Origin of the sequence: Massilia sp. DD77 (genome assembly GCF_036961685.1) — a bacterium.
Classification (GTDB): Bacteria; Pseudomonadota; Gammaproteobacteria; order Burkholderiales; family Burkholderiaceae_D; genus Telluria.
In genome coordinates this window covers 1-54,771 of the sequence record NZ_JBAMDH010000013.1, presented here as the reverse complement: position 1 = coordinate 54,771, position 54,771 = coordinate 1, and the positions used below count along the sequence as shown (strand labels likewise).

60 protein-coding genes (1 of these 60 only partly in view) are annotated in these 54,771 nt (G+C 65.9%); 24 read left to right on the top strand and 36 right to left on the bottom strand.

The window, feature by feature from the left end; genetic code table 11:
* The 4 genes from V7778_RS09520 to V7778_RS09505 form a co-directional block, all read left to right on the top strand.
* Positions 1-141 carry the 3' end of a hemolysin family protein gene (locus V7778_RS09520; protein WP_335554409.1) on the top strand. The gene continues 1,221 nt to the left of window position 1, outside the view, so only the last 141 of its 1,362 coding nucleotides appear in the window; the start codon falls outside the window, past its left edge; its stop codon occupies positions 139-141.
* Positions 142-162: 21 nt separating this feature from the next.
* Positions 163-966, top strand: coding sequence for an alpha/beta fold hydrolase (locus tag V7778_RS09515; protein WP_335554406.1), 804 nt, complete (start codon positions 163-165; stop codon positions 964-966).
* A 106-nt stretch (positions 967-1,072) separates the two neighbouring features.
* Positions 1,073-1,876, top strand: coding sequence for an alpha/beta fold hydrolase (locus V7778_RS09510; protein WP_335554404.1), 804 nt, complete (start codon positions 1,073-1,075; stop codon positions 1,874-1,876).
* Between the two features lies 1 nt (position 1,877).
* A complete protein-coding gene (locus tag V7778_RS09505; protein WP_335554401.1) occupies positions 1,878-3,470 on the top strand; it encodes a hybrid sensor histidine kinase/response regulator in 1,593 nt (530 codons plus the stop codon).
* Positions 3,471-3,476: 6 nt separating this feature from the next.
* On the opposite strand, the gene V7778_RS09500 is transcribed toward V7778_RS09505, so the two are convergent.
* The 6 genes from V7778_RS09500 to V7778_RS09475 are packed head-to-tail and all read right to left on the bottom strand — an operon-like array spanning position 3,477 to position 8,696.
* Entirely contained in the window at positions 3,477-4,541 is a 1,065-nt protein-coding gene (locus tag V7778_RS09500) for an AI-2E family transporter (RefSeq protein ID WP_335554397.1), read from the bottom strand.
* Between the two features lie 29 nt (positions 4,542-4,570).
* Positions 4,571-5,173, bottom strand: coding sequence for an SCO family protein (locus V7778_RS09495; protein ID WP_335554394.1), 603 nt, complete (start codon positions 5,171-5,173; stop codon positions 4,571-4,573).
* A gap of 50 nt (positions 5,174-5,223) precedes the next feature.
* On the bottom strand, positions 5,224-6,117 hold the full coding sequence (gene cyoE / locus V7778_RS09490) for a heme o synthase (RefSeq protein WP_335554391.1): 894 nt from the start codon (positions 6,115-6,117) through the stop codon (positions 5,224-5,226).
* 35 nt (positions 6,118-6,152) lie between these two features.
* Complete coding sequence (locus V7778_RS09485; RefSeq protein WP_335554388.1) at positions 6,153-7,316, bottom strand: COX15/CtaA family protein; 1,164 nt, start codon at positions 7,314-7,316, stop codon at positions 6,153-6,155.
* 5 nt (positions 7,317-7,321) lie between these two features.
* Positions 7,322-7,963 carry an SCO family protein gene (locus tag V7778_RS09480; protein ID WP_335554387.1) on the bottom strand — a complete coding sequence of 214 codons (642 nt, stop codon included), beginning with the start codon at positions 7,961-7,963 and terminating at the stop codon, positions 7,322-7,324.
* Entirely contained in the window at positions 7,956-8,696 is a 741-nt protein-coding gene (locus V7778_RS09475; RefSeq protein ID WP_335554384.1) for an SURF1 family protein, read from the bottom strand. The genes V7778_RS09480 and V7778_RS09475 overlap by 8 nt, the downstream gene beginning before the upstream one ends.
* Positions 8,697-8,729: 33 nt before the next feature.
* Here V7778_RS09475 and V7778_RS09470 point away from each other — a divergent pair, with 33 nt between their 5' ends.
* On the top strand, positions 8,730-8,930 hold the full coding sequence (locus V7778_RS09470) for a twin transmembrane helix small protein (protein ID WP_211520130.1): 201 nt from the start codon (positions 8,730-8,732) through the stop codon (positions 8,928-8,930).
* 125 nt (positions 8,931-9,055) lie between these two features.
* On the opposite strand, the gene V7778_RS09465 is transcribed toward V7778_RS09470, so the two are convergent.
* The 7 genes from V7778_RS09465 to V7778_RS09435 form a co-directional block, all read right to left on the bottom strand.
* The gene (locus tag V7778_RS09465; protein WP_335554381.1) at positions 9,056-9,937 is read right to left on the bottom strand and encodes a cytochrome c oxidase subunit 3; all 882 of its coding nucleotides are present in this window, start codon (positions 9,935-9,937) and stop codon (positions 9,056-9,058) included.
* 102 nt (positions 9,938-10,039) lie between these two features.
* A complete protein-coding gene (locus V7778_RS09460) occupies positions 10,040-10,261 on the bottom strand; it encodes a DUF2970 domain-containing protein (RefSeq protein ID WP_335554378.1) in 222 nt (73 codons plus the stop codon).
* A 9-nt stretch (positions 10,262-10,270) separates the two neighbouring features.
* The gene (locus V7778_RS09455; RefSeq protein WP_335554376.1) at positions 10,271-10,840 is read right to left on the bottom strand and encodes a cytochrome c oxidase assembly protein; all 570 of its coding nucleotides are present in this window, start codon (positions 10,838-10,840) and stop codon (positions 10,271-10,273) included.
* A gap of 13 nt (positions 10,841-10,853) precedes the next feature.
* Positions 10,854-10,979 (bottom strand): hypothetical protein, encoded by a 126-nt coding sequence (locus V7778_RS09450; RefSeq protein ID WP_335554373.1) that lies wholly within the window; start codon positions 10,977-10,979, stop codon positions 10,854-10,856.
* Positions 10,980-10,981: 2 nt separating this feature from the next.
* Positions 10,982-12,577 (bottom strand): cytochrome c oxidase subunit I, encoded by a 1,596-nt coding sequence (gene ctaD / locus V7778_RS09445; protein WP_335554371.1) that lies wholly within the window; start codon positions 12,575-12,577, stop codon positions 10,982-10,984.
* A gap of 21 nt (positions 12,578-12,598) precedes the next feature.
* The gene (gene coxB / locus V7778_RS09440) at positions 12,599-13,783 is read right to left on the bottom strand and encodes a cytochrome c oxidase subunit II (RefSeq protein WP_335554368.1); all 1,185 of its coding nucleotides are present in this window, start codon (positions 13,781-13,783) and stop codon (positions 12,599-12,601) included.
* A gap of 352 nt (positions 13,784-14,135) precedes the next feature.
* A complete protein-coding gene (locus tag V7778_RS09435) occupies positions 14,136-15,056 on the bottom strand; it encodes a methyltransferase domain-containing protein (RefSeq protein ID WP_335554366.1) in 921 nt (306 codons plus the stop codon).
* Positions 15,057-15,118: 62 nt separating this feature from the next.
* Here V7778_RS09435 and V7778_RS09430 point away from each other — a divergent pair, with 62 nt between their 5' ends.
* From V7778_RS09430 to V7778_RS09420, 3 genes are all read left to right on the top strand, one after another.
* The gene (locus V7778_RS09430; protein ID WP_335554362.1) at positions 15,119-15,862 is read left to right on the top strand and encodes a ComF family protein; all 744 of its coding nucleotides are present in this window, start codon (positions 15,119-15,121) and stop codon (positions 15,860-15,862) included.
* A 10-nt stretch (positions 15,863-15,872) separates the two neighbouring features.
* Positions 15,873-16,343, top strand: coding sequence for a tRNA (uridine(34)/cytosine(34)/5-carboxymethylaminomethyluridine(34)-2'-O)-methyltransferase TrmL (gene trmL, locus V7778_RS09425; protein WP_335554359.1), 471 nt, complete (start codon positions 15,873-15,875; stop codon positions 16,341-16,343).
* Between the two features lie 149 nt (positions 16,344-16,492).
* Positions 16,493-17,053, top strand: coding sequence for a PEP-CTERM sorting domain-containing protein (locus V7778_RS09420; RefSeq protein WP_335554356.1), 561 nt, complete (start codon positions 16,493-16,495; stop codon positions 17,051-17,053).
* A 72-nt stretch (positions 17,054-17,125) separates the two neighbouring features.
* On the opposite strand, the gene V7778_RS09415 is transcribed toward V7778_RS09420, so the two are convergent.
* Together V7778_RS09415 and V7778_RS09410 are read right to left on the bottom strand one after the other, a co-directional pair.
* Positions 17,126-17,599, bottom strand: a complete 474-nt coding sequence (locus tag V7778_RS09415) for an adenylyltransferase/cytidyltransferase family protein (RefSeq protein ID WP_335554353.1) — start codon at positions 17,597-17,599, stop codon at positions 17,126-17,128.
* A 5-nt stretch (positions 17,600-17,604) separates the two neighbouring features.
* A complete protein-coding gene (locus V7778_RS09410) occupies positions 17,605-18,795 on the bottom strand; it encodes a PilT/PilU family type 4a pilus ATPase (protein ID WP_335554350.1) in 1,191 nt (396 codons plus the stop codon).
* Positions 18,796-18,934: 139 nt separating this feature from the next.
* Between V7778_RS09410 and V7778_RS09405 the strand changes: the two genes are divergently transcribed.
* The gene (locus tag V7778_RS09405; RefSeq protein ID WP_335554347.1) at positions 18,935-19,876 is read left to right on the top strand and encodes a hydrogen peroxide-inducible genes activator; all 942 of its coding nucleotides are present in this window, start codon (positions 18,935-18,937) and stop codon (positions 19,874-19,876) included.
* A 2-nt stretch (positions 19,877-19,878) separates the two neighbouring features.
* Here the strand turns inward: V7778_RS09405 and V7778_RS09400 are convergent, their stop codons facing one another.
* Positions 19,879-20,883 carry a glycoside hydrolase family 43 protein gene (locus V7778_RS09400; protein ID WP_335554345.1) on the bottom strand — a complete coding sequence of 335 codons (1,005 nt, stop codon included), beginning with the start codon at positions 20,881-20,883 and terminating at the stop codon, positions 19,879-19,881.
* Positions 20,884-20,929: 46 nt separating this feature from the next.
* A complete protein-coding gene (locus V7778_RS09395) occupies positions 20,930-21,391 on the bottom strand; it encodes a YaiI/YqxD family protein (protein WP_335554342.1) in 462 nt (153 codons plus the stop codon).
* Between the two features lie 163 nt (positions 21,392-21,554).
* Here V7778_RS09395 and V7778_RS09390 point away from each other — a divergent pair, with 163 nt between their 5' ends.
* Positions 21,555-21,959, top strand: a complete 405-nt coding sequence (locus tag V7778_RS09390; RefSeq protein ID WP_335554339.1) for a GFA family protein — start codon at positions 21,555-21,557, stop codon at positions 21,957-21,959.
* Between the two features lie 101 nt (positions 21,960-22,060).
* Positions 22,061-23,662 carry a DUF4139 domain-containing protein gene (locus tag V7778_RS09385; protein WP_335554336.1) on the top strand — a complete coding sequence of 534 codons (1,602 nt, stop codon included), beginning with the start codon at positions 22,061-22,063 and terminating at the stop codon, positions 23,660-23,662.
* A 9-nt stretch (positions 23,663-23,671) separates the two neighbouring features.
* Here the strand turns inward: V7778_RS09385 and V7778_RS09380 are convergent, their stop codons facing one another.
* From V7778_RS09380 to V7778_RS09370, 3 genes are all read right to left on the bottom strand, one after another.
* Positions 23,672-24,127: a GNAT family N-acetyltransferase gene (locus V7778_RS09380; RefSeq protein WP_335554334.1), complete on the bottom strand. Its 456-nt coding sequence runs from the start codon at positions 24,125-24,127 to the stop codon at positions 23,672-23,674.
* Positions 24,128-24,214: 87 nt separating this feature from the next.
* Positions 24,215-24,796: a PEP-CTERM sorting domain-containing protein gene (locus tag V7778_RS09375; protein WP_335554332.1), complete on the bottom strand. Its 582-nt coding sequence runs from the start codon at positions 24,794-24,796 to the stop codon at positions 24,215-24,217.
* Between the two features lie 29 nt (positions 24,797-24,825).
* The gene (locus tag V7778_RS09370) at positions 24,826-26,328 is read right to left on the bottom strand and encodes a PhoX family protein (protein WP_335554329.1); all 1,503 of its coding nucleotides are present in this window, start codon (positions 26,326-26,328) and stop codon (positions 24,826-24,828) included.
* A 551-nt stretch (positions 26,329-26,879) separates the two neighbouring features.
* Here V7778_RS09370 and V7778_RS09365 point away from each other — a divergent pair.
* The 5 genes from V7778_RS09365 (at position 26,880) to V7778_RS09345 (ending at position 29,792) form a co-directional block, all read left to right on the top strand.
* A complete protein-coding gene (locus V7778_RS09365; protein WP_335554327.1) occupies positions 26,880-27,395 on the top strand; it encodes a hypothetical protein in 516 nt (171 codons plus the stop codon).
* A gap of 532 nt (positions 27,396-27,927) precedes the next feature.
* Entirely contained in the window at positions 27,928-28,782 is an 855-nt protein-coding gene (gene ubiA / locus V7778_RS09360; RefSeq protein ID WP_335554324.1) for a 4-hydroxybenzoate octaprenyltransferase, read from the top strand.
* A gap of 44 nt (positions 28,783-28,826) precedes the next feature.
* Entirely contained in the window at positions 28,827-29,126 is a 300-nt protein-coding gene (locus tag V7778_RS09355; protein ID WP_335554320.1) for a DUF883 family protein, read from the top strand.
* Complete coding sequence (locus V7778_RS09350) at positions 29,126-29,500, top strand: phage holin family protein (RefSeq protein WP_335554317.1); 375 nt, start codon at positions 29,126-29,128, stop codon at positions 29,498-29,500. The genes V7778_RS09355 and V7778_RS09350 overlap by 1 nt, the downstream gene beginning before the upstream one ends.
* Entirely contained in the window at positions 29,493-29,792 is a 300-nt protein-coding gene (locus tag V7778_RS09345; RefSeq protein ID WP_335554314.1) for a hypothetical protein, read from the top strand. The genes V7778_RS09350 and V7778_RS09345 overlap by 8 nt, the downstream gene beginning before the upstream one ends.
* A 185-nt stretch (positions 29,793-29,977) precedes the next feature.
* On the opposite strand, the gene proC is transcribed toward V7778_RS09345, so the two are convergent.
* On the bottom strand, positions 29,978-30,790 hold the full coding sequence (gene proC, locus V7778_RS09340; RefSeq protein ID WP_335554311.1) for a pyrroline-5-carboxylate reductase: 813 nt from the start codon (positions 30,788-30,790) through the stop codon (positions 29,978-29,980).
* Positions 30,791-30,802: 12 nt separating this feature from the next.
* Positions 30,803-31,504: a YggS family pyridoxal phosphate-dependent enzyme gene (locus V7778_RS09335; RefSeq protein WP_335554308.1), complete on the bottom strand. Its 702-nt coding sequence runs from the start codon at positions 31,502-31,504 to the stop codon at positions 30,803-30,805.
* A 72-nt stretch (positions 31,505-31,576) separates the two neighbouring features.
* Between V7778_RS09335 and V7778_RS09330 the strand changes: the two genes are divergently transcribed.
* The 3 genes from V7778_RS09330 to V7778_RS09320 all read left to right on the top strand — a co-directional run bounded on the left by V7778_RS09330 (position 31,577) and on the right by V7778_RS09320 (position 34,463).
* Positions 31,577-32,620, top strand: a complete 1,044-nt coding sequence (locus V7778_RS09330; RefSeq protein ID WP_335554306.1) for a type IV pilus twitching motility protein PilT — start codon at positions 31,577-31,579, stop codon at positions 32,618-32,620.
* Between the two features lie 9 nt (positions 32,621-32,629).
* Positions 32,630-33,766: a PilT/PilU family type 4a pilus ATPase gene (locus V7778_RS09325; protein ID WP_335554303.1), complete on the top strand. Its 1,137-nt coding sequence runs from the start codon at positions 32,630-32,632 to the stop codon at positions 33,764-33,766.
* 208 nt (positions 33,767-33,974) lie between these two features.
* Positions 33,975-34,463, top strand: coding sequence for a glutathione peroxidase (locus V7778_RS09320; RefSeq protein ID WP_335554300.1), 489 nt, complete (start codon positions 33,975-33,977; stop codon positions 34,461-34,463).
* 9 nt (positions 34,464-34,472) lie between these two features.
* On the opposite strand, the gene V7778_RS09315 is transcribed toward V7778_RS09320, so the two are convergent.
* The 7 genes from V7778_RS09315 to V7778_RS09285 form a co-directional block, all read right to left on the bottom strand.
* Positions 34,473-35,237: a hypothetical protein gene (locus V7778_RS09315; RefSeq protein WP_335554297.1), complete on the bottom strand. Its 765-nt coding sequence runs from the start codon at positions 35,235-35,237 to the stop codon at positions 34,473-34,475.
* A gap of 11 nt (positions 35,238-35,248) precedes the next feature.
* Complete coding sequence (locus tag V7778_RS09310) at positions 35,249-35,632, bottom strand: hypothetical protein (protein ID WP_335554294.1); 384 nt, start codon at positions 35,630-35,632, stop codon at positions 35,249-35,251.
* Positions 35,633-35,740: 108 nt separating this feature from the next.
* On the bottom strand, positions 35,741-37,786 hold the full coding sequence (locus V7778_RS09305; protein WP_335554291.1) for a glycoside hydrolase family 97 protein: 2,046 nt from the start codon (positions 37,784-37,786) through the stop codon (positions 35,741-35,743).
* Positions 37,787-37,904: 118 nt separating this feature from the next.
* The gene (locus V7778_RS09300; protein WP_335554288.1) at positions 37,905-38,219 is read right to left on the bottom strand and encodes a hypothetical protein; all 315 of its coding nucleotides are present in this window, start codon (positions 38,217-38,219) and stop codon (positions 37,905-37,907) included.
* Between the two features lie 40 nt (positions 38,220-38,259).
* Positions 38,260-39,489, bottom strand: a complete 1,230-nt coding sequence (glcF, locus tag V7778_RS09295) for a glycolate oxidase subunit GlcF (protein ID WP_335554286.1) — start codon at positions 39,487-39,489, stop codon at positions 38,260-38,262.
* 3 nt (positions 39,490-39,492) lie between these two features.
* Positions 39,493-40,548 (bottom strand): glycolate oxidase subunit GlcE, encoded by a 1,056-nt coding sequence (gene glcE / locus V7778_RS09290; protein WP_335554283.1) that lies wholly within the window; start codon positions 40,546-40,548, stop codon positions 39,493-39,495.
* Positions 40,549-40,557: 9 nt separating this feature from the next.
* Complete coding sequence (locus tag V7778_RS09285; RefSeq protein WP_335554280.1) at positions 40,558-42,039, bottom strand: FAD-linked oxidase C-terminal domain-containing protein; 1,482 nt, start codon at positions 42,037-42,039, stop codon at positions 40,558-40,560.
* Positions 42,040-42,120: 81 nt separating this feature from the next.
* Here V7778_RS09285 and V7778_RS09280 point away from each other — a divergent pair, with 81 nt between their 5' ends.
* Positions 42,121-42,675, top strand: a complete 555-nt coding sequence (locus V7778_RS09280) for a cob(I)yrinic acid a,c-diamide adenosyltransferase (RefSeq protein ID WP_211520169.1) — start codon at positions 42,121-42,123, stop codon at positions 42,673-42,675.
* Between the two features lie 47 nt (positions 42,676-42,722).
* Positions 42,723-43,421, top strand: a complete 699-nt coding sequence (locus V7778_RS09275; protein WP_335554276.1) for a 2OG-Fe(II) oxygenase — start codon at positions 42,723-42,725, stop codon at positions 43,419-43,421.
* A gap of 223 nt (positions 43,422-43,644) precedes the next feature.
* On the opposite strand, the gene dxs is transcribed toward V7778_RS09275, so the two are convergent.
* Genes dxs through V7778_RS09260 form a run of 3 tightly spaced genes read right to left on the bottom strand, consistent with a single transcriptional unit; the run spans position 43,645 to position 46,652 of the window.
* Entirely contained in the window at positions 43,645-45,513 is a 1,869-nt protein-coding gene (gene dxs / locus V7778_RS09270; RefSeq protein ID WP_335554273.1) for a 1-deoxy-D-xylulose-5-phosphate synthase, read from the bottom strand.
* Complete coding sequence (locus V7778_RS09265; protein ID WP_335554271.1) at positions 45,514-46,407, bottom strand: polyprenyl synthetase family protein; 894 nt, start codon at positions 46,405-46,407, stop codon at positions 45,514-45,516.
* The gene (locus V7778_RS09260; protein ID WP_211520173.1) at positions 46,404-46,652 is read right to left on the bottom strand and encodes an exodeoxyribonuclease VII small subunit; all 249 of its coding nucleotides are present in this window, start codon (positions 46,650-46,652) and stop codon (positions 46,404-46,406) included. The genes V7778_RS09265 and V7778_RS09260 overlap by 4 nt, the downstream gene beginning before the upstream one ends.
* Positions 46,653-46,993: 341 nt before the next feature.
* Between V7778_RS09260 and V7778_RS09255 the strand changes: the two genes are divergently transcribed.
* Genes V7778_RS09255 through V7778_RS09245 form a run of 3 tightly spaced genes read left to right on the top strand, consistent with a single transcriptional unit; the run spans position 46,994 to position 49,891 of the window.
* On the top strand, positions 46,994-48,094 hold the full coding sequence (locus V7778_RS09255; RefSeq protein ID WP_335554268.1) for an aromatic ring-hydroxylating oxygenase subunit alpha: 1,101 nt from the start codon (positions 46,994-46,996) through the stop codon (positions 48,092-48,094).
* A 13-nt stretch (positions 48,095-48,107) separates the two neighbouring features.
* Entirely contained in the window at positions 48,108-49,028 is a 921-nt protein-coding gene (locus tag V7778_RS09250) for a DMT family transporter (RefSeq protein WP_335554265.1), read from the top strand.
* Positions 49,029-49,036: 8 nt separating this feature from the next.
* Positions 49,037-49,891: a sulfurtransferase gene (locus tag V7778_RS09245; protein ID WP_335554262.1), complete on the top strand. Its 855-nt coding sequence runs from the start codon at positions 49,037-49,039 to the stop codon at positions 49,889-49,891.
* Positions 49,892-50,053: 162 nt separating this feature from the next.
* Here V7778_RS09245 and V7778_RS09240 read toward each other — a convergent pair whose 3' ends face one another.
* The 4 genes from V7778_RS09240 to polA form a co-directional block, all read right to left on the bottom strand.
* Positions 50,054-50,791 (bottom strand): ZIP family metal transporter, encoded by a 738-nt coding sequence (locus V7778_RS09240; RefSeq protein WP_335554259.1) that lies wholly within the window; start codon positions 50,789-50,791, stop codon positions 50,054-50,056.
* Positions 50,792-50,905: 114 nt separating this feature from the next.
* Positions 50,906-51,790 carry a dienelactone hydrolase family protein gene (locus tag V7778_RS09235; RefSeq protein WP_335554256.1) on the bottom strand — a complete coding sequence of 295 codons (885 nt, stop codon included), beginning with the start codon at positions 51,788-51,790 and terminating at the stop codon, positions 50,906-50,908.
* Between the two features lie 77 nt (positions 51,791-51,867).
* On the bottom strand, positions 51,868-52,614 hold the full coding sequence (locus V7778_RS09230) for a hypothetical protein (protein ID WP_335554254.1): 747 nt from the start codon (positions 52,612-52,614) through the stop codon (positions 51,868-51,870).
* Positions 52,615-52,932: 318 nt separating this feature from the next.
* On the bottom strand, positions 52,933-54,771 hold a 1,839-nt coding region (gene polA, locus V7778_RS09225; RefSeq protein WP_335554251.1), incomplete at its 5' end, for a DNA polymerase I.

Sequence of the window (54,771 nt, the reverse complement as noted above, 5' to 3'; positions counted from 1 at the left end):
GGCGACATTCCCAAGCAGGGGCAGCGCATCGAGTTCCCGCGCTTCGACGTGGTGGTCAAGAAGATGAACGGCCCGCGCATCCTGCTGGTCAAGGTGTTCCCGCGGCTCACGCGCGGCGACGGCGATGACGACCAGGATTGAGGCGCGGATGAGGATGCGGGCATGAGCGTCGAACGGCGCAACAACGTCCGCGTCGAAGGCCGCGGCGACACCACCATGGTGTTCGCGCACGGCTTCGGCTGCGACCAAAGCATGTGGCGCTTCCTGGCGCCGCACTTCGCGCGGCGCTGCCGCACGGTGCTGTTCGACCTGACCGGCAGCGGCCAGTCCGACCATGCGGCCTACGACCGCGACAAATACGCCAGCCTGCACGGTCATGCCGACGACCTGCTCGAGATCGTCGGCGAGTTCGCGGAGGGGCCGGTGGTCTTCGTCGGCCACTCGGTGAGCGCGATGATCGGCATGCTGGCCACCATCAAGGCTCCGGAGCGCTTCGCGGCCCAGGTGATGGTCGGTCCCTCGGCCTGCTACCTGAACGACGGCTATTACCTGGGCGGCTTCAGCCGGCCCGACCTGGAGGAACTGCTGGCCAGGATGGAGGCCAGCTACCTGGACTGGTCTGCCGCGATGGCGCCCCTGATCATGGGTGCGCCCAACCAGCCCCAGCTGGGCAAGGAGCTGACCGACAGCTTCTGCCGCACCCGTCCCGACATCGCCCGCCATTTCGCGCGCGTCACCTTTTTGTCCGACCACCGCGAGGACGTGCCGCTGGCCACCACGCCGGCCCTGGTCCTGCAATGCAGCGACGACCTGATCGCGCCGCGCACGGCCGGCGAGTTCCTGCACCGGCGCCTGCCCCGGGCCAGCCTGCGCCTGATCGAGAACATCGGCCACTGCGCCCACATGAGCGCGCCGGGCGCCTGCGTGCGCGAGATCGACGCCTTCCTGGCGGACGCCCTGCGCTGATGGTTATACCGGGTGCACGCTTGAGCATGGGCCGGTCACGAAAAATGTAAAATGGTTATAATCCGCCTTTGACGAGCGGCCGTCCGCTCCCCTCACCGAGATTCTCATGTCCGTCCTTACCCGCAATAAGGTCCGTGTCACAGGCGATGGCGCGGCAACCATGATGTTCGCCCATGGCTTCGGCTGCGACCAGACGATGTGGCGCTTCCTGGCTCCGGCATTCGCGGACCGTTTCCGTATCCTGACCTACGACCTGACCGGCAGCGGCGGCTCCGACCTGGGCGCCTACGACCGCGACAAATACGGCAGCCTGCACGGCCATGCCGACGACGTGCTGGAGATCCTCGACGCCTGCGGCGCCGGTCCGGTCGTATTCGTCGGCCATTCCGTCAGCAGCATGATCGGACTGCTGGCGACGATCAAGGCGCCCGCGCGCTTCGCGGCCCAGGTGATGGTCGGCCCCTCGCCCTGCTACATCAACGACGGCGACTACATTGGCGGCTTCAGCCGCGCCGACATCGACGAGCTGCTCGAGACCATGGATGCGAACTACCTCGGCTGGTCGAGCAGCATGGCGCCCGCCATCATGGGCGCGCCCGAGCAGCCGGCGCTGGGCCGGGAGCTGACCGAGAGTTTCTGCCGCAACGATCCCGAGATCGCCAAGCACTTCGCCCGCGTCACCTTCCTGTCCGACCACCGCGCCGACCTGCCCCTGTCGCGCGTGCCCGCCCTGATCCTGCAATGCAGCGACGACATGATCGCGCCCCTGTCAGTGGGCGACTACCTGCACCGCCACCTGCCGGCGAGCACCCTCCACGTGATCGACAACATCGGTCATTGCCCTCACCTGAGCGCGCCGACCGAGAGCTCGCAAGCGATCGACGCCTTCCTCGCCAAGACCCTGCGCTGACGTGGCCGGTGCGCTGCCAGGGAGCGACTTCCTGTTCGAGCACGCCGCCTGCGGCCTGCTGTTGACCGACAAGGGCGGCGTCGTCCTGCGCGCCAACGACACGGCGCGCCGCTGGCTTGGCTACGAGAACGAGGAACTGTGCGGCAAGGTCCGCCTCCTCGACCTGCTTCCGGTTGGCGCACGCCTGTTCCATCACACCCATTGCCTGCCGATCCTGCAGGTGCAGGGCTCCGTCGCCGAAATCCAGGTCGAGATGCGCAACCGCCGCGGCGAGCGTCTTCCGATGCTGATCAACATCGTGCGCTCCCGGGACGGCGGCGACGTCTTCGACCAGTGGGCGCTGTTCAAGGCCTCGGACCGGCGCGCCTACGAGCGCGAACTGCTGGCCGCGCGCAAGGCGGCCGAGGCGGCGCTCGAGGCGCGCCTCGGCGCCGAGGCCAAGCTGCAGCAGCTCAATGCGCAGCTGTCGCATGCCGACCGGCGCAAGGACGAATTCCTGGCCACCCTGTCGCACGAACTGCGCAATCCGCTCGCGCCCATGCGCAGCGCACTGGAAGTGCTCAAGCTGAAGTTTGGCGCCAGCGCCGACGAGCGGCTGCTGCAGGCCTTCGACCGCCAGCTGCGCCACATGACCCGGCTGGTGGACGACCTGATGGAGGTCTCGCGCATCACCCAGGGCCGCATGCAGCTCCGCCGCGGACCGGTCGAGCTGACTACGCTGGTGCGCAGCGCCGCCGGCGACGTCGCCGCCATCATGGAGGCGGCGCGCCATACGCTGCGGCTGCACATCGCCGCGCCGCCGATCGTCGTCGACGGCGATGCGACCCGGCTGGCTCAGGTCGTCATCAACCTGCTGACCAACGCCGCCAAGTACACGCCCGAAGGCGGGATGGTCGACCTCGAACTGGACTGCGATCCCGGCCACGCGCGCATCCGCGTGCGCGACAACGGCATCGGCATCCCGGCGGAGGCCCTGGCGACCGTGTTCGACATGTTCTCCCAGCTGGAACCGGCCCTGGAACGCTCGAAGGGCGGCCTCGGCATCGGCCTGGCGCTGGTGCGCGGCATCGTCGACCTGCATGGCGGTACGGTGCACGCCCACAGCCTTGGGGCGGGCCGCGGCAGCGAATTCGCGATCTCCCTGCCGCTGACGGTCGGCGCGGCCTGCCCGGCCGCGGGGCCGGCCGAGGGGCCGGCCGCGGGGGCGGGTGATATCGCACGGCTCACGGCCAGGCAGGTCCTGATCGTGGACGACAACGAGGACGCTGCCGACACCCTGGGCATGGCGCTGGAGCTGTTCGGCTGCGAAACCAGGGTCGTGCACACGGCGCAAGCCGCGCTCGACCTGGCGGTGTCGTTCACGCCGCAGGCGGCCCTGCTCGACATCGGCCTGCCCGACCTGAACGGCTACGAGCTGGCGCGCCGGCTGCGGGCCCTGCCCGGCTGGCAAGGCGTGACCCTGATCGCCGCCACCGGCTGGGGGCAGGAAAAGGACCGCCGCCTCGCCTTCGAGGCCGGCTTCGACCACCATCTCACGAAGCCGATCGATTTCGAGCGGCTGGGACACATGCTGACGGCCGAGCGGCCGCGGTAGCCTGCCCTAGGTGGGATCCTGGCGCACGATCGGGTCCGCGGTGCCGGTCCACTCGCTCATCAGGGAGTAGCCCACGGCCAGCAGCACCGGCCCGATGAACATGCCGACGAAGCCGAAGGCGATCACCCCGCCCAGCACCCCCAGCAGGGTGAGCAGGAAAGGCAGGCTGCTGCCGCGGCTGATCAGCATCGGGCGCACCACGTTGTCCACGCCGCTGATCAAGAGGGCGCCCCAGATCACCATGAAGATGCCCCAGCCGGTCTCGCCCTGGGCAAACAGCCACAGCGCCGCCCCGCCCCACACCAGCGGCGGGCCGACCGGCACCAGCGAGGACAGGAACACCATCACCGACAGCAGCGGCACCGCCGGCACGCCGGCGATGAAGAAGCCGATCGCCGCCACCACGGCCTGGGCCAGGGCGGTGCCCAGCAGGCCGTACATCACGCCGCGCACGGTCTGGCTGACGGTGTGCGAGACCGATTCGGCCCCCTCGCCCATCACCTTGCGCATGGTCACGGCGATCACGTCGAGCAGCGCCTGGCCGTCGCGGTAGAAGAAGAAGCTCACGAAGGCCGCCAGGCTCATCTGCGCCACGCCGGTGCCGAGCATGATGCCGCCGGCCAGCAGCCAGCGGCGCGCCGGCTCCACCATGCGCTGGGCCAGCTCCACCATGCGCTCGCGGCTGGCGATCAGCTGGCGCAGGTAGGTGTCGACCGATTCGCCCACCAGCGGGATGTCGCGGATCCAGCCTGGCGGCAGCAGCTCGCGGTGCTCGACCAGGGTGCGCAATTCCTCGAAACCGCGGGCGACATCGTCGGCCAGGTTGTAGGCCACCATCGACAGCGGGAAGATGATCAGGAAGGTCAGGGTCAGCGTCATCGTCAGCGCCGCCAGGCTGCGGCGCCCGCGCATCGCGCGCAGCAGGCGCTGGTACAGCGGCCAGGAGGAGATGACGACGGCGGCCGCGAACAGGATCGCGGCCAGGAAAGGCTTGAGGACGTAGAGGCAGCCCAGCGTCAGCAGGACGACGATGGCGATACGGGTGTAGTTGCGGCCTGCTCGTTGTTCCATGCCTTGTCGGTGAAGTGGTGTTTACACCATCATAACAGCTGGCGCAGGTCGTGCGCGATGGGCCCCGGGCCCTGGCCATGGCGCAGGAACAGGCGCACCTTGCCTTCGCGGTCGAACACATAGCTGCCCGCCGTGTGGTCGATGGTATAGTTCGCAGCGCTGTTTTCCGATCCCGCCCCCGCCACCTTGTTATAGAAGACCTTGAATTCCTTGGCCGTGCGCGCGGTCGCCTCCAGGTCGCCGCGCAGGCCCAGGAAGCGCTTGTCGAAGGCCGGCACGTAGCTGGCCAGCAGCTCCTGGGTGTCGCGCTCCGGGTCGAGGGTCACGAACAGCACCTGCACCTCGTCGGCGGCCGGGCCCAGGTCCTTCAGCACGGCGGCCATTTCGGCCATCGTGGTCGGGCAGACGTCGGGGCACTGGGTGTAGCCGAAGAACAGCACCACCAGCTTGCCGCGGAAGTCTTCCAGGGTGCGAGGCTTGCCGTGGTGGTCGACCAGCGAGAAACCCTTGGCATAGTCGAGGCCGGTCACGTCGACGTTGTTGAAGGCGGCCGGCTTGCCGGCCATCTTGTCGCAGCCGGCAGTGAACATGGCCATCGCGGCCAGCAGCAGGAGGGTCAGGAGTCGCTTCATCGCTCGCCTTGTGTCGGAAACGTGTTGGGGGAAGTCGTCGGCGCCTGCCCTCAGAACCTGAAGTAATGGTCCACCAGCAGCGCCGCGAACAGCAGCGAGAGGTAGACGATCGACCAGGTGAAGGCCTTGCGCGCCGCCATGTCGCTGTAGTGGCGGTGGATGCGCCACGAGTGGCGCAGGAAGACCGCGTTGAGCGCGACGGCGGCCGCCAGGTAGATCAGGCCGCTCATGCCCACCGCGTAGGGCAGCAAGGTGGTGGCGGCCAGGGCCACCGTGTACAGCCACACCTGCAGGCCGGTGAAGCGCATGCCGTGGGTGATCGGCAGCATCGGCAGGCCGGAACGGGCATAGTCGTCGCGGCGGTACATGGCCAGCACCCAGAAGTGCGGCGGGGTCCACACGAAGATGATCAGGACCAGCAGCCAGGCCTGCATCGGCACCTCGCCCGCCACCGCGGCCCAGCCCAGGGCGGGCGGCATGGCGCCGGACAGGCCGCCGATGACGATGTTCTGCGGGGTGTTCGGCTTGAGCAGGAGGGTATAGATGAAGGCGTAGCCGACGAAGGTGACGAAGGTCAGCCACATCGTGAGCGGGTTGACGAAGGCGTACAGGATCCACATCCCGAGGCCGCCGATCAGGCTCGAAAACAGGATGGTCTGGGTCTGGCTCAGTTCGCCCATGGCGGTGGCGCGCCGCGCCGTGCGCGCCATGCGCGCGTCGATCTCGGCCTCGACCAGGCAATTCACCGCGAAGGCGGCGCCGGCCAGCAGCCAGATCCCGGCGGTACCGGCGATCAGGACTTGCCAGCCCGGGAAACCGTCGGTGGCGAGGAACATCCCGATCACCGCGCAGAATACCGCCAGCTGGGTCACGCGCGGCTTGGTCAGGCTCCAGTACTGCGAGAACCTGCTCGGGGTTTTATGGATGGCTGTCTGGGTTGTCATCGGTTGGCTTCTTGCCATGCTGCGCTGCCGTCTGCTTAGCGCCTGCCGCGTGCTATCGCGGCGGACGATCGTGCAGCAGCGCCGCCGGCCATGTCGAGTTGAAACTTCACCCGGTAGTTTAACATGGTCACCAGCAGGACCAGCAGGGCCGCCCCGGCGTTATGCAAGACCGCGATCGCCAGCGGAAAGTCGAAATAGACCGTGGCGATGCCGGTGAACAGCTGGAGCGCCAGCACCAGGGCCAGGCGCAGCGCCGTCGGGCGCAGGCTGGCATAGGGCAAGGCCTTCCAGATCGCCAGGCCGAGCACCAGCACCACGACCAGCGCCGACATCCGGTGCACCCAGTGGATCGCCACCAGGGCCGGGAAAGGCAGGTAGTGGCCGGCGGCCGTCTTGCCCAGCTCGCGCCACAGGTGGAAGCCGTGCTCGAAGTCCATCGGCGGCACGAGCCGGCCGTCGCACAGGGGGAATTCGTCGCAGGCCAGGGTCGCATAGTTAGTGCTCACCCACCCGCCGAGGGCGATCTGCACGGCCAGCACCACGGCGGCCAGCAGGGCCAGGCGGCGCAGGCCGCGCAGCACCGGCGCTGCGATGGGCGTGGCGCTCATCATGGCCTTGGGCTTGATCAGGAAATCCTCGCGTCCGCCCAGCCAGGCCAGCATCGCCAGCAGCGCCATGCCCAGCAGCAGGTGGATGGTGACGATCGCCGGCTGCAGCTTGAGGGTGACGGTCCAGGCGCCGAAGGCGCCCTGGATGCAGACGAACACGAACAGGGCCAGCGGCATGGCCGGCTTGAAGGCCTGGTGGCGGGTGCGACGCCACTGCATGATCGCCGTGAACAGCAGCGCCATGATGAGCACGCCGATGCCCATCGCCAGGTAGCGGTGGATCATCTCGATCCAGGCCTTGGCCACGGTGACCGGGCCGGTCGGCATGGCCGCCTCGGCGGCCGCGATTTCCTCGTGCGCCAGGAAGGGATTGGCCATGCCGTAGCAGCCCGGCCAGTCCGGGCAGCCCAGGCCGGAATCGGTCAGGCGGGTGAAGCCGCCGAACACGATCAGGTCGAAGGTAAGGAAGACCGCGATCCAGACCAGCTTGCGGTACTTGTTGGCATCCGAGGACATCCAGACCATGGCCAGCGGCAGGCTGGCGACCAGCAGGCCGATCGCGGCCAGCTGCAGTATCGAGGAAGCTTGCATGGGTCTTATCCGATGGCCGAGGCCTTGAGCAGCTTGGCGATGTCCTTGTACACCTTGCGCGGATCCGGCGTCTTCGGAAAGCGCATCATGAGGTTGCCGAGCGGGTCGATCAGGTAGACGTGGTCGGAGACACTGGCGCCGCTCTCGGCCGGCAGCCAGCCGGCGACCGCGGCGGCGGGCGCGCGCAGCACCGTGACGCCCTCGAGCAGGTCGGCGGGCGCGCCTTCGGCATCCTTGAACCCGCGCAGGGCCGCGCTGTCCACCGGCTGCTCGTCGGTGACCAGCCAGACGCGCTCGATGCGGTCCATGTTCTTGCCCTGCATCAGGCGCCACTGGCGCATGGCGTGCAGCTGCTCCCGACAGGCGGCAAGGCAGGCGCCGCCGCCGGTCCTCACCATCAGCCATTTGCCCGCCATCTGTTCGAGGCTGCGCGGCCGGCCGTCGAGGGTGGTCGAATCCAGCTTCGGGATCGGGTGCTGGCGCGGGTCGAGGATGGCGCCGTAGTTGGTGCGGCCTTCCGGCTTGATGACGTAATAGGCCAGGTAGGAGGCGATCAGCGGCGAGGCGCACACCAGCAGCACCAGGAACAGTTTCCAGCGCCCGCGGCTGCGCGCCTTGGCCGGGTCGGCCGCGGCGGAATCAATCACGTTTTTTTGAACCACTTCGAAATCCCGTTATCACAAAAAAGAGGAGGGCCATGGCCGCCAGCGCATACCACTGGAAGGCATAGCCGCGATGCTTGTCGATGCCGCTCGACGGCGCCGGCCAGTCGCGCGCCAGCGTGTCGCCCGCCGCTGCCGGGAGGGTCTGCTGCACCAGGAAGGGCGCGAAAGCCAGTCCGCTCGCCCGCGCCAGGTCCTGGGGCGCCAGGTTCTGCACCAGCTCGCCCGGCTTGGTCGCCCCCGCGGCGCCCAGCTCCATCACCTTGCCGGCCGAGGCGACCACCTGCCCTTCGATCGTCACCACGCCCGCGGGCGTGGAGAACGGCGGCAGCTTGCCGAATTCGGCCTGGCGCGGCAGCCAGCCGCGCAGCACCAGCACATGCGTGTTGCCGCCCGCTATTCTAAACGGCATGGCGAGCACGTAGCCGGTCTGGCCGTTCATGGGGCGGTTGGAAAGGAAGACGGGCCAGCCGGCGACGAATTCGCCCGTCATGCGCACGCGGCGGAATGCGAGCGCGCCGGCGTCCTGCTCCGCGGTGGCAATGCCCGCCGGACCGAACTCCAGGGGCGGCTCGGCCGCGCGGGCGGCCTGGCGCGCCTGGAGTTCGGTCTTCTGGGCCGCCCGGCCCTGCTGCCAATTGCCGAGCAGGACGCCGATGCCGGCGACCAGGAGTGCCGCGATGAAAGGAATGAGGCGGAAATGGAAGGCGAAGCGCATTACAATGGTGCCTCAACCTTTCCCGGGCCCATCATGAAATTCTTTGTTGCCATCGCCTTCATCCTGATCCTAGCCAGCCTGGGGTCGGCCCTGTTCTTCCTGATGCGCGACAAGGGCCGCAGCAACCGCACCGTGCATGCGCTGGCGATGCGGGTCGGTTTGTCGATCGCATTGTTCCTGAGCTTGCTTGCTGCCTACAAGATGGGGTGGATTGCGCCGACCGGAATCCGTTAAGCGCTACTGGTCTGCAACGAACTTGGGTGCCCAAGCACACCGCCATCGTTCGCGTCCACCACAACCCACGAAACAATAGGGACGGCCACACCGTGGCCGTCCCCATGCATGTCAATCCGTAGCGCTTACAGCCAGTACACGACCACGTACAGGCCCAGCCACACCACGTCGACGAAGTGCCAGTACCAGGCGGCGCCCTCGAAGCCGAAGTGGTTGTCCGCCGTGAAATGCCCTTTCAGCACACGGTAGAGGATCACCGACAGCATGATCGCGCCCATGGTCACGTGGAAGCCGTGGAAGCCCGTCAGCATGAAGAAGGTCGAGCCGTAGATGCCCGAGGTCAGCTTCAGGTTCAGTTCCTGGTAGGCGTGCATGTATTCATAGACCTGGAAGCCCATGAAGATCGCGCCCAGCAGGATGGTGGCGAACAGCCAGAACGCCGTCTTCGAGCGGTGGCCGGCGCGCAGCGCGTGGTGCGAGATGGTCAGGGTCACGCCCGACAGCAGCAGCAGCGCGGTGTTGATGGTCGGGATCGGGAACGGGCCCATGGTCTGGAAATTGTCGACCACGCCTGCCGGGCCGGTGTTGCCCCAGACCGGCGCGAAGTCCGGCCAGATGAACTTGTGGTCCAGGTCGGCCAGCCAGGGCATGCTCACGGCGCGGGCATAGAACAGCGCGCCGAAGAAGGCGCCGAAGAACATCACCTCCGAGAAGATGAACCAGCTCATCGACCAGCGGTAGGACACGTCGATGCGCTTGCTGTACATGCCGCGCTCGGATTCGCCGATCGCATCGCCGAACCAGCCGTAGAGCACCAGCAGCATGGCGACGATGCCGGTCAGGCAGACCGCCGGTCCCCAGGACAGGCCGTTGACCCAGCCCGACGCCCCGGCCATGGTGACCAGCATCGACATACCGGCAAGCATAGGCCAGCGCGATGGCCCCGGCACGAAATAGTAAGGCGCGCTATGCGGCGAACCTACTGGCGAAGTCGTTGGCGAACTCATCTGCATCTCCTCAATCAAACTCTTTTGAATTGTTGGGTAGTTCTTATCACTTGGATCCCGGCCTTCGCCGGGACGACATTCATACTGTAACGATTCTGTACTTTACTGCGACACCGCGAACCTGACCGCCAGCAGCAGCACGCCGATGAACAGCGCCGCGCCGATCAGTCCGGCGATGATGACGTGCACCGGATTCAGGTTGGCGGCGTCGTCCTCGTAGTCGCGGCGCTTGCGCACCCCGAAGAAGGACCAGAACACCGCCTTCATGGTGGCAAGGAAACTGGCCTTGCGCCGATGCGGTTGTTCCTTCGGCTTGTCCTCCATGCCTGCTCCTCAGTTCGCCGCCACCGTCGCGGCGCCGTTCATGCCGCCGATCTCGAAGAAGGTGTACGACAAGGTGATGTTCTTCACTTCGCGCGGCAGCGCCGGATCGATGAAGAACACCACCGGCATCTGGCGCGCCTCGTTCGCCTTCAGGGTCTGTTCCTGGAAGCAGAAGCAGTCGACCTTCTTGAAGTGCGGGGTGGCGGACTGCGGCGCGTAGCTCGGAATCGCCTGCGCCTTGACCACCCTGCCCTGCGTGTTGACCACCTCGTAGACCACGGTGGCCAGCTCGCCGGGATGCACCTCGATGCTGCGCTGGGTCGGGCGGAACCGCCACGGTCCCTGCGCATTGCCGTCCAGCTCGACCGTGATGACGCGCGACCGGTCGACCTGGGTATTCGTCGGCGCCTCGACCAGCCCGTCCTTCTGGGTCAGCACGTTAATGCCGAGCACCTCGCAGATCTGGCGGTACATCGGCACCAGCGCGTAGCCGAAACCGAACATCATCACCGCCACCACCACCAGCTTGCCGAGGGTGCTGCGGTTCAGGCGCCGGATGCGGCTGCTTGTCGGGTTCATCCCGCCCCCCGGTTCAGCTCAGCAGCGTGAACTTGACGAACACGCTGATGAAGAAGATCAGTGCAATCCCGCCCAGCACCAGGGCGGTTTTCAGATTGCTGGGCCGGGACACGGCTGGATCCTTTGCTTCCGTGCTCATGATTACTTCACCAGCGGCGGGGTTTCGAAGGTGTGGAACGGCGCCGGGCTCGGCACGGTCCACTCGAGGCCATCCGCGCCTTCCCATGGCTTGGCGTCCGCCTTCTTGCCGCCGCGGATGGTCGGCAGCACCACGAAGAACAGGAAGTACACCTGCGACAGGCCGAAGCCGAAGGCGCCGATGGACACGATCATGTTGAAGTCCGTGAACTGGGTGGCGTAGTCCGCATAGCGGCGCGGCATGCCGGCCAGGCCCAGGAAGTGCATCGGGAAGAAGGTGACGTTGAAGGTGATCAGCGAAGCCCAGAAATGGATCTTGCCGGCGGTCTCAGGGTACATGTGGCCGGTCCACTTCGGCGCCCAGTAGTAGAAGCCCGCGAACAGCGCGAACAGCGAACCCGCCACCAGCACGTAGTGGAAGTGCGCCACCACGTAGTAGGTGTCGTGCACCTGGATGTCGATCGGGGTCACCGCCAGGATCAGGCCGGTGAAGCCGCCCATGGTGAACACGAAGATGAAGCCGACCGCGAACAGCATCGGGGTCTCGAAGGTCATCGAGCCCTTCCACATGGTGGCGACCCAGTTGAACACCTTCACGCCGGTCGGCACGGAGATGAGCATGGTGGCGTACATGAAGAACAGCTGCGAGGTCACCGGCATGCCGGTGGTGAACATGTGGTGGGCCCAGACGATGAAGGACAGGATCGCGATCGAGGCGGTCGCGTAGACCATCGAGGCGTAGCCGAACAGCGGCTTGCGGGCGAAGGCCGGGATGATCTGCGACACGATGCCGAAGGCCGGCAGAATCATGATGTAGACCTCGGGGTGGCCGAAGAACCAGAAGATGTGCTGGTACATGACCGGGTCGCCGCCGCCGGCGGCGTTGAAGAACGAGGTGCCGAAGTGGCGGTCGGTCAGGGTCATGGTGATCGCGCCCGCCAGGACCGGCATCACGGCGATCAGCAGGAAGGCGGTGATCAGCCAGGTCCAGCAGAACATCGGCATCTTCATCAGGGTCATGCCCGGGGCGCGCATGTTCAGGATGGTGACGATGATGTTGATCGAACCCATGATCGACGAGGCGCCCATGATGTGCATCGCGAAGATCGCCATGTCCATGCCGATGCCCATCTGGGTCGACAGCGGCGCATACAGGGTCCAGCCGGCGGCGGTGGCGCCGCCCGGGGCCAGGAAGGAGCCGGCCAGCAGGATCGCGGCCGGCGGCAGCAGCCAGAACGAGAAGTTGTTCATGCGCGCGAAGGCCATGTCCGAGGCGCCCACCTGCAGCGGGATCATCCAGTTGGCGAAGCCCACGAAGGCCGGCATGATCGCGCCGAACACCATCACCAGGCCGTGCATGGTGGTCAGCTGGTTGAAGAACTCCGGACGGAAGTACTGCAGGCCCGGCTGGAACAGCTCGGTGCGGATCATCAGCGCCAGCACGCCGCCCGAGAGCAGCATGATGAACGAGAACCACAGGTACAGGGTGCCGATGTCCTTGTGGTTGGTGGCGAAGAGCCAGCGGCGCAGACCGTGCGGATGGTCGTGCGCGTGATCGTGGCCGTGATCGTGTGCGTGATCGATAGTGCTGGTAGTCATTTCGATATCCCTGAAGCGGTCTTACTTGCGTGCGGCCAGGACTTCGGCCGGCTGAACGATGTTTTCCGCGGCCTTGTTCGACCAGGCGTTGCGGGTGTAGGTGATCACGGCGGCGATCTCGGTGTCGGACAGCTGCTTCCAGGCCGGCATCGCGGCCGGGAACTTCGGCGTATCCTGGCCGTTCAGCAGCACGTCGATCTGGGGAGCCTTGCCGCCCAGGACGATTTCCGAGCCTTCCAGCGGGGCGAACGCGCCCGGCACGCCCTTGCCGTTGGCCTGGTGGCAGGCCACGCAGTTGGCGCTGTACACCTGCTCGCCGCGGGTCTTCAGTTCATCGATGGTCCAGGTCTTGGTCGGATCGTCCGCCAGGGCGGCCATTGCCTTCTTCTTGCCGTCGACCCAGGCGGTGTATTCGGCGTCGGTCACGACGCGCACCACGATCGGCATGAAGGCGTGGTCCTTGCCGCACAGCTCGACGCAGTTGCCGCGGTAGACGCCGGTCTTCTCGGCCTTGAACCAGCCGTCGCGCACGAAGCCCGGGATCGCATCCTGCTTGATGGCGAAGGCCGGGATGGTCCAGGCGTGGATCACGTCGTTGGCGGTGAAGACCATGCGGATCTTCTTGTTCACCGGGACGACCATTTCATTGTCGACTTCCAGCAGGTAGTTCTCGCCGCGGGCTTGGGTGGCCGGCTCGCCCGGCAGGCCGATCTGGGCGCGCGGGGTGGCCAGGTTCGACAGGAAGGAGATGCCCTCGCCTTCGCCCTTCAGGTAGTCGTAGCCCCATTTCCACTGCATGCCGGTGGCCTTGATGGTGATGTCGGCGTTCGAGGTGTCCTTCAGCGCGACCACGGTCTTGGTGGCCGGCAGGGCCATGCCGATGACGATCAGGAAGGGAACGATGGTCCAGGCGATTTCGACGGCGGTCGATTCATGGAAGGTGGCGGGTTTGTGGCCCAGGGATTTGCGGTGCTTGAACACCGAGTAGAACATGACGCCGAACACGCCCACGAAGATGACCAGGCAGACGATCATCATCCAGTTGTGGAGCGAATAGATATCGGCGCCGACGCCGGTCACGGGGGTCTGCATGTTCAGCTGGTGCTCAACCGGCCGGCCCGTGATGTCCGGTGCCGCCCACGCAGGGATGCCGGCAGTTACAGCGAGGCCGAACAGCATGGCCCCAAGTCGCGATGCATAAGTCATGTATGTCCCCAACCACCCAAAAAAAAATAAAAGTATTTTTTAGACGGCGGCAATTTTAGAGAACAAACTGCCGCCGCTCCGAACCTTGTTCGCAGAGGGCTGCCGGGTCGTCCCGCGAAAATTGCGCTGCGGAATGGTGGAAACCATCACGCCGAGCCCATCCAGCGGTCTGCTGGCAGGGACCGGCGTCTCTGCGGATGCTGCAATTCAGTTCTACTTATTCCTCCGGATTGCTGTTTTTTTCAGCGTTATTCTGGTCCGGAAGAGAAAAATAGCGATTGATTATACTGAAATTGCTAATTTTTATTCAAGGAAAATCGGGCCACCGGCAGACTGTCGTATGCATGTTGAATCAACGGGGTTTCGGCGGGTGGAAACGGACGATCGCCTCGCCCGAGGCCGTGGCCCGCGGCGCGGGAAGGAAAGCGTGGCCATAGATGACCTCGAAGGTGAGCGCCAGCTTGCCGTCCGGGCGGCGCCCGGCCTCGAACGCGTCCAGGACCTTGCGCCAGGCGGCGCGCCCGATCAGGCCGCGGCGGCGGGTGTCGAGCGGGTTGCCGCCCAGGGCGCGCACGTCGGCCAGCAGCGCGTCCACCGTGTCGTAGGTGACGGTGATGCGCTCCATGTCCATCACCGGGGTCGAAAAGCCGGCTTCCACCAGCTGGTCGCCGAAATCGTGCATGTCGACGAAGGGCAAGGCATGGGGCGCGTCGTCCAGCACGGCGAAGGCGGCGCGCAGCTCCTGGAAGGTGTCCGGACCGAAATTCGAGAACATCAGCAGGCCGTCGACGCGCAGCACGCGGCGCCACTCGGCGAACACGCGGTCCGGCAGCGGATGCCAGTGCAGCGCCAGGTTCGACCACAGCAGGTCGAGCGAGTTCGCGCCGAGGGGCAGGTTGCCGAAATCGCCGCACAGCACGTCCAGGCCCGCCTTTGCCGGCAGGAAACGGCTGAGCATCTGGTTCAGCGAGCGGGTGCTGGGCGCCGGCGTGCCGGCGGCGGCGGTCATGGCGGGCGCCGCGTCCAGGCCCAGGATCTGGGCCGCCGGGTAGGTTTTCTGCAGCAGGGCAAGATCGGCGCCGGCGCCGCAGCCGGCATCGAGCACCTGCCTGGGAGCGATCTTCACCAGCTGCAGGCGCTCGTGCATGCGCTGGGCGATCTCGCGGCGCAGGAAATCCGAGGGCGCGATGCGCTCCGGCCGCGCGAACAGCGCGCGCACGCGCGCCAGGTCGATCGGCGCGCTCATGGTGGACGGGGATTGAGGAGAAGCCATGGGAGGGGTGCGTACAAATGAGATAATGGCGGGAGTTTACTCGTTTATCCTGAATCGGGCCGATGCTTGATACGATCCCTGCCTGGCGGCGCTGGCCCGGCGCCCTGCTGCGCTGGCTGTTGCCGCCCTGCTGCGCGCTGTGCGGCATGCGCGGGGAGGCCGCCGTCTGCCACGGCTGCGAAAGCGCCTATGTCGCCGCGCGGCCGCGCTGCCCGGTCTGCGCCAATCCGGCGGGCGAGCTGGATGCCGCCCTGCCCTGCGGCGCCTGCCTGGCCGCGCCGCCCGCCTTCGACGCCACGCTGGCCGCCTTCGACTACGCCGCCCCGCTCGACGGCCTGGTGCTGCAGCTGAAGTTCGGCGCCCAGCTGGCCTTGGCGCCCTGGATGGCGCTGGCGCTGCACCGCGAAGCCGGGCGCACCGCCCTGCCGCCGCCCGAGCTGCTGTGCCCCGTGCCGCTGGGGGCGCGCCGGCTGGCCGGTCGCGGCTACAATCAGGCGCTGGAGGTGGCGCGGCCCCTGGCCCGGCTGCTGGGCGCCGAACTGGCGCCGCGGCTGGCGCAGCGGGTACTGGAAACGGCGGCGCAGTCGGGCGTCGCGCCCGGGGAACGCCGGCGCAATGTGCGCGGCGCCTTCGCCGTGGCGGATGCCGGCCTGGTGCGCGGCCGGCACGTGGGCGTGGTCGATGACGTCATGACCAGCGGGCACACGCTGGATGAACTGGCGCGCGTGCTGAAGCAGGCCGGCGCCGCGCGCGTGACGAATTTCGTGTTTGCGCGCACGCCGCCCCACCGCATTAACCATGAATGAGGAGTCCAAGTTGTTCCACGTCGTCCTGGTCGAACCAGAAATCCCGCCGAACACCGGCAACGTCATCCGCCTGTGCGCCAACACGGGCGTGCAGCTGCACCTGATCGAGCCGCTCGGCTTTCCGCTGGACGACGCCAAGATGCGGCGCGCCGGCCTGGATTACCACGATTACGCCACCATGAAGGTGCACAAGGACTGGGACGCCTTCCTGGCCGACGCCCGGCCGGATCCCACGCGCATGTTCGCGCTGACCACCCATGGCTCCTCCCCCTTCGCCGAAGCGGCCTTCAAGCCGGGCGACGTATTCGTTTTCGGCGCCGAATCGCGCGGCCTGGACCCGGCCCTGCGCGAGACCTTCCCGCCCGCCCAGCGCATCCGCCTGCCGATGCGTCCGGACAACCGCAGCCTGAACCTGTCGAACACGGTGGCGGTGGTCGTCTACGAAGCCTGGCGCCAGAACGGCTATGCCGGCGGCGTCTAAGGCCGGCTTGTGGCAGAGCTGCGACAAAGATAAGCATCGAACACAACAGTTAGGGGTTTCGGGAGTAGGCTTGTCACTGTCACGTTTTTTACAAACGCGGCAGACACAATTCACACTCCGGCGCCCCCCTGTCCTGTTCGAGGTATTCCATGAAGAAGTTGCTTTCCACCGGCGCCCTGCTCCTCGGCTGCGCCGCCGCCCATGCCGACCCCGTTTCCTGGGGCTTTTCCTTCGCCGGCTTCTACGACCAGGAAGCCGATGTCTTCCTGACCGACGAAACCATCACCGGCTCCTTCAAGGGCAATGACCTGGACAGCGACGGCCTGCTGGAACGCAACGAGCTACTGAGCCTGGTAGTCGGCGAGACCGACTACATCGCCTGCGCGGCCAGCAGCAACGACTGGTACAGCTGCGGCGCCACCGCCTTCTCGTTTTCGCCCGATACGGGCCTGCAGTTCGCGGTGGGCAGCTATGGGAGCGACCCGGAGGGCTGGGTGGGCGGCGGCCGCCTGACCACCACCGGCGACATGCATTACGCCTACGACTTCAATCCGGGCGGGACGCAGGAGCGGCACCTGCTGTGGACCAGCGATACGCGGCTGACCATGATGTCGCAGGCACCGGAGCCGGGCACCTGGGCGATGCTGGGCGTGGGGCTGCTGGGGATCGGCTTGCGGATGCGGCGTGAGGCGGGCAAGAGCTTTAGCTGATCGTAGGGTTGGCGGCTAGGCCGCCGACGCGGTGATCGCTGGCGGCGCCGTTTTCGTGCACGAACCGAAGCTTCAACCCCGGATCTTCGCCACCAGCTTGGTCGTCGAGCGCTCATGCTCGAAATCGATCGCCACCGCCCGCCCGCCATAGGCCAGCACGGCCTGCCCTTCCGGGATCTCGCTCATCACGTAGTCACCGCCCTTGGCGTAGATCCCGGGGCGCGCTTCCTGCACCACCTCGAGGGCGGTGCGCTCGTCGAATTCCACCACCAGGCTGACCGCCTCCAGCGCCGCCAGCACGGCCATGCGGTCGGCCAGGGTGTTGTGCGGCCGGTCGTCGCCCTTGCCCAGGCGCTTGACCGAGGCGTCGGTGTTCACCGCCACCACCAGCGAGGCGCCCAGCGCGCGCGCCTGCGCCAGGTAGGTCACGTGGCCGCGGTGCAGGATGTCGAACACGCCGTTGGTCAGCACCACCGGCTTGGGCAGCTTGGCGACGCGCGCGGCCAGCTCGGCACGGGCGCAGATCTTGTTTTCGAAGTCGGGCATGGTATTCAGGTCTTGGGTGGTTCGTTGTCTTCTGGTTCTTCGTCGACTTGCATCGACAGCTCGGTGGCCCTGGCGCCGCCGCCTGCGTCCGGGCCCTTGCGGTCGCCCGAGAGCTTGATCTGCAGGCGCAGGCCGTTGGCCGAATCGGCGTTGCGGATCGCCTCGTCGTAGCCGATGTAGCCCTTGTTGTACAGCTCGAACAAGGCCTGGTCAAAGGTGCACATGCCGAGCTCGCGCGACTTGTGCATGATCTCCTTGATGTTCTGGAAGTTCCCTTTCAGGATCATCTCGCTGATGGTCGGGGTGTTCAGCAGGATTTCGATGGCCGCCTTGCGGCCCTTGCCGTCCTCCGTGCGGATCAGGCGCTGCGAGACCACCGCGCGCAGGTTCGAGGACAGGTCCATCAGCAGCTGGTTGCGCCGCTCTTCCGGGAAGAAGTTGATGATCCGGTCCAGGGTCTGGTTGGCGTTGTTCGCGTGCAGGGTGCCCAGGCACAGGTGGCCCGTCTCGGCGAAGGCGATCGCGTGCTCCATGGTCTCGGTGTCGCGGATCTCGCCGATCAGGATCACGTCCGGCGCCTGGCGCAGGGTGTTCTTCAGCGCGTTGTGCCAGGAATGCGTGTCCACGCCCACTTCGCGGTGCGTGACCAGGCAGTTCTTGTTCTTGTGGACGTATTCGACCGGGTCCTCGACCGTGATGATGTGGCCGGCCGAATTGCTGTTGCGGTAGTCGATCATGGCCGCCAGGGTGGTCGACTTGCCCGAGCCGGTGCCGCCCACGACCAGCACCAGGCCGCGCTTGGTCATGACCACGTCCTTCAGCACTTCCGGCAGGTCGAGCTTCTCGAAATTCGGAATCTCCGAGGCGATGGTGCGCACCACCATGCCCACGCTCTGCTGCTGCACGAAAACGTTGACGCGGAAGCGGCACACGCCGGGCAGCGAGATCGCGAAATTGCACTCCATCTCGGCTTCGAACTCGGCGCGCTGGCGCTCGTTCATCAGGGACATGGCCAGCGCCCGCGTCACCTCGCCGCTCAGGCGCTGCTGGCTCAGGGGCTTCATGGCGCCCTGGTGCTTCATGCTAGGAGGAAAGTCCGCGGAAATGAAGAGGTCGGATCCGCCCTGGTGGTGCATCACCGTCAGCAGCTTGTGAATGTACGCCTGGGCTTCCGCCGGGCCGAAGGTCGAGGACATGCGGGCCTTTCTTTCTCAAAGGTGCAGGTAACTGACCTGCGTGGCAATTATATCGACTAAGATTCCCGTTAAAATAATAATTCACGGCTGACCGGGTCCCTGCAAGGCGCCAGGCGCGCCTTACCAAGACGAAACGCTTATGACACTGACCGAGTTGAAATACATCGTTGCCGTCGCGCGCGCCAAGCACTTCGGCCATGCCGCTGAAGCCTGCTTCGTAGCCCAGCCGACCCTGTCCGTCGCCATCAAGAAGCTGGAGGACGAACTGGGCGTCACGCTGTTCGAGCGTGGCGGATCGGAAGTATCGGTGACGCCGCTGGGCGCCCAGATCGTGGCCCAGGCCGAGCGCGTGCTGGAACAGACCGCCGCCATCAAGGAGCTGGCCAAGCAGAACAAGGACCCGCTGGCCGGCCCCCTGCGCCTGGGCGTGATCTACACCATTGGCCCCTACCTGCTGCCGCCCCTGGTGAAGAACCTGATCGACACCGTGCCGCAGATGCCGCTGGTGCTGCAGGAGAACTACACCCACAAGCTGCTGGAGATGCTGCGCCAGGGCGAACTGGACGCCGCCATCATGGCGCTGCCCCTGCCCGACCACGGCATGTCGGTGCAGCCGCTGTACGACGAACCCTTCGTGGTCGCCATGCCGCGCAGCCATCCCTGGGCCAAGCGCAAGGAGATCTCGGCCGAGGACCTGAAGCTCGAGACCATGCTGCTGCTGGGCGCGGGCCACTGCTTCCGCGACCAGGTGCTGGAAGTGTGCCCGGAAATGGCGCGCTTCTCGGCCGGCGGCAACGGCATGCAGCGCACCTTCGAAGGCTCCTCGCTGGAGACCATCCGCCACATGGTGGCCAGCGGAATCGGCCTGACCGTGCTGCCGCGCGCCTCGGTGGCCGACATGCACGACCGCAGCGGCCTGCTGACCTATGTGCCCTTCTCCGCTCCCTCGCCCTCGCGCCGCGTGGTGATCGCCTGGCGCAAGAGCTTCACCCGGCGCGCCGCGATCGACGCCATCATCCGCGCCGTCGGCGAGTGCCGGCTGCCGGGCGTGGAGCTGGTGACGCTCGAAGCCGCGGCCTGAGCCTAGCGTACCGCGTCGGCGACCGGGACCCCGAAATCCGGCGTGCCGTCGGCGCGCCAGCGGATCGCCTGCGCGCGCGTGTGGCGGTTCGGATCGTGCAGCGGGTCGCCCTGGATATCGCGGTAGTTGCGCGCATGGTAGACCAGGATGTCGGTCTTGCCGTCCGGCGTGGTCGTGAAGGAGTTATGCCCCGGGCCGTACTGGCCGGTGACCTCGCTGCTGGCGAATACCGGGACCGCCGACTTGCGCCATGCCGCCGGGTCCAGCAGGTCCGCGGTTTCGCTGGCCGTCAGCATGCCCAGCGCGTAGTTGGCGTCGGTGGCGCTGGCCGAATAGGTCATGAACACGCGCCCGTCCCGGGCCAGCACCGCGGGCGCCTCGTTGACGTCGAACTTGATCTTTTCCCAGGCATGCTCGGGCTGCGTCAGGAGCACGGCCGGGCCGGCGATCGACAGCGGCGTGTCCATCCTGGCGATGTACACCGCCGTCATGTGCTTGTCCGCCGCCGGCGGACGCTGGGTCCACACCAGGTAGCGCCGGCCCTTCAGGGCGAAGGTCGTCGCATCCAGCGCGAAGGATTCCCAGCCCGTCCTGAGCTGCCCGCGCTCGGTCCACTGCCCCTCGAGCGGGTTGGCGGACGCGTTCTCCAGCACATACAGGCGGATGTCGAAGGGCTTGTCGCTCGGACCGGCCGTGAAGTAGAGGTACCACTTGCCGTCGATGTGGTGCAGTTCCGGGGCCCAGATATTGCGGCTCATCGGCCCGCTGGCGTGGCGTTGCCATACCACCTTCGCTTCGGCCTTGCCCAATGCGTCCAGCGAACGCGCGCGCCGCAGCTCGATGCGGTCGTATTCGGGTACGGTGGCGGTGTAATAGTAGTAGCCGTCCGCATGCAGGGTGACGTGCGGGTCGGCGCGCTGCTGCACCAGCGGGTTGGCGAATTCGGCGGCGGCCGCCGCGCCGGACAGGAGCAAGGCGCCTGCCAGCGCCAATCGGTATAGGTTCATGCAACCGATGGTACGGAAAGCCCCACCACTTGATCCAATAACTTTTTTATCCGGACCGATACGTTTTTCGTCGCGCCAGCTCGCGGTCGAGGGCATTGGCGAAATTCTGGCGGTCGGCCTGGCTGAAGGCGGCGGGGCCGCCGGTGTCCACGCCGCTGCCGCGCAGCTCTTCCATGAAGGCGCGCATGGTCAGCTGCTGCGCGATGGTGTCCTTGGTGTACCACTCGCCGCGCGGGTTCAGCGGCAGCCCGCCTTTTTCCAGCACCAGCGCCGCCAGCGGAATGTCGCCGGTGACAACGATGTCGCCGGCCTGCACGCGTTCGACGATCTCCGCATCGGCCGCATCGGCGCCGGCCGGCACCTGCAGCGCCCGGACGAAGCGCGAGCCCGGCACGCGGATCAGCTGGTTGGCCACCAGCGTCACGTTCAATTGCAGGCGCTCGGCCACCCGGAACAGGATGTCCTTGATGACGGCGGGACAGGCGTCGGCGTCGACCCAGATGTGCATGAGAAGAATAGGTGGATGCTGGAAACCAGCGGGTGGCCATTGTAGCCGCTCGAAGCCGGAGGCAGCGCCACACCTGGCAATCCCGCCAGCTTGCCAGGAAGCGCCATCCGGTTCATAACAGGGGCGCAGGCCATCCCGGCCACGGCCAACGGAAAGGACGAACATGATCAAGCAAGTCGGCGCCACCGTCATCCTCCCCCGCCACAAGGCAAGCTGCCACTGCGGCGCGGTCGAACTCGAACTCAGCCTGCCGCACGGCATCGTGGACCCGCGACGCTGCGACTGCTCGATCTGCCGCCGCAAGGGCGCGATCGTCGCCTCGGTGCCGCTCTCTGGGCTAAGGCTGGTGACAGGCGCCGAGGTCCTGACCGAATACCGCTTCAACACCATGGCGGCGCGCCATTATTTCTGTTCCGTCTGCGGCATCCATACCCACCACCAGCGCCGTTCGAATCCGGAGGAATACGGCTACAACGTCGGCTGCCTGGAAGGCGTGAATCCCTTCCTGCTGGGCGAGGTGTCGGTGAACGACGGGATCCATCATCCTGCCGACCGTCCTGGCGTCTGAGGCCGCGCGCCCGGCATTAACAAATGGTAACCAAGGTCGGTGTTTGTCCAGGACACGATCTGTTACGCTCCTGACATCACATCCCTCCGATCGGAATCAACATGACAAATAGGCACTGGACCGTCCTGCTGGCGCTGGCCGCCTCGTCCTCCTCCGCCCTCGCCGTCGAAGCGCCCATCCGCAGCGTGACCCTGTACCCGGGCAGCGCCACCGTGGAACGCGTGGTCGAGGTGGCGCCGGGCGCGACCCAGGTCGAGATCACGGGCCTGCTGGCGAACTTCAGTACCGACACCCTGCGCCTGCAGGCGGACGCCGGCATCCAGGTCGGCCAGGTCGTCACGCGCGACCTGGGCCGGGCCGACAGCCCCAGCTCGCGCGCGGCCGAACTGGAAAGCAAGGTGCAGGCGCTGCAGGACCAGATCGCCCTGATCGACGCCGATTCCAAATCGGCCCAGCTGGTCCAGGGCTACCTGGAACGCCTGGGTGGCGGCGAAGCGGGCGCGGGGCGGGCGGCGGCCGGCGATCCGAAAGCGCTGCTCGGCACCCTGGACGCGATCCGCAGGGGCGGCGCCGATGCGCTCGAACGCATGCACAACAACGAGGTGAAGAAGCGCGCCCTGGCCAGGCAGCTCGAGGTCTTCAGGCGCGACCTCGCCAAGCTCCAGGCCAATACCCGCGACAGCCGTGTCATGACCATCGCCGTCGCGGCCAGACAGGCGGGCAAGCTGGTGCTGAGCTACCAGGTCAGCCGCGCCGGCTGGAAGCCGGCCTACCGCGCATCGCTCGACTCGCAGGCCTCGAGCATCGAACTGGAGCGCCTGGCCACGATCTCGCAAAAGACGGGCGAGGACTGGAGCCGGGTCAAGCTGCGCCTGTCGACCGGCCAGCCCAGCCTGTCCGCACAGGCGCCGGATCCGTCGCCGTGGCTGCTGAGCTATCGACCGCCGCAGGTAGTCACCGACATGTCCTACGCGCCCGCCCCTCCGCCGGCGCCGGCGCCGATGGCGGTGGCCGTGTCGGGCTCGCGGATCGCATCTTCCGCCGCCGACAATTACGTGGCGCCGGTGCTCGAGACGCAGGGTAACTTCAGCACCGAATTCGAGGTGCCCGCCAGGGTCGACCTGGCCGCGGACGGCCGCGAGATCTCGGTGGGACTGGGCGCACAAAGCCTGCCGGTGAAGCAGCGCGTGCGCATCGCCCCGCGCAGCAGCGACGAGATCGCGGTGCTGACCGCCGAGGCGGCGCGCCCCGAGGGCGTGTGGCTGCCCGGCCAGGTGCAGCTGCGCCGCGACGGCTCCTATGTCGGCGCCCTGCACTGGGACCCGCAGGCCAGCGAACGCCTGAGCCTCGCCTTCGGACGCGATCCGCTAATGCGCGTCGCCATCGAGCACCGCGACGAGATGTCGGGCCAGACCGGCTTCTTCAAGCGCGACAACGAGAAGCGCATCGCCGACACCTATGTGGTGACCAGCTCGCACCGCCAGCCGGTCGACATCCTGCTGCTGGAGCCGACCCCGGTCAGCCAGTCGGACAAGGTGCACGTCAAGATCGCGCTCGACCCGGAACCGAACATCAAGGACTGGCAGCAGCGGCGCGGCCTGGTGGGCTGGGAGCGCAGCCTGAAGCCGAACGAGACGGCCCGCTTCAAGGTCGATTACACGATCGGGTATCCGAAGGAAGGCAGCGTGCAGGGCCTGCCCTAAGCTGCGGGATCAGGACGCCAGGCGCCGGCTGTAGGCCAGGAACACCTCGTCGCGCACCCAGCCGAGCGACTCGTACAAGGCTTGCGCGGCGTGGTTGGTCCTGGCGGTGGTCAGGTCCATGCGCGCCTTGCCGTCCTGGCGCGCCAGCGCTTCGGCCGCCAGCAGCAGTGCCCGCCCTGCCCCGCCCTTGCGCGCGGCGGGGTCGACGAACAGGTCGTAGAGCACGTAGATGGGCGCCGCTTCCACCGAGCAGAAGCTGGGGTATAGCTGGCAGAAGCCGACGATTTCGCCGGCTTCGTCGAGCGCCGCCAGCAGCTTCGATTCCCCTTTGTGAAAGCGCTCGCCGATGAAGCGCCGGGCCAGCTCGGCATCCGGCGCCTGCTCGTAGAACTGGCGGTACTGGTCGAACAGCTGCGCGATGCGGGGAAGATCGTGGTGCGATGCGGGGCGGGCGGAGATGGACATGTCTGGATCCTGGCCGAAAGCGCGCGATCTTGGCATGCGCGCCGCGTCAATGCAATGCCAAGCGCATGAACATGTCCACTCTCCTACCTAGTCCTTCTTGCGGCGCCGCGCGGCCATCACGCCGGCCATGCACAGCATGGGCAGCAGCAGCGCCATGGTCGACGGCTCCGGCACCTCGGCCACGATCGTGAAGCGGTCGCCCGCGCGCAGGCCGGCGGTATCCAGCACCCAGTCGGTCTGGCCCTGCAGGCCCAGCGGGTTCCCGAAGTGGAACTCGGCCGGTTCGGCCTGGACGAAGCGGATGGCCGCCTTGCCGCTGTCGTGGGTGACGCTGCCCAGGACGCCGAAGGCGGGCGTCACGCTGCCCGCGCCGGCGAAGCCGATGCCCTGCAGGCTGAAGTTGAAGTGCGGGAAAGGCAGGCCGCGCAGGTTCAGCACCATGGCGCTCAGGTGCAAGGGACCGAGCAGGTCTTCCTCTTCCAGCACGAAGTTCAGCGTGGTGCCGGTGAAGTTCTTGAGGTCGAGGTTGAAGGACACCAGGCCCGCCGCGCTGTAGTCGGTGACGGCGTTGTCCGGCGAGCCGGAGCTCGACAGCAGGACAGCGCCCTGGGCGCCGCTGGACAGCATCAGGGCCGCGAAGGCGGCGGCGATCATCTTAATAAAGTGCATGTGAATTCCCCTGTGATGGTGGATGGTGCTTACAGCGGACCCTTGGCCCACGGACCCGAAATCGCGAAGGTCACGCCCGGGGTCTGGATGTTGACGAAGAGGTAGCGGCCGCTCGGGTCGAAGCAGGCGCCGGCGAACTCGTTGGCGCGCCGGTCGCCCGCGAGCGAGGCCAGCTTGCCAGCGCCCTGCAGCTGGGCTTCGCTCAGGTTGATGTTGTTCTTGGCGAAGATGTAGGCGTCGCCCTGGCCGGTGAGGCCCATCAGGCGCTGGCCGAAGCCGTACATGTCGGTGGCGGCGGTCGAGGCGTCTTCGCAGATCAGGATCGCGTTGCGCGGGCTGACGGTCAGGTTGTCGCCCATGTTGCCCACCAGCGGGCTCGGGCTCGAGTAGATGCAGGTAAGGACTTGCGTGGCCAGGTCGAGTTCCCAGATCGAGCCGCGCTGCACGGCGCCGCCCGAGGTGTCCATCACGTACATCTTGCCTTGCGCGTACCAGATGCCTTCGCCGCGGTTCATGCGCGCCGCGCCCTGCAGCCAGCCCTGCACGAAGGGACCGGCGGCATTGGTGATGGTCACGCCGGAAGGGCCGGTGGCGTTGCCGCGGTTGGCGTCCGGATTGGCGATCGGCACCCACTCCAGCTCGTAGCTCGCGTTCACCGGCGCCACCGCCAGGTTGGCGTTCTGGATGCCGCGCACGCGCGCCATCTGCAGGATGCCGCCGCGCGCCAGCGAGCCCGGCGCACCGGTGCGGATGTCCGGCACATAGCGGTAGAAGCCCGACTTGCCGCCCGCATCCTCGGTCTGGTAGACGAAGCCGGTGGCCGGGTCGACGGCGGCGGCTTCGTGGGCGAAGCGGCCCATGCCGATGATGGGCTGGCCGGTCGTCTGCGCCGGGTCGGCCGTGACTTCGAACACATAGCCGTGCTTCCTGCCCGAAACGCTGACGGCGTCCGAGCCGACTTCCTCGCAGGTCAGCCAGGTGCCCCAGGGAGTGATGCCGCCGGCGCAGTTGGTCTGGGTGCCGCCCAGGCTCGGCGTCATGCCGACCCAGTTCCCGTCGCGGAACAGCAGGTTGGTGGTGCCGCCGCCGAAGACGTTGTCCGAGCTGCCGTTGAGCTTGCCGCCATCGTAGACGCCGACCGCATTGATGAAGTTGCCGGCGCCGGTGCCGCCGATCTCATGGTTACGCACCAGCACCATTTCGGTGCTGCGGCCGACCTTGCGCGTCAGAACCACGCCCATGCCGTCGTGGCCGCCCGGGCAGGCGTGGCCGTCGGTCATCGTGTCGCCGCGCCAGCCGAAGCTCTTGTAGCTGAAGCCCGCCGGCAGCTGCAGCAGCGGCAGGCCGGTGCTCAAGTCCTTCACCGGCGCGATCGGGCCATAGGGGCTGTCGACCAGCGCGGTGGAACCGTTGGCGGCCAGCGCTTGCTGGGCCTGCATGGCGGCGAACGCGCCGACGAAGGGCAGCGCGGAAGCACCGGCCAGGCCCTTGAGCAGATTGCGTCGCGACGGCGACAATTCTTTGTCAGTCATTGATCCTCTCCATCTTTGTGCATGCCTTCCGTCCCCACCCCCATGGCGCGGACCGATGCATTTAAACAAACAAAAATGTCGGTTCGATGACAACTAAAATGCAATATCGCCGTATCCGGTGAAGCGAGGATCCGCTGCCCTCCGGCCTCGACGAGAAGCACTCAGCAGCGCTTGGATCCTGTCACCCAGGCGTTGCGGGTGTGCTCCAGCAATGCGCCGGCAGGATGCCGACGACAAGGAGCCAAGTCCCACGCTGCTTGATCAACACCCGCATATCGCCTGTCAGGCTTTTATGGCCCTCGACCGCGTGTTCTTGGAATATTGCGAGATAAACATCTGCAGCAGGCATATGCAATTTACATTGTGGAAATTTAATAGTTTATAGCCGCCGACTTTGAGTAAAATCAGGATGCCTCGACAAGTTCATGGGCTGAACTACATGAAGCACAATGACGAGAGAACCAATGCCGGAGCGCTATTGACAATATCTCCGGACGAAGTACGAATCGAGAAATCGTTTTAGCCATAACAAAGCATAATCGCTGCTTATCATGAAAAAATCCTTGGTTTTCATGGCGCTTGCCTTTGAAATCTCATTGGTCCACGCCGAAAAAGCAACCCAGGTGTACTTCGATAACGGCGAGTTGAACTACGTCGGGGAGATTTCGCAGGAAGCCAACAAAGAAGTCTTCGATCTGTTCGCATCCCTCGACAACAAACCGACACGGCTTTCGATACGCAGCCCCGGCGGCCCCACCGATCCGGGTATTGCGCTTGGGACTTGGGTTCATAAACATGGATTAACTGTAAAAGTCCTGGAATTCTGTTTTTCTTCCTGCGCGAACTATGTCTTTACGGCCGCCCCGAAGAAGATCGTCAGCAATTTTGCAGTGATAGGATTCCATGGTGGGCTCAGCAGCAAGAGTTTCAAGCTTGATGCAGAGCAGGAAGCCATCTTCGCTGCGATGCCAAAAGAAGAGCAGATGGCCGCCCGCAAGCAGCTGGACGATGAAATCAAGAAAATGGTAGCCAGCAAAGAGCAAGAGGAACGGGATTTTTTTCGCTGATCAAAGTCGATCAACGCATTACCACTCTCGGGCAAACACCCTATTATTCGCAACGCTTTGGGAAGGACGAGAAGAGCCTGGGTTGGACCTTCTCTGTCGACGGCTTCAAAAAACTCGGGGTATCGAATATTCGCGTGGTTAATCCGCCCTGGCAGCCCAGGTTCATCAGTTCGGATTTCACGGTACACCAAATTAATCCCAAGTAAGCAATCTGCCGGCTTCGCTACCTGCGGGGTCGCGATGTGGCGCACCAGGCTCCCATCCTTCCGCCTCTCTCAAGAGCGTTCCCTCCGCCTCACGGCGCCGGTATATCCTATTCCCTTCGTCGATCAACTAACAGATATAGAACTCCGCCTATAACGCTGCAGTCCCAGCGATATGACGGGGCACGCTCTACGCCCTTCCACACTGGTGTTTGGCAAGCCTTGCTCATCCGCTCCTGCGCCGCGCCGCCTGCCCGCACCTGCGGCAAAAGCTTTAGAATCGCTGTCTTCTGCTCAACAGTTCTTGCTCGACAAGACGCGATCCCTCCATGAACAAGCTGGCGCTTTATTTTCGCCTGGTCCGGGCCGACAAGCCGATCGGCATCCTCCTGCTGCTGTGGCCTACCCTGTGGGCGCTGTGGATGGCGTCCGGCGGCGTGCCGGACATGCTGGTGCTGGCGATCTTTGTGCTCGGTACGGCCCTGATGCGTTCGGCCGGCTGCGCCATCAACGACTACGCCGACCGCGACTTCGACCGCCACGTCAAGCGCACCGTCGACCGCCCCCTCACCAGCGGCAAGATCCGCGGCTGGGAGGCGGTGATGGTGGCGCTGGTGCTGTCCCTGATCGCCTTCCTGCTGATCCAGCCGCTCAATACCCTGACCAAGCAGCTGTCGGTGGTGGCGCTGGTGGTGGCCGGCACCTATCCCTACTTCAAGCGCTTCTTCGCCATCCCCCAGGCCTACCTGGGCATCGCCTTCGGCTTCGGCATCCCGATGGCCTTCGCCGCCGTGCAGGGCCAGGTGCCGGCTGTGGCCTGGTGGCTGCTGGTGGCGAACGTGTTCTGGGCGGTGGCCTACGACACCGAGTACGCGATGGTCGACCGCGACGACGACCTCAGGATCGGCATCCGCACCTCGGCCATCACCTTCGGCCGCTTCGACGTGGCCGCCGTGATGCTGTGCTACGGCGCCGCGCTGGCGATCGACCTGGTGTGCGGCTGGTATCTCGGCCTGCGCTGGTGGTTCGTGGCCGGCGTGGCCGTGGCGGCCGCGCTGGCGCTCTACCACTACACCCTGATCCGCGAGCGCGAGCGCATGGCCTGCTTCAAGGCCTTCCGCCACAACAACTGGCTGGGCGCCGCCTTGTTCAGCGGTGTCGCGCTCGACTATGCATTCAGGTAATATTGTCCAAAAGGCATTCATTCAACCAAGCAAAGAGGCTTACCATGATTGACAAGATCCCTACCCAAACCGGTACCCGCGAACAACTGGTCACCGACCTGAAGACCGTGATCCATGACGCCGAAGCCTGGCTGCGCAACGGCGGCGCCCTGGGCGGCGAGGAGCTCAAGGCCAAGTTCGAAACGACCCTGGCCAGCGCCAAGGCCGGCCTGGCCCACTACCAGGAAACCGTGGTCGACGCCGCCAAGGCGACCGACGAGTACGTCAAGGAAAACCCATGGAAATCGGTGGGCCTGGGCGCGGCGGTCGGCGTCGTGGTCGGCATGCTGATCGCCCGTAAGTAATGAGTATTTCCGCAGCCGTAGGCCGGATCGGGACCACCGTGCTGGCCATGGCGCGCACGCGCCTCGAGCTGGCCGCGGTCGAGCTGCAAGAGGAAACCCAGCGCCTGTTCGGCTACCTCGCCTGGGCGCTGGCCGCCGCGGTGCTGGCGCTGGGCGCCCTGGCGCTGGCCGTGCTGTTCGTGCTGGTGCTGTTCTGGGACACCCACCGCCTGCTGGCGGTGGGCGGCATGACGCTGCTGTTCGCGCTGGGCTGCGGCTTCGCGGTCATGAAGCTGCGCGGTGGCCTGGCGGCGCGTCCGCCGCTGCTAGGGGCCACCCTGGCCGAGCTGCGCAAGGACGTCGGGTTGGCGAAAGGAGAGCAGGTCGATGGCTAATGCCCAGGAACTGGCTGCGCGTCGTACGGCACTGGTGGCGGAGTGCGCGGCCCAGCGCGCCGTCGTCGCGCACGAATTCGCGGTACTGAAATCGCCCGAGACGCTGGGGGTGGTGCCGGCTTATGTCAGCGAGCACAAGAAGACCGCGCTGATCGTGGCGGGGGTGGCGGCGGGTTTTCTGGCTACCAAACCCAAGTGGGCGGTTGGCGTGGTGACGGCCGGGGTGTCGCTGTACAAGTTTGCGCAGCGCATGTTGCCGGTGCTGAGGTGGAAGGGGTTTGAGGTGCACTGAAGTTTTGGTGGTCTGCTTGTGAACTTGGGTCCCCGCCTTCGCGGGGATGACGTATCAAAGGGTGGTGGCAGATAACGCTGTCCTAGTCCGCTCCTTCAGCACGTCATTCCCTCCACTGGAGGCAATGACTCCCCGCGGAGGCGGGGACCCAAGTTACCCTCTCTTGCCGGCTCGCCGGCAACACTTCAATCTTTTCCTAGTTCTTCCCCCAGCTCCCGCCCCCGCGCCGCAGCCGCCTTCATCGCTTCCACGATCGCGCCTTTCACGTCCGCAGCCTCCATGCTGGTAATCGCCGCATGCGTCGTCCCGCCCTTCGACGTCACGCGCTGCCGCAGCACTTCGACCGGATCGCCTGACTGCGCCGCCAGCTGCGCCGCGCCGGTGAAGGTGGCCAGCGCCAGCTCCCTGCCCTGCTCGGCGCTCAGGCCCATCTCCAGCGCCGCCTGCTGCATCGCCTCGAGGAAGTAGAACACATAGGCCGGCCCGCTGCCCGACACCGCCGTCACCGGATCGATCTGCGCTTCGTCATCCAGCCACACGGTCTTGCCGACCGCGCGCATCACCTGGTCGGCCGCCTCGCGCTGGGCCGCGTTCACGCCGCCCTGGGCCACCATGCCGGTGATGCCCATGCCGATCAGCGCCGGCGTGTTCGGCATCGAACGCACGATGGCGCCATAGCCGCCCAGCCAGCGCGACAGGTCGGCGATGCGGATGCCGGCCGCGATCGACAGCAGCAGCTGGCCGCTCAGGTGCGGCGCCAGGCTGGCCGCCACCTCGCGCATCTGCTGCGGCTTCACCGCCAGCACCACGACCTGCACGTCCGCCACCTGGGCGTCGATGGCGGGCGCGGTGCTCACGCCGTACTGCTGCGCCAGGCGCGCCAGGGCCTCGGCGTTGGGGTCCACCACATGCAGGCGGCCGGCTTCGGTCAGTTGTCCGGCCAGGCCGGCGATCAGGGCCGTGGCCATGTTGCCGCCGCCGATAAACGCAATCTTCATCTTTGTCCTTGTTTATTCGTAGTGGCGGGCGCCGAAGATGGCGCTGCCGATGCGCACGATGGTCGCGCCTTCCATGATGGCTGCCTGCATGTCGCCCGACATGCCCATCGACAGGGTGTCGAGCGCCAGGCCGTCGGCGCGCAGGCGTTCGGCCAGCACACGCAGGCGCGCGAAGGCTGCGCGCTGCAGCGCCGGGTCGGTCTCCGGTTCCGGGATCGCCATCAAGCCGCGCAGGCGCAGGTTCGGCAGCTGCGCGACCTGGCGCGCCAGCTCGGGCGTCTCGTCCTCGTGCGCGCCGCTCTTGCTGGCTTCGCCGCTGATGTTGACCTGGATGCAGACATTGAGCGGACCGCGTTCCGGCGGCCGCTGCTCGGACAGGCGCTGCGCGATCTTCAGGCGCTCGACCGTGTGCACCCAGTCGAAGCTGGCCGCGATCGGTCTTGTCTTATTGCTCTGGATCGGGCCGATGAAATGCCACTCGACGGCCGCCCCAGGTTGCGCGCGCGCGACGAGATCGATCTTGTCGAGCGCTTCCTGCAGATAGTTTTCGCCGAAGGCCTGCTGCCCCGCCGCCATCGCTTCCAGTACCGCTTCCGCTGGGAAGGTCTTCGACACGGCCAGCAATTGGATGCTCGAACGAGGCCGGTTTGCCGCCTGCGCAGCGCCCGCGATTGTCGCTTCGACAGCTTGCAAGTTCTCGGCGATTATGGACATAATGATTTTCTATAGGAAATATTTTTCAGTCGTCGCGAAGCGTCCCGCTTCCATACGGCACAGGGATTATAAATGGACATCTCGGAACTCCTCGCCTTCTCGGTCAAGAACAAAGCCTCGGACCTGCACCTCTCGTCCGGCCTGCCGCCGATGATCCGCGTGCACGGCGACGTGCGCCGCATTAACCTGCCCGCGCTGGAGCACAAGGACGTGCACGGCATGATCTATGACATCATGAACGACGGCCAGCGCAAGCAGTACGAGGAAGTGCTGGAGTGCGACTTCTCGTTCGCGATTCCCGGCCTGGCGCGCTTCCGCGTCAACGCCTTCAACCAGGAACGCGGCGCCGCCGCGGTGCTGCGGACGATTCCCTCCAAGATCCTGTCGCTGGAAGAACTGAACGCGCCGAAGATCTTCGCCGAGCTGGCGCTCAAGCCGCGCGGCCTGGTGCTGGTGACCGGTCCGACCGGTTCGGGCAAGTCGACCACCCTGGCGGCGATGGTCAACCACCTGAACGAAAACGAGCTCGGTCACATCCTCACCATCGAGGACCCGATCGAATTCGTGCACGAACCGAAGAAGTGCCTGATCAACCAGCGCGAAGTCGGCCCGCACACCCTGTCCTTCAACAACGCGCTGCGCTCGGCGCTGCGCGAAGACCCGGACGCGATCCTGGTGGGCGAGCTGCGCGACCTGGAAACCATCCGCCTGGCGCTGTCGGCGGCCGAGACCGGCCACCTGGTGTTCGGCACCCTGCACACCTCGTCGGCCGCCAAGACCATCGACCGTATCGTCGACGTGTTCCCGGCCGAGGAAAAAGAAATGGTGCGCGCGATGCTGTCCGAATCGCTGCAGGCCGTGATCTCGCAGACCCTGCTCAAGACCAAGGACGGCTCGGGCCGCGTGGCCGCGCACGAGATCATGCTCGGCACCCCGGCGATCCGCAACCTGATCCGCGAAGCGAAGATCGCGCAGATGTACTCGGCGATCCAGACCGGCAGCAGCGTCGGCATGCAGACCCTGGACCAGAACCTGACCGACCTGGTGCGCCGCAACGTGATCTCCAGCGCCGCGGCCCGCGCCGCCGCGAAGATTCCGGAAAACTTCCCAGGCTAAGGAGTGGCGATGGAACGCGACCAGGCATCCAAATTCATGTTCGACCTGCTGCGCCTGATGACGGCGAAAGGCGGCTCGGACCTGTTCATCACGGCCGGCTTCCCGCCGGCGATGAAGATCGACGGCAAGATGACGCCGGTGTCGAACCAGGCGCTGAGCGGCACGCACACCGCCGACCTGGCCCGCGCCATCATGAACGACAAGCAGGCGGCCGGCTTCGAGCTGACCAAGGAATCGAATTTCGCGATCAGCCCGGGCGACCTGGGGCGCTTCCGCGTCTCGGCCTTCATGCAGATGGGCGCCGTGGGCATGGTGCTGCGCGTGATCACGACCACCATCCCCAAGTTCGAGGACCTCGACCTGCCGGAGACCCTGAAGGACGTGATCATGACCAAGCGCGGCCTGGTCATCATGGTGGGCGCTACCGGTTCGGGCAAATCGACGACCCTGGCGGCGATGGTGGGCTACCGCAACGAGAACAGCTACGGCCACATCATCACCATCGAAGACCCGGTGGAGTTCGTGCACCCGCACCGTAACTGCGTGATCACCCAGCGCGAGGTGGGCGTGGACACCGACAGCTTCGAGGCCGCGCTCAAGAACTCGCTGCGCCAGGCGCCGGACGTGATCCAGATCGGCGAGATCCGCGACCGCGAGACCATGGAACACGCGATCGCCTTCGCCGAGACCGGCCACCTGTGCCTGGCCACCCTGCACGCCAACAGCGCCAACCAGGCGCTCGACCGCATCATCAACTTCTTCCCGGAAGAGCGCCGCCAGCAGCTGCTGATGGACCTGTCGCTCAACATGAAGGGCCTGATCTCGCAGCGCCTGATTCCGAAGAAGGAAGCCAAGGGCCGCGTGGTGGCGATGGAGATCCTGCTGAATTCCCCGCTGATCTCGGACCTGATCTTCAAGGGCGACGTCCATGAGATCAAGGAGATCATGAAGAAGTCGCGCGAGCTGGGCATGCAGACCTTCGACCAGGCGCTGTTCGACCTCTACGAGGCGGACAAGATCACCTACGAGGATGCGCTGCGCAATGCGGATTCGGTGAACGACCTGCGGCTGAACATCAAGCTCAATAGCAAGCATGCGAAGGAGCGGGATTTTTCGGCGGGGACGGAATCGCTTGGTCTGGTTTGATACCGTCGCTGCTCGAGGATGGTCAACCTGGGTCCCCGCCTTCGCGGGGATGACCTTCAAGAGCAGCAGTCCGTCACAGTCGTCGTAGTCCGCTACCTCTACACGTCATCCCCGCGCAGGCGGGGACCCAAGTTTGCCCGAACCGCCCCAAAGCAAACATTCCCCCCGTGTCATACACTCCCTCTTTTAAAACAAGATGGAGACGACCATGACCGCCCACGATTTCCAGGCCACCTCCCTGGACGGACAGCCCGTCGACCTCGCCGCTTACCGCGGCAAGGTCATGCTCATCGTAAACACCGCCAGCGCCTGCGGCTTCACCCCCCAATACAAGGGCCTGGAAGAGCTGCACCGCCGCTACGCCGGCCAGGGCCTGGCCGTGCTGGGCTTCCCCTGTAACCAGTTCGGCAAGCAGGAACCGGGCAGCGAAGCGGAGATCGGCGCCTTCTGCGAGAAGAACTACGGCGTCAGCTTCCCGATGTTCGCCAAGATCGAGGTCAACGGCGACAACGCCCACCCGCTCTACAAGCACTTGAAGGGCGAAGCCCCCGGCGTGCTGGGCACCGAGGGCATCAAGTGGAACTTCACCAAATTCCTGGTCGGCAAGGACGGCAAGGTGGTCAAGCGCTACGCGCCGCAGACCAAACCGGAAGAGATCAGCGGGGATATCGAGAAGCTGCTGGCCGCGGCAACCTGATCGCCGCTATCACCCGACCGTGAAACCGGGTGGCGAGCCAACACATCGCAAGGGCACGGCGCGGGCGCTCCCCCGTTCGCGAACATGCGTTTGCGAACGCGGAGCGCTGTCGATGACGACGGACTTTGTGAAACTGATCTTTTCTTCAAAAATTGTTTCATAGCTGACGCGCAGATAAATCGCCTGCTGGTTGTAAGCGATTGTCAGACCCGACGGGACACCTTTGGAGTCCGCGAGATGCACGGGAGTGTTGTCGAAATCGAGACCGCCACCGGTAATGCAGTCGCTGCCAATGATTTTCTCGACGCTGCGGAGAGGAGCCAGCGGCCATCCCCATCCGGCACCGGCAGAAATATTGATCTTTTGATCCGCCAAGATCTTCATGGTGTAACTCTTCGGGAACGAAAAAGGCTTGAGCGATGCGATTGTCGCTCCCGTCTCCTTGTTCAAGGCGTCGACCTGGACATTCAAGGCGGGCAGTTTCGACCTGTTCGACAGATGCACGGTCAGGTAAGGTTCGCCGTCGCCGAACCATTTTGTCCACTCGATGCCGGTAAGCTCAAGCACGGTGGGATTCTCGGCCATTAACAGGGCCTCCCGCTTCCTTTCCAGCGAATTCAGCTTCGACGATACCGGACGCTTCACCTGGTAGTTGTTGTAGTAATTGATCGTACCCGCGTTATGCCCGATCGCAGGGCTTTGGGCGCCGGATGAGGTCTGTGCTGGCGCGCCGTTTGCGGCCATACACAAGAAAGCAGTTGCAATGCTGCTCATTGTCTTTACCTTCATCGCTGCTCCTTCGGCGCGGACGTGTAGTTGATGGCGCCGCCGCTCATGCTGCCGATTGCCGGGCTCTGGTCGCCAGTGGTGCTTTGCGAGCCGTTGACAACGATATCGGGGGCAGGTGCGGGGGGAGGCGCGAGCTGTACTGGCGCAGCTTGCTTGATGGGCTCAGGACGGCTGTACGTCAACGCCAGCAGAGCAATGAGCAAGGTGCTCGTGAGGCCAGCCAAGTAGATCCATAAGGGCTTCTTTCTTTCCTTATGGATCCCCATGGCTCGGTAAGTGAGGAAACAGATGACCAGAAGCGCCAGCGCAATCAGGCCAAGATGATCCTTCGCGGCCGCGGTGATGATTGCGGCCCAATGCTTGAGTGGTTCGTCAGACATTCGATCTTTCGTTTGCAAGTTTCCGCCAAAGCGGTCCGGCGCAGGATAATGCCAGAACGCAGTGCTGCAAAACGCTCGAATAATCACCGCCGCATCGAATTTTGCGGTTTATTTCCGATCCTGCGGCGAGAAGCGGATCGCCTGCCCCCCGCCCGGCGCCAGCTTCAGCTGCAGCGTGTCGCCCGACGTGACGGTCCTGGTCTCGGTCACCAGGTCGAAGCGCCGCTCGGTGCGGTAGTCGGCCCCGTCGCCGTCGCGGTAGATCTCGGCCGTGTAGCGCTTGCCCTGCTCCAGGAAGCCCAGCGGCAGCACCAGGGAGCGCGCCTGGCCGTCGGTGACGGCGCCCAGGTACCAGTCCTGCGAACCCCTGGCCTTGCGCGCGATCGTCACGAACTCGCCCACTTCGCCATTCAGGACACGCGTATCGGCCCAGTCGGTCGGCACGTCGCGGATGAACTTGAAGGCCGCCGGGTACTTCTCGTAGTTCTCCGGCAAGTCAGCCGCCATCACCAGCGGCGAATAGATCACCACGAAGTTGGCCAGCTGCTTGGCCTGGGTCGAGTTGAACACCTTTCCGTCCGCCCCCACCAGGTTCACCACGCCCGGTGTATAGTCCATCGGCCCGCTCAGCATGCGGGTGAACACCAGCTTGGCCTCGTGGTCGACGCTGTTGGGCGGGTTGCCCCAGGCGTTGTACTCGACACCGCGCGCACCTTCGCGCGTCATCCAGTTCGGATAGGTGCGGCGCAGGCCGGTGTCCTTGACCGGTTCATGGGTGTCGATGGCGATGCGGTACTTGGCGGCTTCCGTCACCGCCTTCAGGAAGTGGCGCACGCCGTCCTGCGAATCGTAGTGGCCGTAGCGCGGCTTGCCGTCGCGGCCCGTGAACAGGGCGCTGCCCGCCTCGTGCACATAGCCCGACTTGACGCTGTCGACGCCGTGCTTGGCATACAGCTTGTAGGCCGCGTCCATCTGCTTTTCGTAGGCCGGCACGTTGGCGCCGGTCTCGTGGTGGCCGATCAGGCGCACGCCCTTCGATTTCGCGTAGGCGGCCAGGCCGGGCAGGTCGAAGTCGGGATAGGATCTGGTGAAGCTGAAGTCCGCGCCGCCATGGCCCCAGTCGCTTTCCCAACCCTGGTTCCAGCCCTCGACCAGCACGCCGCGGAAGCCGTTCTTCGCGGCGAAGTCGATGTAGCGCTTCGTATTGGCGGTGTTGGCGGCATGCTTGGGACCGGCGTTCCAGGTACCGCTCTGCAGGTGCATTTCCCACCACACGCCGACGAACTTCGACGGCTTGACCCAGGAGACGTCGCCCAGCTTGTTCGGTTCGTTCAGGTTGAGGATCAGGTCCGACATGGCCAGGCCGGCCGCGCTGTCGGCGATCTGCACCGTGCGCCAGGGCGTGGTGAAGGCGCCCTGCCTCACCACGGCCGGGCCGTAGGACGAGGGCGCGAGCATGGCGCGCAGCTTCTGGCCGTCGACCTTGCGCAGCCACATGGAGGCGTAGTCGACCAGCGCCGCTTCGTGGAAGGCGATATGGGTGCCGTCGTCCAGGCGCAGCGTCAATGGCGTGTTGGCGATGCCGATTTCCTTCAGCGGCGCCTTGCGCACCTCTTCTTCCAGCCCGGGCAGCTCGCCGGCCGGAATCCACCAGGCGGTGGCCGGCTGGGCAACCGTGAATTCGGTCAGCTCGTCGAGGATCTCGACATTGCGCAGCTGGGGCTGGGCCGGGAATTCGTAGCGGAAGCCGATGCCGTCGTCGTAGATGCGGAACACGATGTCGAGGCGGCGATTGCCCTTGTTCTTCTGCTCGACCGCGACGCGCAGTTCGCGGTAGCGGTTGCGCACGAACTGGCGCTCGCCCCAGGGCTGTTCCCAGGTGCCGTCATGCTCGCTGAGCTTCTGTTCGCGCAGGCTGAAGCCGCCGTCGAGTTTTTGCGCATTGGCCAGGTTGAAGCCGAGGCGCGACAGGCCAATGACTTCCTTGCCGCGCCGCTTGACCGTATAGCCGAGCTTGCCCCCGCCGTCGACCTGTACCTCGACGCCGATCAGCTGGTCGGGCGATGTGGCGCTGGCGATGAGCTGTTGCGCCCATGCGGGCAGGCCGAGCGTGAAGGAAGCCGCCAGGATGGCGGCGATGCGGCGCAGGTGCATGCGGTAGTCTCCAGTTCTTATTCGATGAAGTAGCAAAACTACCTGTCCTTAGGTAGATGTGCTTCGATGATAAGACAAAAGGTGTAACTCAACTACCAACACAAGGGAGAGCGTTGCTTTATCGTGTCTTTACTTCGGCCACCGGATGGGTGGTACAGCCACGGTGGACGTTTTCCAGGAAGCGCACCGCTTCCTCCAGCGTCAGGCCGGCGGGCAGCAGCTGCGTGAGCGCGGCTTCCTGGCTGGCGCGGTCGACGCCGAAGGCGACCGCGCGCGAAACCTCGCGCGCGCGCTTGCCGTCGCTGTTGTACAGGGCGTCGTACACGCCGATTTCTTCCCACAAGGGCACGAAGCCGGGACTGGTGCTGTCCTCGAAGACGACCGCGGGCGGCATGCCTTCGTCCTCGCGCAGGAGCTGGAACACAAAACTCATCATCGCATCCTTTCGAAACAGCGCGCGATGCTACCACTCTTCATGCCAGGGCGCGGTCGAGCAGTTCGATCCAGTGCGTGACCGGGGTGTCGGTGCCGGACTGCAGATGGGTCAGGCAGCCGATGTTGGCGGAGACGATCTCCTCGGCCCCCGTGGCCGCCAGGCTGGCCAGCTTGCGGTCGCGCAGTTCGTGCGCGATCTCGGGGTGCAGCACCGAATAGGTGCCGGCCGAGCCGCAGCACAGGTGGTTGTCGCCGCACAGCACCACGTCGACGCCGGCCGCGTGCAGCACGCCCTCGACCTTGCCGCGGATCTGCTGGCCATGCTGCAGAGTGCAAGGCGGGTGGTAGGCCACGCGCTTGCCGATGCGGCCTTTGAGCTTTGCCGCCAGCTCGTCCTGGAAGGGCGGCAGGATCTCGGACAGGTCCTTGGTCAGCGCCGAGATGCGCTGCGCCTTGGCCGCATAGGCCGCGTCGTGCGCCAGCAGGTGGCCGTATTCCTTGACCGTGACGCCGCAGCCCGAGGCGGTCATGACGATGGCCTCCACCTGCTCCATCTGCTCCACATAGGGCCACCAGGCGTCGATGTTGCGCCGCATGTCGTCCAGGCCGCCGGCCTGGTCGTTCAGGTGGTAGCGCACCGCGCCGCAGCAGCCGGCCTTCGGTGCTTTGATGAGCTGGACTCCAAGTGCGTCGAGCACGCGCGCGGTGGCCGCGTTGATGTTGGGCGCCATCGCGGGCTGCACGCAGCCGTCCAGCACCAGCATCTTGCGCGCATGCGTGCGCGTCGGCCAGCGCCCTGCTCCGCGCGCCGGCTGCAGCTTGTCCTGCAGGTCTCTCGACAGCAGCGGCCGGGCCAGTTGCCCCGCCTTGAAAGCGGGCGTGAACAGGCTGGTGCGCGGCAGGAATTCCTTGAGCGTGGTGCGCTTGATGCGGTCCTGCAGCGGACGCGCCACGCGTTCCTCGACCACACGGCGGCCGATGTCGACCAGGCGGCCATACTTCACGCCCGAAGGACAGGTGGTTTCGCAGTTGCGGCAGGTAAGGCAGCGGTCCAGGTGCAGCTGGGTCTTGCGGGTGGGCTCGGCCCCTTCCAGCACCTGCTTGATCAGGTAGATGCGGCCGCGCGGGCCATCGAGCTCGTCGCCCAGCAGCTGGTAGGTCGGGCAGGTGGCGGTGCAGAAGCCGCAATGCACGCAGGCGCGCAGGATCGCTTCGGCTTCGTCGCCATCGCGCGTGCCCTTGATGAAATCGGCGAGATTGGTTTGCATGGCTTAGTACATCCGTCCCGGGTTGAACACGTTCGACGGATCGAAAGAGGCCTTCAGGCGTTCGTGGATCCGGGCCAGCGCCGGCTGCAGGGGCTGGAACACGCCCACTCCCTTGTCGCCGCCGCGGAACAGGGTGGCGTGGCCGCCGCAGGCGCTCACGGTACGGCGGATGGACGCGGCAGTGGCGGCATCGCCGTCCGCGCGCAGCCAGCGCTGGGCCCCGCCCCACTCGATCAGTTGGGCGCCGCCGAGCACGATCGCCCCAAGGGTCGGCGGCACCGACAGGCGCCACAAGGCGCCTTCGCCCGCGAAGAAGGGATGGCGCTGTTCGCGCAGGCTGGCCCAGAACGGCCCGCAATCCGGCATCACTTCGCCGCCCAGCGAGCGCACGGCGGCGTCGACCGCCGCCTGGGCGCCGGACAGGCGCAGTGCCAGCACGCCGTCGTGCCAGCAGCTGCTGGCCACCGGCAGCGGCTGGCCGCCCCATTCGTTGAGCTTGCGGATGGCGTCGATCTCGCCCATGCGGAAACGCAGCGTGGTCTCGGCGAAGGGACGCGGCAGCACCTTCACGGACATCTCGAGCAGCACGCCCAAGGTGCCGAGCGAGCCCGCCAGCAGGCGCGAGACGTCGTAGCCGGCCACGTTCTTCATGACCTGGCCGCCGAAGGACAGGACGTCGCCCTTCCCGTCCAGCAGCTTGGCGCCCAGCACGAAGTCGCGCACGGCGCCGCTGGACGAGCGGCGCGGTCCGGACAGGCCGGCCGCGATCGCGCCGCCGAAGGTGGCGTCCTCGCCGAAGTGCGGCGGCTCGAAGGCCAGCATCTGGCTGCGCTCGGCCAGCGCGGCCTCGATCTCGCGCAGCGGCGTGCCGCAGCGCGCGGTGATGACCAGTTCCGTGGGTTCGTAATCGACGATGCCGGCGTGGCCGCGCGTATCGAGGATCTCCCCCTCCAGGCGCTGGCCATACCAGTCCTTGGTGCCGCCGCCGCGGATGCGCAGCGTCCGGCCATGGGCCGCCGCTGCCCGCACGCGTTCCTGTAATTGTTCGATCGACTGCATGGGATGCTCTTAAAAACGCGGTAAATCAGGGAAAGGCAGCGCGCCGCCATGGACGTGCAGCTTGCCGAATTCGGCGCAGCGGTGCGGCGTGGGTATCGCTTTATCCGGATTGAGCAGCATGGGCGGATCGAAGGCGCGCTTGACCTCGAAGAAAGCGTCCAGCTCCTTGCGGCCGAACTGCACGCACATCGAATTGATCTTCTCCATGCCCACCCCGTGTTCGCCGGTGATGGTGCCGCCCACTTCCACGCACAGCGCCAGGATCGCGGCCCCGAATGCCTCGGCGCGCTCGAATTCGCCCGGCTGGTTGGCGTCGAACAAAATCAAGGGGTGCATGTTGCCGTCGCCCGCGTGGAAGACGTTGGCGCAGCGCAGGCCGAAGGTCTGCTCCATGTTTTCGATATCCGACAGCACCCGCGCCAGCTGCTTGCGCGGGATGGTGCCGTCCATGCAGTAGTAGTCCGGCGAGATGCGGCCCGCCGCCGGGAAGGCGTTCTTGCGCCCGGACCAGAAGCGCACCCGCTCGGCCTCGCTCTGCGACACGGCGATGGCGGTAGCGCCCGCGCCCTGCAGCACGGTACTCATGCGCTCGATTTCCTCGGCCACCTCGAGCGCGGTGCCGTCGGCCTCGCACAGCAGGATGGCGGCGGCGTCCAGGTCGTAGCCTGCCTTCACGAAAGGCTCGACCATACGCACCGAGGTGCGGTCCATCATCTCCAGCCCGGCCGGGATGATGCCGGCCGCGATCACGTTGGCGACCGCATTGCCGGCGGTGACCACGTCGTCGAAGGAGGCCATGATGACCTGGGCCACGGCCGGTTTCGGCACCAGCTTGACGGTGACCTCGAGGACGATGCCGAGCATGCCTTCGGAGCCGATGAAGACGGCCAGCAGGTCCAGGCCGGGCGCGTCCAGGCAGTCGCCGCCCAGCTCGACGATCTCGCCATCGATGGTGGCCACGCGCACGCGCAGCACGTTGTGCACGGTCAGGCCATATTTGAGGCAGTGCACGCCGCCCGAGTTCTCGGCCACGTTGCCGCCGATGGTGCAGGCGATCTGCGAGGACGGGTCGGGCGCGTAGTACAGGCCGTAGGGCGCGGCCGCTTCGGAAATCGCCAGGTTGCGCACGCCCGGCTGCACGACGGCGGTGCGCGAATACGCGTCGACGCGCTCGATGCGGTTCATGCGCGCGGTCGAGATCACCACCCCGTCGGCGATCGGCAGCGCCCCTCCCGACAGGCCGGTACCGGCGCCGCGCGGGACGATCGGCACATTGAGTTCGCGGCAGACCTGCAGGATCGCCAGCACCTCGGCTTCGCTGGTCGGCAAGGTCACGATCAGCGGGAGCTGGCGGTAGGCGGCCAGGCCGTCGCATTCGTAGGGGCGGGTGTCTTCGGGATCGGACAGCACGCGGCCTTCGGGAAGCCGCGCACGTAGCGCACTGGCGACCTGCCGGCGTCGTTCGGCGTGAGGAAAGTGGTGGGCGGACATGCTCAGATTGTAAGCACATTTGGCACGTTTTGTCGTATGCTCGGCCTATCGTTTTTTTAACACTCTACATTACACAACATCATGGGCAACCGACTTTCAAAAATCGCGACGCGTACCGGCGACGACGGCAGCACCGGCCTGGGCGACGGCAGCCGCACCGGCAAGGACAGCGCGCGCATCCATGCGCTCGGCGAGGTCGACGAGCTGAACTCGTTCGTCGGCCTGCTGCTGTGCGAGGACATGCCGGCCGAGCTGCGCGAAGAGCTGGTCTCGATCCAGCACGACCTGTTCGACCTGGGCGGCGAGCTGTGCATCCCGGGCTACCAGATGATCAAGGAAGAGCACGTGGCGCGCCTGGACGGCCTGCTCGAGAAGTACAACGCCGACCTGCCGGTCCTGAAGGAATTCATCCTGCCGGCCGGCTCGCGCGCCGCCTCCACGGCCCACGTGTGCCGCACCGTGTGCCGCCGCGCCGAGCGCGCCATCGTGGCGCTGTCCAAGGCCGAGCAGATCCACGCCCACCCGCGTCAATACGTGAACCGCCTGTCGGACCTGATGTTCGTGCTGGCGCGCGTGCTGAACCGCTTCGCCGGCGGCGCGGACGTGCTGTGGCAGCACGAGCGCAAGCGCGGCTGATCGACGATAAACATTCGCCATAAAAATACAGAACGGAGACGGCAGCAGTGGAAGACTTCATCGGAGTGTATGACGGCGCCCTGAGCCCCGAGCAATGCGACGCCCTGGTGGCGCGCTTCGACGCCAGCGACAAGGTGGGCCGCGGGCGCACCGGCATGGGCGTGGACGTGGAAAAGAAGGACAGCTACGACATCACGATCAGCCAGTTCCCCGAATGGAACGACGCGACCGGCATGCTGCTGCAGACCATGTCGCGCCACCTGGAGGACTACATCGACCGCTACCGCATGCTGGTGATGGGATCGCTGTCCCCGTCCCTGGCCCATCCGGAGACCGGCAAGCCGACCGTGTTGTCGATGGAGAACTTCGACCAGGTGGGCAAGCCGCACATCGAGGAGCTGATGCAGACGCTCTACCGCCCGGGCAGCGTCAACCTGCAGAAGTACCTGAAGGGCACGGGCGGCTACCACCACTGGCATTCCGAGATCTACCCGCAGAACGCGTCCTGCGAGACCTTGCACCGGGTGCTGCTGTGGCAGTTCTACCTGAACGACGTGGACGAAGGCGGCGAGACCGAGTTCCTGTACCAGGGGCGCAAGGTAGCGCCGAAGAAGGGCCGCCTGGTGATTGCACCGGCGGGGTTCACGCATACGCACAAGGGGCATGTGCCCAAGAGCGGGGACAAGTATATTGCGACGTCGTGGATTTTGTATCAGCGGGCGGAGACGCTGTTTGGGAAGCCTTGAACAGCCTAGACCGGATTTCTTCCGTTACCTCCAGCACGTCATCCCCGCGCAGGCGGGGACCCAAGTTTGCCAGCGGTGCCGATCAATCCAACCTAGCCGACTTCGGATAAGAACTTAGGTTCCCGCCTTCGCGGGAATGACGGGCGGAGGGTAACACTTAAAGAAACCAAAAAAGGGGTTCCGCTTGCGCAGGAACCCCTTTTTGCATCTGGACGCTTAGTTCTCAGTTATTCACCACCAGCCTCGGCTCCCCACCCGCGAAGCGCTGGCGGATCGACGCCGCAATCCCCTTGGCATCCAGCCCCACCGAGGCGAGCAGCGCCGCCGGATCGCCCTGGTCGATGAACTTGTCCGGCAAGCCCAGCATCAATATCGGCTTGGCCAGGCCTTCCGCCGCCAGCGCTTCCGCGACAGCCGCGCCGGCGCCGCCCATGATGCAGCCCTCTTCCACCGTCACGATGCAGGCGTGGTCCTTCGCCAGGCGCTTGACCAGCTCGACGTCGAGCGGCTTCACGAAGCGCATGTTGGCAACCGTGGCGTTCAGTTCCTCGCCGGCCGCCAGGCTCGGCGCCACCATCGAGCCGAAGGCCAGGATCGCGATGTCCTTGCCTTCGCGGCGCACCACGCCCTTGCCGATCTCGATCGAGGTCAGCTCGGGCTGGATCGCCGCGCCCACGCCCGCGCCGCGCGGATAGCGCACCGCGGCCGGGCCCGGGAAGTGGTAGGCGGTGGTCAGCATCTGGCGGCACTCGTTCTCGTCCGAGGCGGCCATCACCACCATGTTCGGGATGCAGCGCAGGTAGGCCAGGTCGTAGTTGCCGGCGTGGGTCGCGCCGTCGGCGCCCACCAGGCCCGCGCGGTCGAGCGCGAAGGTCACGTCCAGGTTCTGCAGCGCCACGTCGTGGATCAGCTGGTCGTAGGCGCGCTGCAGGAAGGTCGAGTAGATCGCCACGACCGGCTTCAGGCCTTCGGTGGCGATGCCGGCGGCGAAGGTCACCGAGTGCTGCTCGGCGATGCCGACGTCGAAGTAGCGCGCCGGGTATTCCTGGTGGAAGCGCACCATGCCCGAGCCTTCGCGCATCGCCGGCGTGATGCCGACCAGGCGCTTGTCCACGGCCGCCATGTCGCACAGCCAGTTGCCGAACACTTCGGTGTAGGTGATCTTGCTCGGCGCGCCGGACGGCTTGATGCCCTCGAGCGGGTTGAACTTGCCGGTGCCGTGGTACAGGATCGGCTCGGCCTCGGCCAGCTTGTAGCCCTGGCCCTTCTTGGTCACCACGTGCAGGAACTGCGGGCCCTTGAGCTTCTTGATGTTCTCCAGGGTCGGGATCAGGGACTCCAGGTCGTGGCCGTCGATCGGGCCGATGTAGTTGAAGCCGAATTCCTCGAACATCGTGGCCGGGACCACCATGCCCTTGGCATGTTCCTCGAGCTTGCGCGCCAGGTCCAGCATCGGCGCCGGCAGCACGCTGCGGCCGACGTTCTTGGCGGCGGCATAGAACTGGCCGCTCATCAGGCGCGCCAGGTAGCGGTTCAGCGCCCCCACCGGCGGCGAGATCGACATGTCGTTGTCGTTCAGGATCACCAGCAGGTTGATGTCGTCTTCCACGCCCGCGTTGTTCAGGGCCTCGAAGGCCATGCCGGCGGTCATGGAGCCGTCGCCGATCACGGCGATCGCGTGGCGGTCCTCGCCCTTCAGCTTGGCCGCCTGGGCCATGCCCAGGGCCGCCGAGATCGAGGTCGACGAGTGGGCGGTGCCGAAGGTGTCGTACTCGCTCTCGTCGCGCTTCGGGAAGCCCGACAGGCCGTTCAGCTGGCGCAGGCTGGGCATGCGCTCGCGGCGGCCGGTCAGGATCTTGTGCGAATAGGTCTGGTGGCCCACGTCCCACACGATGCGGTCGCGCGGGGTGTTGAACACGTAGTGCAGCGCGATGGTCAGCTCGACCGTGCCCAGGTTGGACGACAGGTGGCCGCCGGTCTTCGAGACCGAGTCGAGCAGGAACTGGCGCAGTTCGTGGGCGAGCGGCGTCAGCTGCGTGCGCGGTAGCTGGCGCAGGTCGGACGGGTCGTTGATGGTTTCTAGCAGTTTCATTTAGGCCTTCCGCTGCACGATCAGGTCCGCGAGTTCGCGCAGCCGCAGTGCTTGTTCTCCGAATGGCGCCAGCGCCTCATGCGCTTCGCGCCGCAATTGCTCGGCCAGGGCCCGCGACGGCTCCAGCCCGAGGATCGACACATAGGTCGGCTTGTTGTCGGCGGCATCCTTGCCGGCGGTCTTGCCGAGGGTGGCCGAATCGGCCGTCGCGTCCAGCACGTCGTCGACCACCTGGAAGGCCAGGCCGATCGCCTTCGAATAGGTGGCCAGCGCTTCCAGCTCGCGCGGCTCCAGGTCGCGGCCCGCCATGGCGCCCAGGATCACCGAGACGCGCAGCATGGCGCCGGTCTTGAGCTGGTGCATGCGCTCGAGTTCCTCGCGCGTGAGCGCCAGGCCGACGCTGTCCAGATCGATCGCCTGGCCGCCGCACATGCCGGCCGAACCCGCGGCTTCGGCCAGCAGGCGCAGCATGCCCACCAGGCGGGCCGGCGGCAGGGTGTCGGCTTCGGCCAGCACCTGGAAGGCCTGGGCCTGGAGGGCGTCGCCGACCAGCAGCGCGGTCGCTTCGTCGTAGGCCACGTGGACCGTCGGCTTGCCGCGGCGCAGGGCGTCGTCGTCCATGCAGGGCATGTCGTCGTGGACCAGCGAATACACGTGGATCATCTCCACCGCGGCGGCCACGCGCGCCAGCGCGCGGCGGTCGGCGCCGAACAGCGCCCCGCTCGCGTAGGCCAGCAGCGGGCGCACGCGCTTGCCGCCGCCCAGGGCGGTATAGCGCATCGCTTCGTGCAGCTTGTGGGGAACCGAGGCCGCTTCGGGCAGGAAGGTCTCGAGCGCGCGCTCGACGTCCGACTGGACGTCCTGGACCCAGTCCGTGAATGCCAGATCCGTCATTGCGCTCCCTCGTCGCCGTCGCTGGAGAAGGGCTTGAGCATGTCGCCTTCGAGCACCTTGACCTGGGCCTCGACCTTTTCCAGCTGGGCGGCGCAGTATTTCACCAGCTCCGAGCCGCGCGCATAAGCCGCGACCGAGGCTTCCAGCGGCAATTGGCCGGATTCCATCTGGGTGACCAACTGGGCCAGCTCGGCCATGGCTTCCTCGAAGGATGCGGGAGGCGCGGCGGTAGTAGTGTTTGGCATAGAATTGTTTCGTGAAGGCGGCATCAGTTGTGCGCCATGGGTCGGTCCAATCGCGTATTTTAGATCAATCCACCCTCGGACGGGTGTCCGCGTTGCACCATCCGCAACTTGTTTGCATGGCCATATTTTAGCCGACTCCCCCTCTCCCCTCATGAAAACAATGCCTTTCCGGCAATTTTTGTGCACCCATGCACCACATTCCCGCGCCGGCCCAAGACTGTAGAGCTTGTTACACGGTATAATCGCCGGTTCTGTCCGAAATACCGTATTCCTTTTACCAAGATACTGGTCTTTGGATTCTTTCTTCTCTTTGGTACTGCTTAAATTAAAGGGGGGTTGGGATGTCCGATCTGGCTACCCACGCCAAACTGGCGCGTACGTGCGCTCAGCTTCCGGTAAATGTCTACTTTGACGAGGCGCTGCTGCAGCGCGAGATGCAGCAACTGTTTCACAAGGGCCCGCGGTATATCGGTCACGAATTGATGGTGCCGGAAGTCGGCGATTTCGCGACGCTCGCTTCCGAACACGAAGGCCGCATGCTGGTGCGTAACGCCGGCGGCATCGAAGTCCTGTCCAACGTCTGCCGTCACCGCCAGGCGCTGATGTTCAATGGCCGCGGCAACGCGAACAACATCGTGTGCCCGCTGCACCGCTGGACCTACGACCTGAAGGGCCAGCTGATCGGCGCGCCGCATTTCGCGGAAACGCCCTGCCTGAATTTGTCGAAGACGCCGCTGCAGAACTGGAACGGCCTGCTGTTCGAGCAGAACGGCTACGACGTGATGGACAAGCTGAAGCACATGGAGGTGACCAAGGACCTCGACTTCAGCGGCTACATGTTCGACCACGTCGAGATCCACGAGTGCGACTACAACTGGAAGACCTTCATCGAGGTCTACCTGGAGGATTACCACGTCGAGCCTTTCCATCCGGGCCTGGGCAACTTCGTCTCGTGCGACGACCTGAAGTGGGAATTCGGCCGCGACTACAGCGTGCAGACCGTGGGCGTGAACCGCGCCCTGCAGAAGGCCGGCTCGCCCGCCTATAAAAAATGGCAGGAACAGGTCCTGAAGTTCAACAACGGCCAGCCGCCGAAGTACGGCGCCATCTGGCTGACCCTGTATCCGAACATCATGGTCGAGTGGTATCCGAACGTGCTGGTGGTGTCGACCCTGTGGCCGGTCGGTCCGCAGAAGACCCGCAACGTTGTCGAGTTCTACTACCCCGAGGAGTTCGTGCTGTTCGAGCGCGGGTTCGTCGAAGCCGAGCGCGCCGCCTACATGGAAACCGCGGTCGAGGACGACGAGATCGCGCTGCGCATGGATGCGGGCCGCAAGATCCTGATGAACCGCGGCGTCAACGAAGTCGGCCCCTACCAGTCGCCGATGGAAGACGGCATGCAGCATTTCCACGAGTGGTACCGCAGCAAGCTGGAGCTGTAAAACTAGGAATGTAATGCCTTCTCTCTGGATGTTGTTCGCCAGCTTCGCGTTCGCCGCCATGGGCGCGGGCGTGAAGCTGGCCTCGGAGTTCTACTCCACCTCCGAACTCCTGATGTACCGCGGCGTGATCGGCACGCTCATGCTGCTGCTGATGGTGCGCCACCAGGGCGGCACCTTCAAGACTCCCTTCCCCAAGGCCCACATCTGGCGCAGCGTCGTCGGGGTCACCTCGCTGTGGCTGTGGTTCTTCGCCATTACCCGCCTGCCGCTGGCCACCGCCGTCACGCTCAACTACATGGCGCCGATCTGGATCGCCGCCTGGATGTTCGCCATGGGCTGGTGGACCGGGACCAAGCACGCCGAATGGCCGCTGGTGCTGGCGATCGCCATGAGCTTCCTCGGCGTGACCCTGGTGCTGCAGCCGGCCGTCGAAAGCAATCAATGGCTGGGCGGCCTGGCCGGCGTGTGCTCCTCGGTGATCTCGGCCATGGCCTACATGCAGGTCCGTAAGCTCGGCCAGATGGGCGAGCCGGAATACCGTGTGGTGTTCTACTTCTCGCTGACCACTACCCTGGCCGGCCTGGCGGGCACGCTGCTGGGCGACGGCCCTCGGGACGCGCTCTTCCATGCGCATACGCCCTACAGTGCTGCCCTGCTGCTGGGGATCGGCTTCTCGGCCCTGCTGGCGCAGATGGCCATGACGCGCGCCTACCGCGTGGGCAAGGTGCTGGTGGTGGCCAACCTGCAGTACACCGGCATCGTGTTCTCCAGCCTGTGGGGCCTGGCGCTGTGGGGCGACCGCTTCAACTGGCATGTGTGGCTGGGCATCGCCGTGATCCTCGCCTCCGGGATCGCCGCGACGTTCTACAATACGCAAAAGACGGCCCGTGGGGCCGTACAGGAAAAGACCGATCCGATCGCCAGCGAAACCTGAGGAGCGCCATGTACAAGACCCTGATCACCGCCGCCGACCTGGCGGCCCACATCGACGACCCGGACTGGATCGTGGTGGACTGCCGCCACGACCTGATGAACCTGACGGCCGGCCGCGAAGGCTATGCCATCGGCCACCTGCCGAACGCGGTGTTCGGCGACATGGAAACCGAGCTGTCGGGGTCCAAATACGGCGCCGATGGTGCGTTCCTGGGCCGCCATCCGCTGCCCGAGAAGGAAGCGCTGGCCGAGCTCCTGCGCGGCTGGGGCGTGAACGACGACTCCCAGGTCGTGGCCTACGACGCGCACGGCGGCATGTACGCCGCGCGCCTGTGGTGGATGCTGCGCTGGCTCGGCCACGAGGCGGTGGCGGTGCTGGACGGCGGCATGGCGGCCTGGCAGTCGCTGGGCAAGCCGCTGACGAGCGACATGCCGGCGCGCGCGCCGGGGCGCTTCACAATCCGCGCGCCCTTCGTGCCGACCGTGAGCGTGCTCGAGGTGATGGAGAACCTGGACAAGGGCGAACGCGTCGTCATCGATGCGCGCGCGGCGGACCGCTTCCGCGGCGAGAACGAGACTATCGATCCGGTCGGCGGACATATCCCGGGCGCGCGCAACCGCTTCTTCAAGGACAACCTGCAGGCGGACGGGCGCTTCAAGGCGCCCGAGCAGCTGCGCGAGGATTTTTCGCGGGTGATCGAGGATCCGTCGAAGGCGATCATGCAGTGCGGCTCGGGCGTGACGGCTTGCCATAACCTGCTGGCGCTGGAAGTGGCGGGGATGCCTGGTGCGGCGCTGTATCCGGGGTCGTGGAGCGAGTGGGTGGGGGATGCGTCGCGGCCGGTGGCCAAGGGCGCGGACTGATCACGCAAACTTGGCCGGAACAATGCCGGTGGCATTGTTCCGGCCTTCGTGGGGATGACGTTCTTGAGCAGCTGAACGATTTAACGAGCGTAGCCCGCAACTGAAACACCGTCATCCCCGCGAAGGCGGGGACCCAAGTTCACGCAGCGCAGCCACCAGCGCTTAAACCAAGCGATTCAACCCCAGCACCACCCCCACCCCCATCACAATCAGCAGCACCTGCGGCACCGACTCCCGCACGGTCGCCCTCCTCTGCATCTGCGGCATCAGATCGCTCACCGCGATATAGATGAAGCCCGATGACGCGAACACCAGCACATACGGAATCAAGCCGCTCGCGTTATCCAGCGTGAAGTAGCCCAGCAGCCCCCCCGCCACCGACATCAGGCTGCACAGCAGGTTGAACACATAAGCGCGCAGGCGCGAGAAACCGGCGTTCAGCAGCACGATGAAGTCGCCGATCTCCTGCGGGATCTCGTGCGCGACGATCGCCAGCGCGGTCACGATGCCCAGCTCGGGGTTGGCCAGGAAGGCCGCCGCGATCAGGATGCCGTCGGTGAAGTTGTGCATCCCGTCGCCGATCAGGATCATCCAGCCCGACTTGCCGGCCTCGCGCTTGTCGTGGCCATGGGCATGGTGGTGGCCGTCGCCCTCGTGGTGGTGCGAATGGCGCAGGATCGCCATTTTCTCGAGCACGAAGAAGGCCAGCAATCCCCCCAGCAGGGTCGCGAACAGGCTGCGCGGGTCGGCGCCCGATTCGAAGGCGCTGGGCAGCGCGTGCAGCAGCGAGGTCGCCAGCATGATGCCCACCGACAGGCTGACCATCCGTTCCACCACCTTCGAGAGCAGCGCGAACGAAAAAATGGCCGCCCCGGTGATGCTGAGGACGCCGGCGACCATGGTCGCCAGCAGGATGGAGCCGAGAATGGGATCGATTTGAAAGCCTCTTGTTCTGGTCTTGCGGTCAACCGCAAACCGGAGATTGTACCGTCCCCGGCCTGCGGCCGTGCAAGATCAGGCCACGCCGTGGGTCGAGAACCAGTTCAGCGCCTTGCTCCAGCCGTCCTTGGCGTCGTCGGCGTTGAAGCTGGGGCGGTAGTCGGCGTGGAAGGCGTGGCCCGCGTTCGGATAGACGTGGATCTGCGAGCGGCTGTTGCCCGAGGCGAGCGCCTTGCGCATGCGTTCGACCGACTCCAGCGGGATGCCCTGGTCCTTGGCGCCGTACAGGCCCAGCACCGGCACCTTGAGGGCCTGGGCGACGTCGATCGGCTGCCTGGTCTGGTTGGCGTTGGTCTCGCCCACCAGGCGGCCGTACCAGGCCACGCCGGCCTTCACATTGGGATTGTGCGCCGCGTACAGCCAGGTGATGCGGCCGCCCCAGCAGAAGCCCGTGATGCCCAGCTTGTCGGTGTTGCCGCCGCGCTGCTTGGTCCACTTGACCACGGTGTCGAGGTCGGACATCACCTGGGCGTCCGGCGTCTTCGAGACGATGTCGCGCATCAGGTCGGCGATGTTGGCGACCTTGGTCGCGTCGCCCTGGCGCACGAACAGGTCGGGCGCCACGGCCATGTAGCCGGCCTTGGCGAAGCGGCGCGCCACGTCCTTGATGTACTCGTGCACGCCGAAGATCTCGGAGATCACCAGCACCACCGGCAGGTTGGTGCGGTCCTTGGGCTGGGCGCGATAGACCGGGACGTCCTGGCCGTTGATGACGACGATGTGGTCGGCGGCGTCCAGGCCGTCAAGGCTGGTCTGCACCATCGTCTGCGCGACGACGGGCAGCGAGGCGGCGGCGAAACCGCTGCCCACCGCCGCTTTCAGGAAGTTGCGGCGGTCGACGCCGTCGCCAAACGCGCTGGCGGACACCAGGCTGCTGCCATCGGATACGAGATCTTTCATGGTCACCCCCTTCAGTCATTGGACAGGCTTGCTAGTTTAGCAAAGACCCGGGGGCGCACGCTTGGGTTCCAGACTGTTTAGGGAACCAAGGTGAAATGCACCCTGGACCGGTTCGCCATCGCGATGTCCACCTTGTCGACCACCTTGGCCGCATAGCCCGTGGCGGCGGCTTCCAGCGTGTAGCGCCCCGGCGTGCCCGCGCTGCTGGCGCTGAATGCCAGCGGCAGGCGCTTGCTGTAGGTCGCCAACTGGGGCGCCGCGACGGGCAGGCTGGCCAGGGTATAGGCGCCGCTCGCCGGCTCGGCGCCCTGGACCTGGATGGTGACGGTGGGACCGTCCGCGAGGCGCTGCCTGGCGGCCACGGTGGCGCCTTTGCCGATCGCGGGCTGCAGGTTAACCCTCCCGCCGATCGAACCGGTATTGCCCGGGGCGAGCATGATCGGCGCGCTGGCCGTGCTCAGGACCGTGGAATTGGCGGAGGCGACCGGTACCGCGGCGACCACGCTGGCCGCGCTGTCGGCGGCGGTGATCACGACCTCGTAGTGGCCCGGGGCCAGGCGCGAGAGGACGAATTCGCCGGTGTCGGGGTTGGGCGCCGCCGCGGCGACGATGACGCCGTCCTGCTGCGCCGAGACCTGCACACTGGGGCCCAGCAGCGCGGTGCTGACGAAGCCCGCGATGGCGCCGGCGGCGGGGACCGGTTTGGGGGCATGGGTAGCCGCTGAAGCGGCCGACGCGACATCGCCGCCACCGCGGCAGGCGACGAGGACGGCGGCGCCGATGGCGGCGCTGATCAGGACGAGGCGGAATCGGGTGTTGGACATGGCTGGATACCTTGCTGGCCGCCTCGGCGGGCCGATGGGATCATCCTAGCATTCCAGGCAAGGTATTTCGCGTTCGACAACGCACGTTGAAACAGTTGCTTACAGACTTTACAGAAGAGCAGGAGGTGGTGATGATTTTGCTACAGTTACCTCCACCTCGTCATTCCCGCGAAGGCGGGAACCTAAGTTTGCGTGCATGCCGGCAGCTCTCGCGTGCAGTGCGGCTGCTCAACGAACTTGGGTTCCCGCCTTCGCGGGAAGTCGTAGGCGCCAGTGGCGCGTATGACGGATCAAAGGTCACGAATGAAGGCTTGGCAATCAGTGCGCCTCTTCCCAGTTCTTGCCCACGCCCGTTTCCGCCAGCAGCGGCACGTTCAGCTTGGCCACGCCCGCCATCAGCTCCGGAAGCTTGACGCGCACCAGTTCCAGCTCGGCCTCGGGCACCTCCAGCACTAGCTCGTCGTGCACCTGCATGATCATGCGGGTCGCCAGTCCCTCGGTCTCGATCCAGCCCTGCACCGCGATCATGGCCAGCTTGATCAGGTCCGCCGCCGTGCCCTGCATCGGCGCGTTGATCGCGGCGCGCTCGGCGCCGGCGCGGCGCGGGCCGTTCGGGGAGTTGATTTCCGGGAGCCACAGGCGGCGGCCGAACACGGTCTCGACGTAGCCGCGCGCCTTGGCCTGCAGGCGGGTCTCGTCCATGTACTGCTTCACGCCCGAGAAGCGCGCGAAATAGCGGTCGATGTAGCTGGCCGCCGCGCCGCGCTCGATGCCCAGGTTCTGGGCCAGGCCGAAGGCGCTCATGCCGTAGATCAGGCCGAAGTTGATGACCTTGGCGTAGCGGCGCTGCTCGCCCTGCACTTCTTCCGCAGGGATGCCGAAGATCTCGGCGGCGGTGGCGCGGTGGATGTCCTCGCCTTCGGCGAAGGCTTTCAGCATCGCCGCGTCGCCCGAGATGTGCGCCATGATGCGCAGCTCGATCTGCGAGTAGTCGGCAGACACGATCACGTTGCCCGGCGCCGCGATGAAGGCTTCGCGGATGCGGCGCCCTTCCGCGGTTCGCACCGGGATGTTCTGCAGGTTCGGCTCGCTCGAGGACAGGCGGCCGGTGATCGCCACCGCCTGCGCGTAGTTGGTGTGCACCCGGCCGGTCTTGGGGTTGACCATCTTGGGCAGCTTGTCGGTGTAGGTCGACTTCAGCTTGGACATGCCGCGGTGTTCGAGCAGGATCTTCGGCAGCGGGTAGTCCTCGGCCAGCTTCTGCAGCACCTCTTCGTCGGTCGAGGGGGCGCCGGTAGCGGTCTTCTTGATGACGGGGAGCTGGAGCTTGCCGAAGAAGATCTCGCCGATCTGCTTGGGCGAGCCCAGGTTGAAGGGGCCGCCGGCCAATTCGTAGGCCTGCTGTTCCAGCTCCTGCAGGCGCTTGCCCAGTTCGGACGACTGCACTTCCAGCAGCGCGCTGTCGATCAGGACGCCGTTGCGCTCGATCTTCTGCAGCACTTCCATGGTCGGCATCTCGATCTTGCGGTAGATATAGCTCAGGCCCTGGTCGGCTTCCACGTGGCCCAGCATGGCCTGGTGCAGGCGCAGGGTGATGTCGGAATCCTCGCCCGCGTATTCGGTCGCGCGCGCCAGTTCCACCTGGTCGAAGCAGATCTGGCTGGCGCCCTTGCCGCACACGTCCACGTAGGGAATCGTGGTGTAGCCCAGGTGGCGCATGGCCATGGTGTCCATGTCGTGCGGCTTGTGCGACTCGAAGACATAGGACTGCAGCAAGGTGTCGTGCACGATGCCCTTCAGCTGGACGCCGTGGTTGGCGAAGATGTGCATGTCGTACTTCAGGTTCTGGCCGAGCTTGGGTTTATCCGGATTCTCCAGCCAGGGACGCATGCGCTCCAGCACGTGCTCGCGCGCGAGCTGGTCGGGCGCGCCGGCATAGCGGTGCGCCACCGGGATATATGCGCCCTTGCCCGCTTCCACCGACAGCGAGATGCCGACCATCTCGGCCGCCAGGGGGTCGAGCGAGGTGGTCTCGGTGTCGACCGAGGTCAGTTCGGCGGCGTCGACCAGGGCCAGCCACTTGTCGAGCTGCTCGTCGGTGAGGATGGTCTCGTACTCGCCCTTGATCACGGCCATGCCCGGCAGATGGCCGCTCGC

Coding starts and splice junctions, on each gene's coding strand:
- V7778_RS09405 (WP_335554347.1), top strand. CDS start 18,935: ATGACACTGACCGAGTTGAAATACATCGTTGCCGTCGCGCGCGCCAAG.
- V7778_RS09355 (WP_335554320.1), top strand. CDS start 28,827: ATGATTGACAAGATCCCTACCCAAACCGGTACCCGCGAACAACTGGTC.
- V7778_RS09400 (WP_335554345.1), bottom strand. CDS start 20,883: ATGAACCTATACCGATTGGCGCTGGCAGGCGCCTTGCTCCTGTCCGGC.
- glcF (WP_335554286.1), bottom strand. CDS start 39,489: ATGCAAACCAATCTCGCCGATTTCATCAAGGGCACGCGCGATGGCGAC.
- V7778_RS09450 (WP_335554373.1), bottom strand. CDS start 10,979: ATGAGCACGGAAGCAAAGGATCCAGCCGTGTCCCGGCCCAGCAATCTG.
- ubiA (WP_335554324.1), top strand. CDS start 27,928: ATGAACAAGCTGGCGCTTTATTTTCGCCTGGTCCGGGCCGACAAGCCG.
- V7778_RS09240 (WP_335554259.1), bottom strand. CDS start 50,791: ATGGTCGCCGGCGTCCTCAGCATCACCGGGGCGGCCATTTTTTCGTTC.
- coxB (WP_335554368.1), bottom strand. CDS start 13,783: ATGACTTATGCATCGCGACTTGGGGCCATGCTGTTCGGCCTCGCTGTA.
- V7778_RS09245 (WP_335554262.1), top strand. CDS start 49,037: ATGTACAAGACCCTGATCACCGCCGCCGACCTGGCGGCCCACATCGAC.
- V7778_RS09260 (WP_211520173.1), bottom strand. CDS start 46,652: ATGCCAAACACTACTACCGCCGCGCCTCCCGCATCCTTCGAGGAAGCC.
- V7778_RS09285 (WP_335554280.1), bottom strand. CDS start 42,039: ATGTCCGCCCACCACTTTCCTCACGCCGAACGACGCCGGCAGGTCGCC.
- V7778_RS09410 (WP_335554350.1), bottom strand. CDS start 18,795: ATGTCCTCGACCTTCGGCCCGGCGGAAGCCCAGGCGTACATTCACAAG.
- V7778_RS09420 (WP_335554356.1), top strand. CDS start 16,493: ATGAAGAAGTTGCTTTCCACCGGCGCCCTGCTCCTCGGCTGCGCCGCC.
- V7778_RS09435 (WP_335554366.1), bottom strand. CDS start 15,056: ATGGCTTCTCCTCAATCCCCGTCCACCATGAGCGCGCCGATCGACCTG.
- proC (WP_335554311.1), bottom strand. CDS start 30,790: ATGAAGATTGCGTTTATCGGCGGCGGCAACATGGCCACGGCCCTGATC.
- V7778_RS09465 (WP_335554381.1), bottom strand. CDS start 9,937: ATGAGTTCGCCAACGACTTCGCCAGTAGGTTCGCCGCATAGCGCGCCT.
- V7778_RS09300 (WP_335554288.1), bottom strand. CDS start 38,219: ATGAGTTTTGTGTTCCAGCTCCTGCGCGAGGACGAAGGCATGCCGCCC.
- V7778_RS09345 (WP_335554314.1), top strand. CDS start 29,493: ATGGCTAATGCCCAGGAACTGGCTGCGCGTCGTACGGCACTGGTGGCG.
- V7778_RS09230 (WP_335554254.1), bottom strand. CDS start 52,614: ATGTCCAACACCCGATTCCGCCTCGTCCTGATCAGCGCCGCCATCGGC.
- V7778_RS09385 (WP_335554336.1), top strand. CDS start 22,061: ATGACAAATAGGCACTGGACCGTCCTGCTGGCGCTGGCCGCCTCGTCC.
- V7778_RS09370 (WP_335554329.1), bottom strand. CDS start 26,328: ATGACTGACAAAGAATTGTCGCCGTCGCGACGCAATCTGCTCAAGGGC.
- V7778_RS09365 (WP_335554327.1), top strand. CDS start 26,880: ATGAAAAAATCCTTGGTTTTCATGGCGCTTGCCTTTGAAATCTCATTG.
- V7778_RS09460 (WP_335554378.1), bottom strand. CDS start 10,261: ATGGAGGACAAGCCGAAGGAACAACCGCATCGGCGCAAGGCCAGTTTC.
- V7778_RS09235 (WP_335554256.1), bottom strand. CDS start 51,790: ATGAAAGATCTCGTATCCGATGGCAGCAGCCTGGTGTCCGCCAGCGCG.
- V7778_RS09475 (WP_335554384.1), bottom strand. CDS start 8,696: ATGCGCTTCGCCTTCCATTTCCGCCTCATTCCTTTCATCGCGGCACTC.
- cyoE (WP_335554391.1), bottom strand. CDS start 6,117: ATGACAACCCAGACAGCCATCCATAAAACCCCGAGCAGGTTCTCGCAG.
- V7778_RS09455 (WP_335554376.1), bottom strand. CDS start 10,840: ATGAACCCGACAAGCAGCCGCATCCGGCGCCTGAACCGCAGCACCCTC.
- V7778_RS09510 (WP_335554404.1), top strand. CDS start 1,073: ATGTCCGTCCTTACCCGCAATAAGGTCCGTGTCACAGGCGATGGCGCG.
- V7778_RS09375 (WP_335554332.1), bottom strand. CDS start 24,796: ATGCACTTTATTAAGATGATCGCCGCCGCCTTCGCGGCCCTGATGCTG.
- V7778_RS09280 (WP_211520169.1), top strand. CDS start 42,121: ATGGGCAACCGACTTTCAAAAATCGCGACGCGTACCGGCGACGACGGC.
- V7778_RS09305 (WP_335554291.1), bottom strand. CDS start 37,786: ATGCACCTGCGCCGCATCGCCGCCATCCTGGCGGCTTCCTTCACGCTC.
- V7778_RS09325 (WP_335554303.1), top strand. CDS start 32,630: ATGGAACGCGACCAGGCATCCAAATTCATGTTCGACCTGCTGCGCCTG.
- V7778_RS09380 (WP_335554334.1), bottom strand. CDS start 24,127: ATGTCCATCTCCGCCCGCCCCGCATCGCACCACGATCTTCCCCGCATC.
- V7778_RS09430 (WP_335554362.1), top strand. CDS start 15,119: ATGCTTGATACGATCCCTGCCTGGCGGCGCTGGCCCGGCGCCCTGCTG.
- V7778_RS09320 (WP_335554300.1), top strand. CDS start 33,975: ATGACCGCCCACGATTTCCAGGCCACCTCCCTGGACGGACAGCCCGTC.
- V7778_RS09485 (WP_335554388.1), bottom strand. CDS start 7,316: ATGCAAGCTTCCTCGATACTGCAGCTGGCCGCGATCGGCCTGCTGGTC.
- V7778_RS09250 (WP_335554265.1), top strand. CDS start 48,108: ATGCCTTCTCTCTGGATGTTGTTCGCCAGCTTCGCGTTCGCCGCCATG.
- V7778_RS09350 (WP_335554317.1), top strand. CDS start 29,126: ATGAGTATTTCCGCAGCCGTAGGCCGGATCGGGACCACCGTGCTGGCC.
- V7778_RS09335 (WP_335554308.1), bottom strand. CDS start 31,504: ATGTCCATAATCGCCGAGAACTTGCAAGCTGTCGAAGCGACAATCGCG.
- V7778_RS09470 (WP_211520130.1), top strand. CDS start 8,730: ATGAAATTCTTTGTTGCCATCGCCTTCATCCTGATCCTAGCCAGCCTG.
- V7778_RS09495 (WP_335554394.1), bottom strand. CDS start 5,173: ATGAAGCGACTCCTGACCCTCCTGCTGCTGGCCGCGATGGCCATGTTC.
- dxs (WP_335554273.1), bottom strand. CDS start 45,513: ATGAAACTGCTAGAAACCATCAACGACCCGTCCGACCTGCGCCAGCTA.
- V7778_RS09330 (WP_335554306.1), top strand. CDS start 31,577: ATGGACATCTCGGAACTCCTCGCCTTCTCGGTCAAGAACAAAGCCTCG.
- V7778_RS09310 (WP_335554294.1), bottom strand. CDS start 35,632: ATGTCTGACGAACCACTCAAGCATTGGGCCGCAATCATCACCGCGGCC.
- V7778_RS09515 (WP_335554406.1), top strand. CDS start 163: ATGAGCGTCGAACGGCGCAACAACGTCCGCGTCGAAGGCCGCGGCGAC.
- V7778_RS09265 (WP_335554271.1), bottom strand. CDS start 46,407: ATGACGGATCTGGCATTCACGGACTGGGTCCAGGACGTCCAGTCGGAC.
- V7778_RS09415 (WP_335554353.1), bottom strand. CDS start 17,599: ATGCCCGACTTCGAAAACAAGATCTGCGCCCGTGCCGAGCTGGCCGCG.
- V7778_RS09500 (WP_335554397.1), bottom strand. CDS start 4,541: ATGGAACAACGAGCAGGCCGCAACTACACCCGTATCGCCATCGTCGTC.
- V7778_RS09390 (WP_335554339.1), top strand. CDS start 21,555: ATGATCAAGCAAGTCGGCGCCACCGTCATCCTCCCCCGCCACAAGGCA.
- V7778_RS09395 (WP_335554342.1), bottom strand. CDS start 21,391: ATGCACATCTGGGTCGACGCCGACGCCTGTCCCGCCGTCATCAAGGAC.
- ctaD (WP_335554371.1), bottom strand. CDS start 12,577: ATGACTACCAGCACTATCGATCACGCACACGATCACGGCCACGATCAC.
- V7778_RS09255 (WP_335554268.1), top strand. CDS start 46,994: ATGTCCGATCTGGCTACCCACGCCAAACTGGCGCGTACGTGCGCTCAG.
- glcE (WP_335554283.1), bottom strand. CDS start 40,548: ATGCAGTCGATCGAACAATTACAGGAACGCGTGCGGGCAGCGGCGGCC.
- V7778_RS09315 (WP_335554297.1), bottom strand. CDS start 35,237: ATGAGCAGCATTGCAACTGCTTTCTTGTGTATGGCCGCAAACGGCGCG.